Genomic DNA, 54,770 nt, shown 5'->3' on the forward strand with positions numbered 1-54,770 from the left:
AAATGCCGGACGGTCGCGGCTACTTGTCCTTGTCGGAAGCCGACTTGGACGCCGACGCGGAGGCCGACTTGGACGGCGACTTGGACTCCTTCGAGTCCTTCGAGTCCTTGGAGTCGGACTTCGAGTCCTTCGAGGCGGACGGGGAAGCCGACTTGGACGCGGAGGCGGACGGAGAGGCGCCCTTGCCCGACGCCGTGTCCTCGACCGAGGCCACCGCCTCCCTCGTCGCCTTCTCGGCGTCCTTCGACAGCTCGTCCGCGTCCGGCGCCTTCTCGCCCGCGAAGCCCGAACCGTTGTAGCTCACCGTGACGACCACGTTGTCGATCCGCGAGACGACCGTCTGCTGCTTGTACGTGACGTCCTTCTTCTTCTCCTTCTGCGTGCTGTCGAAGCGCACCAGCGTCGCCTCGTCGCCCGTCCCGGAGACCTCGGACGTCTTCAGCTTCTTCGCGCCCACGCTCGCCTGCGCGTCCTTGACCTGCTTCGCGTAGTACGTGGACGCCAGGTCCTTGCCGCTGCCCCGGTTCACATCCGAGTCGAAGCGGACCAGCGACACGTTCAGCCAGCGGAACTGGGAGCCCTTCACACCGTTGTTGTCCAGGCTCGACCAGGAACAGCTGGCCCGCGTCGACTCGTCGTCCGAGGCTCCGGACTTGCTGTCGCCCTTCGGCACCAGGTCCTTGAGCGTCTTCTTCGAGAACGCGTCGCACGCCTTCGGCAGCGACTTGTACGTCGCGGCCTGAACCTTCTTCGCCGCCTCCCCCGCGGTGGACGCGGACGCCTTCGACCCGGCGGACGCCTTGTCCTTGGCGCTCGCGTCGTCGGAACCCGAGCCGGACGAGCAGCCGGCGACGACGAGAACCACCGGCACGGCGGCGGCGCAGGCGAGTATGCGGGAGAGTCGCTTGGTCGGACGGTGCATGGTTCCTTCACTGGGACGCTGACAGGGACACGGACCGGACACGCGACCACCGGTCAACCTTCAACCGACCTTCACGAACCCGGGTCCGATGGGCCACCGTACGCGCTGTCCGACCCGCACGCCTCGGCTTCCCCGGACCCGCCCCGGCCGCCCGAGCGGCCCTACTCGCCGAACTTTCCGACCAGCTTCTGCGCCAGTTCCTGCGCCGTGTCCTGCATTTCCTTGCTGTCCGGCACATCGCCGGAGGCCGCCGGCTGCGCCTCGTACGCGATCGTCACCACGACGTTCGACGTGCGGAACACCACAGTCACGGTCCGGGTCGGCGACGCCGTCGACCCGGCCTGTACGTCGTTCAGGAACGCCTGGTCGCCGAGGCCGTCGAGCAGGCGCGGCCGAAGGTCGGCGGGCGACGCGGAGTCGGACGTGGATCCGGAATCCGGCGACTCGGAAGAACCCGACGTTCCGGACGAGTCGGACGTATCTCCGGACTGCACCGACTGCGCGGACTTGCCCGACTTGGGCGCCTCGGACGACTTCGAACGGGACGGGGACGGCGAAGATCCCGCGTCGCCGGGCTCCGCCGTGTCCGTCACGGTGCCCGGGTCCGACAGATCTGCCTTCTCGGCCTCCTCGGCGAAGACCTGCTCCGCCGACGAGTCGTCGCTGACCCCGGCGTCGTACGACACCACCCGCTCGAAATCGAGCGTCAGCCGGTGCGAACCGCCCACGGCCGTGTCGTCCTTCCAGCGGCAGCCGACCCGGCGCCCGGTGTCGAACGTGGTCGTCGCCACGCCCTCGTACGCCTTGTCCCGCTGGTCCTCGTCCGTGATCTTCGCGATCCCCGGCAGCATCGCGTCCAGCATGCTCTGCTCGGGCTGGCCGCAGGGCTCCGGCAGGGTGCGGTACTTGCCGGGCTTCGCGACCGACGCCGACGGGCTGACATCGCCCGGTTTGGAGTCGTCGGCGCCGCCGCCGTCGGTGCTGCTTCCGCTGCATCCGGCGAGCAGCACCGTCAGAAGGACGGCGACACCCGGCACGTACGCGTACGACTTCCGCTGCACCCTGGGGCTCCTTACTGGGCTGATGCCGGGTTATTCGATTGCCGCAGCAGGGCGGCCGATGGTGCCATGTCTATCGCACGCACCGCCGTGAACGCCGGTCCGGCATCCTTTTTGTTGACCTTGGCTCCGGTATTTGCGTTTCCATACTTCTGTCTACTTAGGCCCAACTGTCGGGCACAACGGGGGATTTCATGTCTTACGTGGAGATACCTGGAGCGAAGGTTCCCATCCGCATGTGGGCCGACCCGGCCACGGTCGAGGACGCCGCGATGCAGCAGCTCCGCAACGTGGCGACCCTGCCCTGGATCAAGGGCCTCGCCGTCATGCCCGACGTGCACTACGGCAAGGGCGCGACGGTCGGCTCGGTCATCGCGATGCAGGGCGCGGTCTGCCCGGCGGCGGTCGGGGTGGACATCGGCTGCGGCATGAGCGCGGTCAAGACCTCCCTGACGGCCAACGACCTCCCCGGCGACCTGTCCCGCCTGCGCTCGAAGATCGAGCAGGCGATCCCGGTGGGCCGCGGCATGCACGACGACCCGGTCGACCCGGGGCGGATGCACGGGTTCGCGACGGCGGGGTGGGGCGACTTCTGGGGGCGGTTCGAGGGGGTCGCCGAGGCGGTGAAGTTCCGTCACGGGCGCGCCATGAAGCAGATGGGGACACTTGGCGGGGGGAATCACCTCGAAGAGGTCTGCCTCGACGAGTCGGGTTCGGTCTGGCTGATGCTGCACTCCGGTTCGCGCAACATCGGTAAGGAACTCGCCGAGCATCACATAGGAGTCGCCCAGAAGCTCCCGCACAACCAGGGGCTCGTCGATCGTGATCTGGCGGTCTTCGTCTCGGACACCCCGCAGATGGCGGCGTACCGCAACGACCTCTACTGGGCGCAGGAGTACGCCAAGTACAACCGCGCGATCATGATGGCGCTCCTCAAGGACGTGATCCGCAAGGAGTTCAAGAAGGCCAAGCCGACCTTCGAGCCGGAGATCTCGTGCCACCACAACTATGTCGCGGAGGAGCGGTACGAGGGGATGGACCTGCTCGTGACCCGCAAGGGTGCGATCCGGGCCGGGGCCGGTGACTACGGGATCATTCCCGGTTCGATGGGGACCAGCTCGTACATCGTGAAGGGTCTCGGGAACGCCAAGGCGTTCAATTCGGCCTCGCACGGCGCGGGACGCCGCATGAGCCGCAACGCGGCGAAGCGGCACTTCACGGTGCGGGATCTGGAGGAGCAGACGCGCGGTGTGGAGTGCCGCAAGGACTCCGGAGTGCTGGACGAGATCCCCGGGGCGTACAAGAACATCGACCAGGTGATCAACCAGCAGCGCGACCTGGTCGAAGTCGTCGCGAAGATCAAGCAGGTTGTCTGCGTGAAGGGTTGAACTGCCGAAGGCGCCTGAGCCGATATCGGCTCAGGCGTCCGGTCCTGTCAGTCCGGCATCGGTGTCTGCCCGCTGCGCAGGCGCCACTGGCGCAGGTTGCAGCTCTGGTAGGAACGTCCGAGTTCCTCGGCGGCGGCCGCGATGCTGTCGTGACTCAAGAGGATCCGGTCCTCCCATTCCTTCCAGCGGCGGCGGTTCGGGGAGACCTTCATGTCGGCCGGGCGGACCCAGTCGCGCAGGGCATCTGCGGCAGCCTGCTTCCGGGCCAGGGACAGGCAGCCCGGGTAGTAGAGGTGTGTGGCCAGGGCCTGGGAGGCTTCCTTCTGGTAGACGACGTTGTAGATGGCGTCTCGCTTGTTGCGACCCGGGTGTTTGGTGCTACCTGTGAGCTTCCGGGCGTAGAAGCACAGGTAGGCGGAGATCGCTGTACTGGCTGTCGTGAGGGAGATGAACGGCAGCCCTTGCTTGGTGTAGCCGACGGATCCATCAGCGTCGATCACGCCGCGCAGATAGTCGGGCCGTGAAAACGGCACCCGTGGGGGCGTGATCTTCTTCGACTTGCGTCCGTACGGCAGTCCGAGTTCGTTGATCTTCGTGCGTGCCTCCAGGGAGCACAGGGTCCAGGTCGCCGAATGGTGGGTCTCGGCGAAGTTCGTCGCCCGGACTCGCTCCGTGATGCTGCTGTAGTAAGGGGTCAGTTCCTGGAAGCGACGCAGGATGTCGATGTCCCGGACATTGATCTCGGCGGTCAGTCGCCCCTTCTGCCCGGTTCCCTGTGCCAGATGACCGTCCATCTGCAGAAACCCGAACATGTACGAGTACTCCGGCACCTCCAGATCCATGAACTCCGGGGTGACGTCGAACGCCAACTGGTGAGCGCTAGGCTCGCGTTCAGCCATGGGAAGTGTTGCCTTCCTCTTGGTCAGGCCCTCGGCCGGGACTGCAATCCCGCCGGGGGCCGCGCTGTTTTCGGTTGTTGTTCGTGAACCTAGACAGCGCGTTCCCTTCTCGTCCGGGTGATTGATCTGGTTCACCCTTGTGAGTGGCCGGGCGCTCCTCGCGGGTCAGGGAACCAGCACCAGCCGCCCCCGCACCCCGCCCTCCGCGAGCCGGGTGTGGGCCTTTGTGGCGTCCGCCAGGGGGAAGGTCTCGGCGACCCGGGTGGTCAGGATGCCCTCGTCGGTCAGGCGGGCGAGGGCCGCGAGTTGGGTGCCGTCCGCCTTCACCTCCACCGATGACGTGCGCACTCCCCGCTCCGGGGCGGGGTGCGCGCCGGGGATGACGCCGACGTACGCGCCGCCGTCCCGCACCCAGCCGAGCGCCTCGGCACCGATGAACGCCGTGTCGAGGACGCCGTCCGCGGGGGCGGGGGTCGTGCCCCGGGCCGTGAAGGCGGTCGCGCCGAAGGAGCGGGTCAGTTTCTCGTCGGTCTCGGCCGCGTACGCCGTGACCTCGATGCCCCGGTGCGCGGCGAGCTGGATCGCGTAGCCGCCGACCGCGCCGGCCGCGCCGGTGACCAGGAGCGACTGGCCGGGTTCCAGGGCGAGTTGGTCGAGGGCCTGGGCGGCGGTGAGGGTGTTGAGGGGGATGCTCGCCGCGTGGACCAGGTCCACGGACGCCGGGGCCGCGGCGGCCGCGGAGGCGTCGACGACGACGAATTCGGCGTGGGTGCCGAGTGGTTTGTCGAAGCCGTGCTGGACGGCGATGACCTTCTCGCCCGCCTTCCAGCCGGTCCCGCCGCCCACCGCGTCGACGGTTCCGGCGACGTCCCAGCCGAGGCCGAGCGGCTTCCCGGTGCCGAAGGCTCCGGCGCGCACGCCCGCGTCGACGGGGTTGAGGGTGGCGGCGGCGACCTTGATCCTGATCTGGCCCTCGCCCGGTTCGGGGCGCTCGACGTCCACGATCTCGACCGCTTCCGGACCGCCGAACGACGTGACGACTGCTGCTCGCATGACAACTCCCCTATGGATGGCGTCGGTTGGCGCCGTCTTGGCGCTTTCCTTTCCGCAGTGATGACTTTATGGAGTGCTACTCTCTATTGGTAAGTACGTACCTGGGAGTGCGTACGGCACCGGGAAGTGCGCGGGAGGTCGGGAAGCCATGGCGACGACGACGGCGGCGCAGCGCCGCGAGCAGGCGAGGTTCGCGTACGACGCGTTCCTGCGGGAGTGCCCGACCAATCAGCTGCTCGCGCGGCTGAGCGACAAGTGGGTGAGCCTGGTCGTGGCCGCGCTCGCGGGGCACGACGGGCCGATGCGGTACTCGGCTCTCGGCCGGAAGGTCGCGGGTGTCAGCCAGAAGATGCTCACGCAGACGTTGCGCGGTCTGGAGCGGGACGGGCTCGTGGCGCGGACGGTGACGCCGTCCGTGCCGGTGCGGGTCGACTACGAACTGACCGCGCTGGGCCGGAGCCTGGGCGGTCTGCTCGTCGCGGTGAAGGACTGGGCGGAGACGCACATGGACGAGGTGGCCGTGGCGCGGGAGGGCTACGACGCGAACGCCGGTGCCCCGGAGTAGTCAGAAGTAGTAGGTGTCTCCCGTGTCCAGTACGAGCACCTGGTGCCGGTTGTTGTCGGGGTTGTCGTCGACGGGGCCGCCCGTCCACACGGTGTCGAGGCGCACGGTCACCTCGGTGGGGCGCGCGGCCAGGCGGACGTCGACGGTGAGCGGGGCGCCGAGGGCCGCCGCGGGCAGCGCGCCCGTGCGGCAGTCGACGGTGCGCGGGCCGGTGCGCAGGCAGGCGGTGGGCAGGCCCGGCTGGGCGTCGGCGAGCGGGACGGACCAGGCGAGCCGGAGGGTGGTGTCGGGGACGTCGGCGGGGCCGTGGTTCTCGGGGGTGAGGGCGACGGTGACCCGGTCGCCGGTCAGGCGGACGCTGCCGTGGTGGGCGAGGTCGGCCTCGGCCGGGGCGGTGCCGCCCGGCGGCAGCAGGAGGACGAGGGCGGGGGCGAGAGCGAGGGCCGGGTGCACGGCTGACCTCCGGTTGCGTTGCGCGGGGACGGTGGGCCGATCTATCCCACGTGCGGGGCGCCGTGACACGTACGTGACACCCTGTGGCGCATGACCGTCGCTCGTTCCGTGTTCCTGTTCGTGCTGGCCGCGCTCTTCGAGATCGGGGGCGCCTGGCTGGTGTGGCAGGGGGTGCGCGAGCACCGCGGGTGGGCGTGGATCGGGGCGGGGGTGATCGCGCTCGGTCTGTACGGGTTCGTGGCGACGCTTCAGCCGGACGGGGAGTTCGGGCGGATCCTGGCCGCGTACGGCGGGGTGTTCGTGGCCGGGTCGATCGCCTGGGGAGTCGTCGCGGACGGGTACCGGCCGACCCGTTGGGACGTGGCCGGCGCGCTGATCTGCCTGGTGGGCATGGCGGTGATCATGTACGCGCCGCGGGGCGACTGAGGTCGCGTCGTACGCTGGGCGGACCGTCCGCCGAGCCCCGAGGAGCACGTCATGGCCCCCGCCCCCGCATCCCGTATCGCCGTCGTCACGGGCGCGAGCAGCGGCATCGGTGCCGCGACGGCCCGGCAGCTGGCGGCGGCCGGTTACCGGGTGGTGCTCACGGCCCGCCGCAAGGACCGCATCGAGGCGCTGGCGGAGGAGATCAACGGTGCCGGGCACCAGGCCGCCGCGTACGCCTTGGACATCACCGACCGGGCGGCCGTCGACGAGTTCGCGACCGCCTTCAAGTCGGTCGGCGTGCTGGTGAACAACGCGGGCGGTGCGCTGGGCGCCGATCCGGTGGCCTCGGCCGATCCCGAGCAGTGGCGCCGGATGTACGAGACGAACGTCATCGGCACGCTGAACGTCACGCAGGCCCTGCTGCCCGCGCTGACCGCGTCCGGCGACGGCACGGTGGTCGTGCTGTCCTCGACCGCGGGGCACGGCACGTACGAGGGGGGCGGCGGTTATGTGGCCGCCAAGCATGCCGAGCACGTGCTCGCCGAGACGCTGCGTCTGGAGATCGTGGGCACTCCGGTGCGGGTGATCGAGGTGGCGCCGGGGATGGTGAAGACGGACGAGTTCGCGCTGACGCGGTTCGGGGGCGACGCGGAGAAGGCGGCGAAGGTGTATGCGGGGGTGGCCGAGCCGCTGACCGCTGACGACGTCGCCGACACGATCAGCTGGGCGGTCACCCGCCCGCCGCACGTGAACATCGACCTCCTGGTGGTCCGCCCCCGCGCCCAGGCCTCGAACAGCAAGGTCCACCGGGAGCTCTGAGGCACCGTATTTCCCTGCGGGCGGGTGGGGGCTGGTCGCGCAGTTCCCCGCGCCCCTGAGCAGTCCTTCGTCCGCGGCCCGGTGGCCGCTTCTCGCGCAGTTCCCCGCGCCCCTGAGATGCGCACTTCGTGCGGCATCTCATCAGGAGGCGCGCCACCTGCCCATGGGAAGGCGCGCGCAGCGCGGCCTTCAGGGGCGCGGGGAACTGCGCGAGCAACCACGACGAGAGCTGCACCCGACAACAAGGGCGAGCGGAGCTCGCTTTTAGGGGCGCGGGGAACTGCGCGAGCAACCACGACGAGAGCTGCACCCGACAACAAGGGCGAGCGGAGCTCGCTTTCAGGGGCGCGGGGAACTGCGCGACCAGCCGCGACGCCAGCCGCGCTGAATCCCGCTACCCCGTCGGGTACGACGTCGGCGGCATGCCCACCGTCGAGGTGAAGTCCCGGACGAGATGGGCCTGGTCGGCGTAGCCGAGGTCGGCGGCGAGGGCTGCCCAGTCCACGGCGTCCCGGTGGGCGGCGGCCTCCACCGCCTCGTGGATTCGGTACCGCAGCACGCACCACTTGGGGCTGACGCCCACGTACGCCGCGAACAGCCGCTGGAGCGAGCGCACCGACATGCCCCCATCGGCGGCCAGACCGGCGACCCGCCGCACGCCGCGCTCGGCGCGGATCCGGGCGACCAGGCCGCGCGCCAGCTCGGCCTGCGGATCAGGCGCGGCGGGGACGAGCGGGAGCAGGTAGGCGTCAAGGGCGGCGGCCCGGTCGTGATCGGCGGCGGGGGTGAGCACGGCGGCCGGGTCGGTCGCCGGGAACACGTCCGCGTACGGCAGCACCCGGCCGGTCCACGCCGAGACCGGCCGGTCCGGCGCGAAGGGGCGGAACATGCCCGGCCGGAACTTCACCCCGCACACCCGCCCGCGCCCGCCGATCTTGCGGGTGTAGAGGCCGGGCGCCCAGACGCCGGTCAGCTCCCCGTACGGCGGGCCGTCCGCCTCCTCCCACTGGAACGTCAGGTTCACCGCGGGGTGCGGGACGACGTGCGAGGCGTAGGGGGCGGGCAGGTCCCAGTCGATGAACCAGTAGTTCTCCACGTACGGGCGCAAGGGCGGAGCGGGCTCGTGCCGGCGGAACCGGACGGCCGTCAGCAGCGTGTCCGGGTCGACGATCCCGCGGGTGTCGCGCTCCATGTCCGGAGCGTACGGCGGGGCACTGACAGCAGGGGGAATAGCGGTGGGGCGGGCATCGTTCCAGGGGTATAGTTGAAGCATCAACAACCTGGAAGGTGAGCAGCATGCAGTTCGGGATCTTCACCGTCGGTGACGTCACGGTCGACCCGACGACCGGGCGTGCCCCCACCGAGCACGAGCGGATCAAGGCGATGCTGGCCATCGCGCTCAAGGCGGAGGAGGTCGGCCTCGACGTCTTCGCGACCGGCGAGCACCACAACCCGCCGTTCGTCCCGTCGTCCCCGACGACGATGCTCGGCTACATCGCGGCCCGCACCGAGAAGCTGGTGCTGTCCACCTCCACCACCCTGATCACCACGAACGACCCGGTGAAGATCGCCGAGGACTTCGCGATGCTCCAGCACGTCGCGGACGGGCGGGTCGACGTGATGATGGGGCGCGGAAACACCGGCCCGGTCTATCCCTGGTTCGGCAAGGACATCCGCGACGGCATCGACCTCGCCATCGAGAACTACGCCCTGCTGCGCCGCCTGTGGGACGAGGACGTCGTGACCTGGAAGGGCAAGTTCCGTACGCCGCTCCAGTCGTTCACGTCCACGCCCCGCCCGCTCGACGGCGTCGCGCCGTTCGTCTGGCACGGCTCCATCCGCTCCCCGGAGATCGCCGAGCAGGCCGCGTACTACGGCGACGGCTTCTTCCACAACAACATCTTCTGGCCCGCCAGCCACACCCAGCAGATGGTGAACCTGTACCGCCAGCGTTACGCCCACTACGGGCACGGCACCCCGGAGCAGGCCATCGTCGGCCTCGGCGGCCAGGTGTTCATGCGGAAGAACTCGCAGGACGCGGTGCGCGAGTTCCGCCCGTACTTCGACAACGCGCCGGTCTACGGCCACGGCCCGTCCCTGGAGGACTTCACGCGGGAGACGCCGCTGACCGTCGGCTCGCCGCAGGAGGTCATCGACCGGACCCTGTCGTTCCGCGACACCGTCGGCGACTACCAGCGCCAGCTGTTCCTGATGGACCACGCGGGCCTGCCGCTGAAGACGGTCCTGGAGCAGCTCGACCTGCTCGGCGAGGAGGTCGTACCGGTGCTGCGCAAGGAGTTCGCGAACCTGCGCCCGGCGAACGTGCCGGACGCGCCCACCCACGCCGCGCGCGTCGCGGCGCAGGCCGCCGCCGAGAACGCCGGGACGGCCGAGAACAAGGAGGCCAAGAGCGCATGAAGCTCGTCGTCGTGTCCGCGGGACTGAGTTCCCCCTCGTCCACCCGGCTGCTCGCCGACCGGCTCACGGCGGCGACTCTGACTCAGGTGGACGCGGAGGTGGAGGTCGTCGAGCTGCGCGACCTCGCCACCGAGATCGCCCAGCACTTCGTGACCGGCTTCCCGCCGGCCCGGCTCGCCGCCGCGCTCGACGCGGTGGCGGCCGCGGACGGCCTGATCGCCGTGACGCCGGTGTTCGCGGCGTCGTACAGCGGGCTGTTCAAGTCGTTCTTCGACGTGATCGACAAGGACGCGCTGACCGGCAAGCCCGTGCTGGTCGCCGCGACCGGCGGCACCGCCCGGCACTCCCTGGTGACCGAGCACGCGCTGCGTCCGCTCTTCACGTACCTGCGCGCCCTCGTCCTGCCGACCGCCGTGTACGCGGCGTCGGAGGACTGGGGCGAGGAGGGCCTCGCCGCCCGGATCACCCGGGCGGGCGGGGAGCTGGCGCGCTTCATGGCGCCGTCGGTGTCCGACGTGGGGCCCGACGCGGGGCCCGACGTGGACACGGCCGCCGCGATCGCGCCGCGCTCGCTGCACGGCGCGATCACCTCGGTCGACCCGGCCGACGGTTTTCGGGTGGTCCCCTTCGAGCAGCGGCTGGCGGCGCTACGGCCGGCCGACTAGCCGGAGCGCTTTCGGCTCCGGTGCCTTCCAGGCGGTCCAGCCGTGGGTGCCGGGCAGGACGTACGGGGTCCAGTCGCGGGCGTAGTGCGGCGGGTGCGCGCCGCGGGGTGTGAGTACCGCGGTGGGCACCTCGGCCGCCCGGCGCAGCAGTCCGGCGCGGGTCGTGGAGGTGTTGTTGCCCTCGACCTGCGCCGACGCGCAGCCCGCCGCGTAGCCGATGGGCAGTGCGCGCGGGCCCGTGACCAGGCAGGGCGGGGTGAGGCCCAGGGTGCGCAGGCCGTGCGCGGCGGCGACGTACTGGGCGTCGGTCGCCGCGGTGGAGGCGACCACCCGGTGCAGCACGATGAACTGGGACACGAGCTGGAGCGCCACGAGGACGACCGCGGCGACGGCCAGCGGCCTGCGCCGTTTCAGGCGCCGCAGCAGCACGGCGACGGGCAGTGCGAGCAGCGCGTACGACGGGAGCAGGAAGCGCGGCGCCGAGTAGCCGATGAGCAGCAGGTACGAGGCGCTCAGGGCCGCCGCGCAGAGCACCGGCAGGGCGGTCGGCGCGAGGCGCTTGTCGCGGCGGGCCACCAGGACCGCCGCCACCGCGAGCAGCGGCAGCGCGAGCCACCACAGGGCGAGTCCGGGCTGGTCGGGGGCGCCCGCCGTGCAGGGGCGGCACAGCAGCGGGCCGTTCACCGCGCGCCAGGCCGTGCCGAGGTTCAGGTGGAGACCCATGTCGCCCTCGGTGGCGCTGGACACGTGCAGCCGTTCGAGGATCCCGCCCCAGCGCAGGTACGCCTCGACGACCCACTGGGCGAGCCCGGCCGCGAGGCCCGCGGCCAGCCACGGGAGGGCGCGCCGGTATCCCCGTACGAGGAGCGCGTACCCGGCGAGCGGCAGCACCAGCCACACCGCGTCCGGCGCGCGGAACAGGGCCACCGCCGCGACGCACAGGGCCGCCTTCGCCCAGGCCCACGGCTCGCCCCGCCCGCCGCGCAGGAACCAGCCGACCGCGCCGACGGCGCCGAACGCCACCCACAGGTTGGGCATGGCCATCGCCCCGGACAGCACGCTGATCCACAGGCTCCCGAAGAGCAGGGCGGCGAACGCGGTGGTGCGGGCGCCGACCAGCGGGCGCCAGACGCGGAACGCCGCGTACAGGGCGGCGGCGGACAGCACGGCGAGGACCGCGCGCAGGGCGAGCGGTCCCGCGTCGGCGGCGACGAAAGGCGCGGTCAGCAGGCTCGTTCCGCGTGAACGGGGCGCGCTGAAGAACACGGCCGGATTGCGCGGGTCGTACTGGGAGACGTAGACGGACTCGTCCCAACCGAGGCCGTGGCCCAGCCGGGTGACGACAAGGGTGAGTTGAGCGACTGCGTACAACGCGGCAACGGCGGCGAGCCAGACGTCGGGGCCCGCGGCGGCGAGAGCGAGGGCCCCGGCGGGCGCCGCGGCCCAGGGCGCCGGGGTCCGGAGTGCGGGACGGGGAGCGGACCGCCACCGACTTTGTCGGCCTGCTCCCCGTCCCGCGAGGGCCCGTCGCCACCGGGGACCGGGGGCCGAAGGCCCCGGTGGGGCGGGCGGTTCGGTGGGCGGTGCGGTGCGGCGTTCCGTCGGGGGCGTGGACATCGTCGCCCTACGGTGTCCGGGGCTGTGCGGCAGTGCCTCTTGCCCGGTTGCCTCGGCCTTCATGGCGTGTCCCCTCTTGTCCGGCCTGTGGGCGGGGTCGTGTCCCGCGCACCGAACGGGCTTTTCTGCGCGCCCAGTTGACGGCCCGGCCGCGCAGCCGTTGCCCTGCACGACGCCGTCGCGTCTCCGTGAGTTGGGTGAAAAGCAAGCCATAACGGGCGACGATCGGCTCGGGGTCGTAGCGGTGCGCGGACGTCAGCGCGGCCGTGCCCATCGCCTTGCGGAGGGTGTCGTCCTCGATCAGCTCGACCATCGCCTCGGCCAGCGCCCGCGCGTCACCGACCGGGACCAGACGCCCGTCGTGCCCGTCCGTGACGATCTCGCCGGGGCCGAGCGGCGCGTCGGTGCTGACCACCGGGACGCCGCAGCGCATCGCCTCCACCAGCGTCATCCCGAACGACTCCGCGTCGGAGGCGCTCACCACGAGCGACGCCTTGGCGAACTCCGGCTCGATCGGCGACACGGTGCCCATCAGGCGGGCCCGGCCGGTCAGCCCGAGCCCGGCCACCAGATCCCGCAGCCGCTGCTCCTGCCCGCCGCCGCCGTAGATCCGCAGCTCCCAGCCGGGCTCCTTCGCCGCCACCGCGGTGAACGCCTCCAGGAGCAGGTCGTAGCGCTTGCCCGGGGCGAGCCGCCCGGCCGCCGCGATGATCTTCGACGAGCCGTCGGAGGGCGGGACGCAGGCGGGCGGCACGATGTTCGGCACGGCCAGCACCCGCACCCCCGGCAGCGGCATCCGCGACCGGTAGACCGCCGCGTCCTCCTCGGTCATCGTCACCAGCGCGTCGAGCCGCCGGTAGTACCTGTTGAGCACCGCCCGCAGCTTCTTGTCGTGCGCGTCGTGCCGCAGGTGTTCCTGCGCGATCCGCAGCGCCCGCTTCGGGCCCCACTTCGCGAGATAGACGTTGATGCCGGGGCGGGTGCCGATGACGACATCGGCGTCGCACCGCTCCTCCAGGTACGCGCGCACCCGCTGGTCGTGCAGGAGCGTGTACTGCTTGTGGCGCTTCTCGGCGGCAGGGAAGTCCCGGGCCGGCTCGTGGTACGCGGGCAGGGCGCTGTCGGCGCCGCCGGCCCGGCCGTCCACGAGCGGGACGAGCCCGATCCGCGGGTCGACCGGAAAGCGCGGCGTCTCCCGGTGCCGGGACATCGACACGATCTCCACCTCGTGGCCGCCGTGCTCGATGAGCGCGGCGGCGAGGTTGAGCGTCGTGCGCACCGTGCCGCCTATGGCGTACACGTTGTGCAGCAGGAACACGATCTTCATGCGTATTGCCTTCCCCGGCTTGCCCCCAATGTCCGAAAGGGAGACTGCGCGGATCAGGTAAGCCGCCCTTCCTGTGGGGGTGAGAGGCAAGTAAGAAGCCCTTTGGCGGACGGCTGATCAGGGGATGCGCACCTGACGTGGGGGCACACTGGCTGGGTGTCGCACACCGCTTCGCTCACCCCGGCCCCCGCTCCGACCGTGCTGCTCGCCGAGGACGACCGGCCGATCCGCAACGCCCTGGAACGCGCCCTGGCGCTGGAGGGCTATGTGGTCACGGCTGTCGCCGACGGCGTCGAGGCGATCGCCGCGGCCCACCGCTCCCGGCCCGACATCCTCGTACTGGACGTGATGATGCCGGGCATCGACGGCCTCCAGGTCTGCCGGGTGCTGCGCGCCGAGGGCGACCGCACCCCGATCCTGATGCTGACCGCTCTGGTGGAGACCCCGGACCGGATCGCGGGGCTCGACGCGGGCGCCGACGACTACGTGGTGAAACCGTTCGACGTGGAGGAGGTCTTCGCCCGGCTGCGCGCCCTGCTGCGCCGCGCCGTCCCGGTCCCCGAGGAACCCTGCGACGACGGCCAGCAGGTGACCGCCGCCGATCTGCGCATCGACCCGGCCGCCCGCCGCGCCTGGCGCGGCCCCCGCGAGCTGGAACTCACCAGGACCGAGTTCGACCTCCTGGAGCTGCTGGCCCGCAACAGCGGCATCGTCCTCGACCACGCCACGATCTACGACCGCATCTGGGGCTACGACTTCGGGCCCGGCTCGAAGAACCTCGCGGTCTACGTCGGCTACCTGAGGCGCAAGGTGGACGAGCCGGCGGGCGTCCCGCTCATCCATACGGTCAGAGGAGTGGGCTACGTGTTGAGGGAGGGGTGAGCGTGAGCCCCGCCTCCCGGAGCCTGCGCACCAAACTGGCGCTGTCCTTCGCGGCGGTGGCCGCGGGGGTGACGGCGCTCGTCGGCTTTCTCTCCTACGACTCGGCGGCCCGCCTGGTCCGCGTCGACCAGGAGGCCGTCTTCGACGAGGTCGTCCACGATCTGCGCCAGCAGGTCCGCCAGGAGACCCTCACCCCCGAGGACTTCAGCTCCGGCGACCCGGACCACGACGGCCCGCGCGACGATCTGACGCGCCCGGTCGGCACCGACATCCAGGTCCTCGGCCCGGGCGGCACCGTCGCCGACCGGGGCAACCCGCCGCTGCCGGTCGAGGCCGACGACCGGCGCGTCGCCGACGCGCGGGCGGCGGGCACCCTCTCCGAGGACAACGCGGTGGTGATCGACGGCGACGAGTACCGGCTCGCGACCGTGTCGCTCGGCAAGGGGCGCGGCGCGGTGCAGGTCGCGCAGGAGTTCAGCGACACCGAGGACCTGCTGAACAAGTTGCAGCGGCGCACCCTGCTGTACGCCGCCTCGGTCGTCGTCGCGGCGGGTCTGTTCGGCTGGTGGCTGGCCCGCCGCGTCACGTCCCGGCTGATCCGCCTCGCGCAGACCGCCGAGGACGTGGCGTCGACCGGCCGGCTCGACGTCGCGGTGCCGGTCACCGGCGGCGACGAGGTGGGCAGCCTGGGCCGCTCCTTCGACCGGATGCTGGGCCGGCTCGCCCGGTCCGTGGAGGATCAGCGCCGCCTGGTGCAGGACGCGGGCCACGAACTGCGCACCCCGCTGACCTCGCTGCGGACGAACATCTCGCTGCTGCACCGCATCGGCGAACTGCCGCCCGCCGCCCGCCGGGAACTCGTCGCCGACCTGGCCCAGGAGTCCCGCGAACTCACCGACCTGGTGAACGAGCTGGTGGAGCTGGCGGCCGGCAAGGAGGACGACGAACCGGCCGTCGCGGTGGCCCTCGCGGAGACCGCGGAGGACGTCGCGACGCTGGCCCGGCGCCGCACCGGCCGCATGATCACCGTCCGCGTGGACGGCCCGGCGGACGCCGACACCACGATCACCGGCCGCCCGGCGCAGTTGCAGCGCGCCCTGTCCAACCTGGTGGAGAACGCCGCCAAGTTCGACACCGGGGGCACCGCCCCCATCGACATCGTGGTCACCCGTCTCACGGGCGTCGGCAGCGGGGTGCGCGTGGAGGTCCTCGACCGCGGCCCCGGCATCGCCGACACCGACGTGGACCGCGTCTTCGACCGCTTCTACCGCGCCCCGGCCGCCCGCAGCCTGCCCGGCTCGGGCCTCGGCCTGTCGATCGTGCGGGAGGTCGCGGCGGCCCACGGCGGGGTGCCGTTCGCCGCGCGGCGGGACGGCGGGGGAGCGGTGATCGGCTTCGTGGTGAAGGGGGTCGGGGCCGGGCGCCGGGACGCTTGACGCCGTCCGGCAATCCACTGGCCGCACCGGCGTCCCGCCCGCCACCATGCGGGCATGCGCTTCTCCGTGAACATCCCCAACTTCGGTGACTTCGCCGACGCCCGCACCGTCGCGAAGACCGCCGTGGCGGCCGAACAAGCGGGCTGGGACGGCCTGTTGATCTGGGACCACGTCGTCCACGACAAGCAGGTCCAGCGCGGCAAGCCCTTCGGCGACCCGTGGATGCTGCTCACCGCCGCCGCCCTCGCCACCTCCCGGATCCGGCTCGGCACCCTGGTCACGGCCGTGCCCCGGTACCGCCCCGAGCAGCTCGCCCGCCAGGTCGCCACCCTGGACGCGCTCAGCGGCGGGCGCGTCGTCTTCGGGGCCGGGCTCGGCGGGCCCGCCGACGACGAGTACGGGAGCTTCGGCGACACCGTCGACCGCGCCGTGCACGCCGAACGCCTCGACGAGGGGCTTGAGTTGCTGACCCGCTACTGGTCCGGTGACAGCGTCGACCACACGGGCGCCCACTACCGCGTCCACGACACCCAGCTGCTGCCGGCCACCGTCCAGCGGCCCCGGCCGCCCGTCTGGATCGGCGGCTTCTGGCCCAACCGCCGCCCGATGCGCCGCGCGGCCCGCTGGGACGGTGCCGCCCCGCTCTTCGCCGACGCCCTGCACGGGGTGCCGCCGCGCCCCGATCAGCTGGCGGACGTGGTCGCGTACGTGAAGGAGCACCGGGACGCGCCGGGGACGGACTTCGAGATCGTCGTCGGCGGTCTCACGCCCGGCGACAGGAGCGCCGCCCTCGACATCATCGGGCCGCTCGCCGACGCGGGCGCCACCTGGTGGGACGAACGGCAGCTTCAGGAAGGCGGGTTCATCGACTCGTACGACGCGGTGCTGCGCCGCATCGAAGCGGGGCCGCCGCGGCTGTGACCCTCGGGGGATCTCAGGTCAGGGTCAGCCAGCGCCGCCCGTCGAGCAGTTCGCGGGCGGCGTCGAGGTGTCCCGCGTGGCACGCCGTCTCCGTGATCACGTGCAGCAGCAGTTCGCGCAGGTCGTGCAGCCGGTAGTCGGGGCCGAACAGATCGGCGGGCCACCAGGCCGGTGGTGCGTCCGGGACCGCGGCGCCGATGACGGCGTCCGCGTCCCGGGCCGCCGTGCGGTAGGCGTCGAGCACCTCGGCGGCCGTCGCGTCCGCAGGCACCTGCCAGGAGTCGCCGAGGCCCTCGAAGGAGGCGATGACGTCCTCGTCGCCGAGGAAGACGGCCAGGAACCAGAACCGCTCGACGTCGAGCGTCAGATGCCGGACGAGCCCCAGACAGTCCCAGCCGGACGGCAGTACGGGACGGCGCAGCGCGTCGTCGTCGAGACCTTCGAGGATGCCCAGGACATGGTCGCGCTGGTCGGTCAGCGCGGACAGCAGAGCCTTGATCTCGGGATTCGCCACCTCGGCGGGGGTGGTCACGGCCACACCAGGCAGTACGCCTGGTGCCCGGCATCGTGCAGACGGTGGCTGAAGTCCTGCCATTCGTGCAGAAGTTGGTACACATTGAACGCGTCGCGCGGGCCGCCCCGGTCGGGGACCGTGGACCAGATGAACGCCGCCGCGCCGACGGCCTCCTCGCCCACCCCGCGCAGCGGGTCGACGACCGTCATCGGCAGTTTCACCACCGCGTAGTCGGGGTGGAGCACGACCAGCTCCAGCGGCGGAACCTTGTGCAGGGGTATGCCCTCGATGCCGGTGAGGACCATCGCGGCCATCGTCTCCGGCTTGATCTTGGTGAACATGCCGCCCATGCCGAGCTCGTCACCGCCGAGCTCCTCGGGACGCATGGAGATCGGGACACGGGCCGCCGTGGCGCCGTCGGGCGCGCCGAAGTATTTGTACGTCACCCCCACCCGGCCACCATTCCCGCTTCCGCTCCCCACCAAAGGCTCCCCGCGGTCGTCGCGCCGGTGCTTTCCCCGCCGGGCACGCCGGGGGCCCAGGTCGTCGGTCCCCTCGCCCAGTCCGCCGCCACCGCGATGCATATCTCCACCCGACTGCTGTTCTCAGGGCGCCAGGGCCCTTTTCTAGGCCGCGTGACCGCCGACGCGCAACCCGATCATCGTGTCAGTGACCTCCCCCACGGTCACCCGCCGAAACGTGCCGACGGAACAACTGCGCGAGCGCGGCCCCCACCGCCCGTACAGATGCCGTACAGAGATCTGACAGTGCGAGTCTAGGCCGCCACGGGTCCGCGCGGAGGGGACCGCGGAGACGGGCCGTACGCTGAGAGGCATGGCAGAGGCGAACAACACCCCCTATCCCTATGAGGCACCAGTTTCACAGGAGCTCTTCGACCGTGCGTCCGTCGTCACGCCGGGTGGCGTGAACTCTCCGGTGCGCGCGTTCCGAGCCGTGGGCGGTACGCCCCGTTTCATGGTGTCCGGTACCGGTCCGTATCTGACGGACGCCGACGGCCGCGAATACGTCGACCTCGTGTGCTCGTGGGGGCCGATGATCCTCGGCCATTCACACCCCGAGGTCATCGCGGCCGTGCAGGCGGCCGTCGCGCGCGGCACCTCCTTCGGCACTCCCGGTGAGGGCGAGGTCGCGCTCGCCGAGGAGATCGTCGACCGGATCGCGCCGGTCGAGCAGGTGCGGCTCGTGTCGTCCGGCACCGAGGCGACCATGTCGGCTATCCGGCTGGCCCGCGGCTTCACCGGCCGCGCCAAGGTGATCAAGTTCGCCGGCTGCTACCACGGGCACGTCGACGCGCTGCTCGCCGCCGCCGGCTCGGGCGTCGCCACCTTCGGCCTGCCCGACACCCCGGGCGTCACGGGCGCCCAGGCCGGCGACACGATCGTGCTGCCGTACAACGACATCGAGGCCGTGCGGGCCGCTTTCGCCGCGCACCCCGGCGAGATCGCCTGCGTCATCACCGAGGCCTCGCCCGGCAACATGGGCGTCGTGCCGCCGCGCGAAGGCTTCAACGCCGGGCTCAAGGCGGCGTGCCAGGAGAACGGCGCGCTGTACATCTCCGACGAGGTCATGACCGGCTTCCGCACCTCGAAGGCCGGCTGGTTCGGCGTCGACGGCGTCGTGCCCGACCTGATGACGTTCGGCAAGGTCATGGGCGGCGGCTTCCCGGCCGCGGCGTTCGGCGGCCGCGCCGACGTCATGGCCCACCTCGCCCCGGCCGGACCCGTCTACCAGGCGGGCACCCTGTCCGGTAACCCGATCGCGACCGCCGCCGGTCTCGCCCAGCTCCGGCTGCTCGGCGACGCCGAGTACGCAGCTGTCGACGCGGTCAGCGAGCAGCTGCGCGCACTGGTCACCGAGGCGCTCACCAAGGAGGGCGTCGCGCACCGCGTGCAGAACGCCTCCAACATGTTCTCCGTGTTCTTCACGGACGGCGAGGTGCGCGACTACGACGACGCGAAGGGCCAGGAGTCCTTCCGCTTCACCCCGTTCTTCCACTCGATGCTGGAGCAGGGCGTGTATCTGCCGCCGTCCGCGTTCGAGTCCTGGTTCGTCTCGACCGCCCACGACGAGCGGGCGGTCGAGCGCATCGCCGCCGCGCTCCCGGCTGCCGCCCGCGCGGCTGCGGAGGCCACGGCATGAGCACCGCCCCGAACTCCTCCCCGAAGTCCGAGGACGACATCACCGTCGTCCACCTGATGCGCCACGGCGAGGTGCACAACCCGGAGGGGATCCTGTACGGGCGGCTGCCCGACTACCACCTCTCCGAGCTGGGCCGGCAGATGGCCGAGCGGGTCGCCGAGCACCTCGCCCCGCGCGACATCACGCACGTCGTCGCCTCCCCGCTGGAGCGGGCGCAGGAGACGGCGACGCCGATCGCCAAGGCGCACGGGCTCGGCCTCGACAGTGACGACCGTCTCATCGAGGCGGGCAATGTGTTCCAGGGCAAGACCTTCGGCGTCGGCGACGGCGCCCTGAAGAACCCGGACAACTGGAAGCACCTCGTCAACCCGTTCAAGCCGTCCTGGGGCGAGCCCTACGTCGAGCAGGTCGTCCGCATGATGGGCGCGCTCGACGCGGCCAAGGACGCGGCGCGGGGCCACGAGGCGGTGTGCGTCAGCCACCAGCTGCCCATCTGGATCGTGCGCTCCTTCGTCGAGAAGCGGCGGCTGTGGCACGACCCGCGCAAGCGGCAGTGCACCCTCGCCTCCCTGACGACCTTCACCTACCGCGGCGACAAGATCGTCTCCGTGGGCTACACCGAGCCGGCCGTCGACCTGGTTCCCGCGCACCTGCGGGCCGGGGCCAAGGCGGTGAAGGGCAAGGACAAGGCGTTCGGCGCCTGACCCGTCGATCGCGTGAGAAGGGCCGCCGGTGCGCCGGCGGCCTTTCTTCGTTCACACCCGGCGTCCGCTGTGTGGCTCGTCAAATCACCCCAAAAGCGTTCTATTTCGAGGAACCCGCGTGTTCGTCGTGCCCTCTAAGGGGGTGCCGCCCTGTGAATGGGTGGCGCAGCGTGACGAATAGGGGACGAGATGCGCGAGGTCAGCCGTAGGGGAGTCATCGGCATGGGGGCGGGTGCGGCGGCAGCGGCCGCGCTGGCCGGATGTGGCTCGGGCGGCTCCCCGTCCACCGTCTCGGGCGAGACGGGCAGGCCGGGCCACCCCGGTGCGCCCAAGCAGCCGGTCGTGAAGCCCATCGGCGACGGCTCGACCGCGTACACCGGCAAGCAGCCCAAACAGCCGCGCGCGCCCGAGAGGCTCGAACCGGGTCAGAAGCCGCCGCAGTTCGTGATCTTCTCCTGGGACGGCGCGGGCGAGGTGGGCAACGGCCTGTTCCCGCGCTTCCTCAAGCTCGCCGAGGACCACGGCGCGCACATGACCTTCTTCCTCTCCGGCCTCTATCTGCTGCCGGAGGACAAGAAGCGCCTGTACCGCCCGCCGAACAACCCGGTCGGCGCCTCCGACATCGGCTATCTCACCGACGAGCACGTGAAGGCGACGCTGAAGTACACCCGGCAGGCGTGGCTCGAAGGGCACGAGATCGGCACGCACTTCAACGGCCACTTCTGCGCGGGCGGCGGCACCGTCGCCAACTGGACGCCCGCGCAGTGGCGCAGCGAGATCGACCAGGCAAAATCGTTCGTGCAGCGGTGGCGGACGAACTCGGGGTGGCACGACCTGCCCGCCCTGCCGTTCGACTACGACAAGGAGCTGGTCGGCGGCCGCACCCCGTGCCTGCTCGGCCAGAACAATCTGCTGCCCACCGCCCGCGACCTCGGCTGGCGCTACGACGCCTCCTCGCCCGGCGGCCGGCAGCGCTGGCCGGACAAGCGGATGGGGGTCTGGGACCTGCCGTTGCAGGCCGTCCCCTTCCCCGGGCGCAGCTTCGAGGTGCTGTCGATGGACTACAACATGCTGGCGAACCAGTCGCACAACAGCACCCGCGCCCCCGCCTACAACTACCCGGCCTGGCGCAAGCAGTCCGCCGCCGCGTACATCGCCGGGTTCGACCGGGCGTACCGGACGAACCGGGCGCCGTTCTTCATCGGCAACCACTTCGAGGAGTGGAACGGCGGCATCTACATGGACGCCGTCGAGGAGGCGTTCAAGCACATCGCGGCCACCGCCGAGAAGCACAGTGACGTACGCCTCGTCTCCTTCCGGCAGTTCGTCGACTGGCTGGACGCGCAGGACCCCGAGGTGCTGGACAAACTGCGCACGCTGGACGTCGGGCAGCAGCCGTCGCAGGGCTGGCGCGGCTTCCTCGCGGCGCCGGGCCCGAGCCACGGCAAGGGCGGTACAAACCGCCCCTGAAGTGGCCCTTTCCGGCCACGAGGGGGGTGCCAAAGATCCCTTGAACGGACATGCGAAACTTTTCACATGAGTGCCGCCTGCCGCGCCCCCCGCACCGCCGCGATCACGCGCCGCGCCGCCAAGCTGACCGTCGCGGCCGCCGCCGCGGCCCTGGTCCTGACCGCCTGCGGCAATGGCGGCACGAGCGGGGGCGGGAACAACACCAACTTCGTGACGGGCACCGGCGGGATCGCCACCGTCGAGAAGGGGGAGCGGTCCCCCGCCCCCGACCTCACCGGCAAGGACCTCACCGGCGACAAGCTGACCCTGTCCGCCTACAAGGGCAAGGTCGTCGTCATCAACGTCTGGGGCTCGTGGTGCCCGCCCTGCCGCGCCGAGGCCAAGTACTTCTCCAAGGTCGCCGGGGAGACCGAGGGCAAGGACGTCCAGTTCCTCGGCATCAACACCCGTGACCCCGACAGCGGCCCCGCCAAGTCCTTCGAGAAGGACTACGGCATCACGTACCCGAGCTACTACGACCCCTCGGGCAAGCTGCTGCTCCAGTTCAAGAAGGGCACCCTCAACCCGCAGTCCATCCCGTCCACGCTGGTCATCGACCGTGAAGGCAACATCGCGGCGCGCTCCCTGCGGGCGCTCAACGAGAAGAACCTCCGCAAGATGATCGACCCCGTGATCGCGGAGAAGTGACGAGGTGTCCCTCACACTCGCCGCTCTCGCCGCCGACGACGGCATGAACCACACGGTGTACAGCGGCGCCCTCCTGCTGGCCCTGCCCGTCGCCGTACTCGGTGGATTGGTCTCCTTCTTCTCGCCCTGCGTCCTGCCCCTGGTCCCCGGCTATCTCAGCTACGTCACCGGGGTGAGCGGCACCGATCTGGCCGAGGCCCGGCGCGGGCGGATGGCCACCGGCGCGGGCCTGTTCGTCCTCGGTTTCACCGCGGTCTTCGTCTCCGGCGGCGCGCTGTTCGGCTACTTCGGCTCGACGCTCCAGGAGTACACGGACGTCCTCTCTAAGGTCCTGGGCGTCATCATGATCGTCCTGGGGATCTTCTTCATGGGCCTGATGCCCTGGCTGACCCAGCGCGAATTCCGCTTCCACAAGCGGCCGGTGACCGGGCTCGCGGGCGCGCCGATACTGGGCGCGCTGTTCGGCATCGGCTGGACGCCGTGCCTGGGTCCCACGCTCACGTCCGTGAACGTGCTGGCGCTCGACCAGGCCAGCGCGGGCCGCGGCGCCCTGCTGATGGTCGCGTACTGCGTCGGACTCGGCGTGCCCTTCGTGCTCGCCGCGATCGCCTTCCGCAAGGCGCTCGGCGCCTTCGGCTGGGTGAAGAAGCACTATGCCTGGGTGATGCGCATCGGCGGCGGCATGATGATCCTGACCGGCGTCCTGCTGCTCACCGGCGCGTGGGACAGCCTCGTACAGCAGATGCAGACCTGGTCCAACGGCTTCACGGTGGGAATCTGATCCATGAGCAAGACAAACACCCCCGAAAGCGCCCCGGAAGAGGCCGCCGAGCAGGCCGAGCGGGCCGAACAGGAAGCCGTGGCCCAGCTCAGCACGGCGCCTGCGGAGGACCGGACGCCGACCTTCGCCAAGTTCGGCGTCATCGGCTGGGCCCGCTGGTTCTGGCGGCAGCTGACCTCCATGCGGGTCGCGCTGATCCTGCTGTTCCTGCTCTCGCTCGCGGCGATCCCCGGCTCACTGATCCCGCAGTCCGGCACCGACCAGATGAAGGTCGACGCGTTCACGAAGGCCCATGAGCATCTCGGGCCGCTCTACGACCGGCTCGGTCTGTTCCACGTCTACAGCTCGGTGTGGTTCTCCGCGATCTACATCCTGCTGTTCATCTCGCTGATCGGCTGCATCATCCCGCGCACCTGGCAGTTCGTCGGCCAGCTGCGCGGCCGTCCGCCGGGCGCCCCGGGGCGCCTCGACCGGATGCCGGCGTACGCGACCTGGCGCACCGAGACCGGTGCGGACGAGGTCCGCGAGGCCGCCCTGACGATGCTGAAGAAGCGGCGCTTCCGCTCGCACATCGCCGGGAACGCCGTCGCCGCCGAGAAGGGCTATCTGCGCGAGGCCGGCAACCTGATCTTCCACGTGTCGCTGATCGTGATGCTGATCGGCTTCGCCACCGGGCAGCTGTTCAAGTCCGACGGCACGAAGCTGATCCTGGAGGGCGACGGCTTCGCCAACACCCTCACCCAGTACGACGACTTCTCCTCCGGCAACCTCTTCGACAAGGACACCGGCCTCGAGCCCTTCAGCTTCACGCTCAAGAAGTTCACGGGCACGTACGAGCGCAGCGGCCCCAACAAGGGCACCGCGCGCACGTACCAGGCGGACGTCACCTACAGCGAGGGCGCCGACGGCAAGGAGAAGAACGCGACCATCAAGGTCAACGAGCCGCTGAAGATCAACGGCACCAAGGTCTTCCTCTCCGGCCACGGCTACGCGCCCGTGGTCACCGTCCGGGACGGCAAGGGCAACGTCGTCTCCGACCACACGCCGGTGCCGCTGCTGCCGATCGACTCCAACCAGACGTCCACCGGCGCGGTCAAGGTCATGGACGGCTACAAGAACGCGAAGGGGAAGAAGGAGCAGCTCGGCTTCAACGCCTTCTTCGTGCCGACGTTCGCGGGCTCCGGGAAGGGCAACATGTTCTCCCAGTTCCCGGCGCTCGACTTCCCCGTCCTGGCACTGTCCGCGTACCACGGCAGCCTGGGCGTCGACTCCGGCATCCCACAGAACGTGTACCAGCTGGACACGACCAACATGAAGCAGTTCAAGGACTCCAAGGGCGAGCTGTTCAAGAAGCGGCTGCTGCCCGGCGAGACCATGAAGCTGCCGAACGGCGCCGGCTCGATCACCTTCGAGAAGGACGTCAAGGAGTGGGCGACCTTCGAGGTCGCCAAGCAGCCCGGCACCGACTGGGCGCTGATCGGCGCCATCGGCGCCATCGCCGGCCTGGTCGGCTCCCTGTTCATCCAGCGCCGTCGCGTCTGGGTGCGGGCCGTCACCGGTTCCGACGGCGTCACCGTCGTCGAGATGGCGGGCCTCGGCCGCAGCGAGTCCGCGAAGCTCCCCGACGAACTGGGCGGCCTCGTCGAGAAGCTGCACGCACGGGCGCCGAGCGCGCCCGACCCCTCCGAAGACTCCGAAAACTCCGAGAATTCCGAACCCACCGATGTTCCTGCCGCCGAAGGGGCTGAGAAGTGAATCTCGCCGCCGCCACCAATGAGAACCTGGCGCAAGTCAGTAACGTCCTCATCTACTCGTCGATGGCCGTCTATCTGCTGGCCTTCTTCGCGAACATGGCCGAGTGGATCTTCGGCAGCCGCAGCAAGACGGGCCGTGCCGCCGCCGCGCTGACGGCGCAGAAGACGGCCAGGACGGCCGCCGCCCCGGCCGTGCAGGTCAAGAAGAACGGTTCCACCGCCGTCCTGGAGCGCCCGCAGGTCGTCACCCGGTCCGCCTCCGGCTCGCGCGGCGACGTGCCGGACGGCCCCGGTGCCTCCGGCGGCGACGAGCAGGGCGACCTCTACGGCCGGATCGCCGTGTCGCTGACCGCGCTCGGCTTCCTCATCGAGTTCGCCGGTGTCCTCACCCGCGCGCTGTCCGTGCAGCGTGCCCCGTGGGGCAACATGTACGAGTTCAGCATCACCTTCTCCACCGTCGCCGTCGGCGTGTACCTCGTCCTGCTGGCGCTGAAGAAGAACGTCCGCTGGCTCGGCCTGCCGCTGGTCATCACGGTCCTGCTCGACCTCGGCCTCGCGGTCACCGTCCTGTACACGGCGAGCGACCAGCTGGTCCCGGCGCTGCACTCGTACTGGCTGTACATCCACGTCTCGACGGCGATCTTCTGCGGCGCCGTCTTCTACGTCGGCGCGGTCGGCACGCTGCTCTACCTCTTCAAGGACTCGTACGAGAACAAGCTGGTCAAGGGCGGCACCCCGGGCCGCTTCGCCACCTCGGTCCTGGAGCGGCTGCCCGCGTCGGCGTCCCTGGACAAGTTCTCGTACCGGGTCAACGCGGCGGTCTTCCCGCTGTGGACGTTCACGATCATCGCGGGCGCGATCTGGGCCGGCGACGCCTGGGGCCGCTACTGGGAGTGGGACCCGAAGGAGACCTGGTCGTTCATCACCTGGGTCGCCTACGCCTGCTACCTGCACGCCCGCGCGACGGCCGGCTGGAAGGGCCGCAAGGCCGCCTACCTGGCGCTGATCGCCTTCGGCTGCTGGCTGTTCAACTACTACGGCGTCAACATCTTCGTCTCCGGCAAGCACTCCTACGCCGGGGTGTGAGCACGCGCGCGTGAGGGCCGGTTCCTTCGGGAACCGGCCCTCACGCGTGTCAGCCCACCGTGATCGCGTCCAGCTTCCCCCGCAGATACACGTGCGAGTCCACCGGCTCGTACGCCACGCGGCCCTTGGGCGCGGGCAGCGGCTCCACCGTCGTCGCCGGGTCGCACTCGTAGAAGTAGACGAGCGACATCAGCTCCTCGGCGGGCGCGTCCGCCGGGGGCGGCAGGACGCGGTGGCGGCCCGAGCGCCAGCGGTCGCCGGTCCAGCGGGCCATCAGGTCACCGATGTTGATGGTGAACGCCTCCGGGTCGAACGGCGCGTCCTCCCAGCCGCCCTCGTCGGTGAAGACCTGGAGGCCGCCCTTGCCCGCCTGCCGGTCCAGGACCGTGACCGTGCCGAAGTCGGTGTGCGGGCCGATCCGGAACTGGCCGGGCTCGGGCTCCCCGACGACCTCGGTGCCCGGATACCAGTTGATGTTGAAGCCCCAGGTGGGCCGGGACGTGTGCCGGGTGAAGAAGTCCGCGGGCTCGTCCAGGGCCACCGCGAGCAGTTCGAGCAGCAGGTCGGAGAGCGCCCGCATCCGCGCCAGGTACGTCTCCACCAGCTCGCGCAGTTCGGGCGCCCCGGCCGGGAAGACGTTCGCGCCCGACCACTCCTCGTGCACCGCCGGGTCGTCGAACGCCGTGTCCGTCGCGAAGGACAGCGACTCCTTCAGGTCGGGCGGCGTCTCGGTGCCCTCCGCGTAGCCGTTGGCCTCCGCGCCCGGGCCGAGCCAGCCCCGGCCGCCGACCTTCACCGCGTACGGCTCCTTCTCCGCGGCGGGCCGCCGGAAGAAGGCGCGGGCCGCGTCCCTGATCCGGGTGCGCAGGGCCGGGTCGACACCGTGCCCGGTCACCAGGAGGAAGCCGGCGGTCCGCAGCGCCTCGTCGACGGTGCGGGCGATCCCGGCGCGGGCCGCCGGGTCGCCGGAGAGCCATGGCGAAAGGTCGACGGTGGGGATGCGGGGCGTGCCCTGGTCTGAGGTCATGCGTCCACTCTCGGTCCACGGAAACACCGGGGCAACGTGCGCACCGTACTCTCCGGGCAGTCCGCACCCCGACGGAATGTCTGCCCCCGGGAGGCCCGTGTGCCCGCTCTCACGCTCCGCGAGATCCTGGCCCTCGACGCCGTCGCCGACGCCGCGCCCGAACTGCTCGCGGGGGAGGGCGCCCTGGACCGGCCCGTGCGCTGGGTGCACGCCAGCGAGGTGTACGAGGGCGCGGGCTTCCTGGACGGCGGAGAGCTGCTCCTCACCAACGGCTTCGCGTTCCTCGGCGCCGACGCGGGGGCCCTGCGGCGGTACGTGCGCGAACTCGCCGCCCGCGGAGTGGCCGGTCTGGCCGTCGAGGTGGGCCGCTCCCTGGAACACATGCCGGACGACGTCGTGGACGCGGCGGCCGGGTGCGGGCTGCCCCTCGTCGCGCTGCGCCGCGTCGTGCCGTTCGTGCGGATCGCGGAGGCCGCCAACCGGGCCATCGTCACCCACGGTCTCCTCGCCCGCCCGGTGCCGGTGGTGCGCGCCGTCGACCACGGGGCCGCGCTGCTCGCCGACCTCGCCGACGGCCAGGCCCTCAACCAGCCCGAGGTGGCGGCCCGTTCGGCGCTCGCCGGGTTCCGGCCAGGACCCGGGACGCGGCTCGTCGGCGTCTGTGCGCACGGCCCGCACGCGGCCGCCCTCGCCGCGGTCGACCGGGTCGCGGGCCGCCGGGTGCTGCGCGCCGCGTTCCCCGGTGACGTGCTCGCCCTGCTGGTGCCGCCGCCCGGGCGGGACGCGGTCCGCGCCGTGCGGGACGCGTTCCGCACGGCGGCCGGGCCCGGGCTCACGGTCGCCGTCGGGCACGCCGTCGGCGCGGACGACGGCTGGCTGCGCTGGAGCGACACCCTCCGCGCGGCCCGGACCACGCTGTCCCTGGCCCTGACCGTGCCCCCGGCCGAACCGGTTTGCGGGGACGGGCCGTTGGTGACCTCGTCGCGGGCCCTCGCCCTGGAGCGGGAGCTGACCCGCGGCGGCGTCGAGGCCAACCGGGCCCGCCTCGCCCGGCTCGTCGACCAGGTCCTCGGCCCGCTCCTGGCCTGGGAGGCCCTGCACGGCAGTGACCTCGTACGCACCCTGGAGATCCATCTGCGGCACGGGTGCAGCCCGACCCGGACCGCCGCGCTGCTGCACATCGGGCGGCAGTCCCTCTACCAGCGCCTGGAGCGGATCGAGTCGCTGCTCGGCATCGAGGTGGGCGACCCGGAGCCGCTCGGCGAACTGCTCACCGCCGCCTGCGCGGCCCGCGTCGTCGGTGCCGGGGCGGCTCAGGGCGTCAGCGAGCGCCAGATCCTGTCGGGCAGGACCCGGGCCGCCTGATCGAGGTCGACGTCGCCGACGGACAGCCAGCGCCGCGCGACGCCGATGACCGGACCCAGCATCATGGTCTCGATCAACGGGGCGGGCAGCGGGGCGAGTTCCCCCGACACGACATGCTGCTCCAGCCAGGTGGCCACCGGCGACAGGCGCGCCTCCTGGTTGTCGCGCACCTGGCGGGCCTGCGCCATGGTCAGCCGGTCCGCGTAGGAGGAGTGCAACAGGCGCGCGGCGTCCGGGTGTTCGCCCACGAAGGCGAGGTAGGACCGCACGACCGCGCGGATTCCGGTGCGCGCCGTGCGGGAGCGGGCCAGGGCCCCGCCCACCTCGTCGAGCAGGCGGCCCAGCCAGCGCATCAGCAGCGCGTTCATGAGCCCGTCGACGCTGCCGAAGTGGTGGTACAGGCTGCCCAGGCTCACGCCGCTGGACTTGGTGAGAGCGCTGACGGTGACGCCGCTCTCGCCCGCCTCGGCATACACGGCCAGGGCCGCGTCGAGCAGGCGGTCGGCGGTCTCTTCGCCGCGTTGTTGCTTGGGACTCATGGTGACAGTCAGCGTAAAGCACCATGTCAACGATGGGTCTCCGGATGTGTTTCTAAAGTGAATATCTAGAAAGCCACTCCAATTCTGGAGTGCGCTGCGCCACACTTGTCCCTGTGTCCGAGAACCGCATCACACCCGCGCCGCGGCGCGGCCGCCTGCCGGCGGTCGCCACCGTGGCCCTGGTCGTGCCGCTGCTGGCCCTGGTCACCGGCTGCGACGACGGCGACGACAACGCCTCACCCTCGTACGGATCCTCGTACACGTCGTCGTACGAGCCCTCGTACACGCCGTCCTACGAGGCGTCGACGGACACGGACGCCGGCGACTCGTACACCAGCAGCGACCCGTACACCACCGACGATCCGTACGCGACGGACGACCCGTACACGAGCTCCGAGCCCACCGAGGACCCCAGTCCCTACACGTCGGGCACCTGCCTCAACGGCACGCTGCCGGACTCGACCACCGCGCAGGCGGTCGACGACATCGACGAGGTGGACTGCTCCGCCGCCGACGCGCACTACAGGGTCGTCGAGACCATCCCCCTGACGTCCGACATGAGCCGCTGCGAGTCCAACGCGCAGACGCAGTACGCCTTCTCGTCCCGCTACACCATGAACGGCAACGTCATCAGCGAGTACGTGTACTGCCTCATCGGTCTGGGGGCGTACGCACGGTGAGAATGAAGGACGACTGACCCGCGGCGGCCTCGTGCCGCTGCTCGCCCGGTGACCGGGAAGCCGAACGGCCGTGATGCGTCACGGAGTTCGTTCCCGGGATCACCCGGGGCCGAGGCCGTCGAGCGGTGCGGGGGACCGCTCGACGGCCCTGGTCCGTGGCCGGGGCGCCGCTCAGGCCGCCACCCGCAGCAGCAGCTTCCCGGTACTGGTGCGCGACGCCAGCACCCGGTGCGCCTCCGCGGCCTCGGTCAGCGCGAACTCGCCGGTGACCGGCAGTTCGATGCCGGGTACCGCGAAGGCCCGCTCGGCCAGCGTCCGCAGTTCCTGCGGCGCGGTCTGCGCGAGGGTCAGGATCGAGAAGCCGCCCATGGACCGGCCGCCCGGGTACAGCTCGGGCTGGCCCACCTGCCAGGCGGGCGCCGACGAGGCGTTGCCGAAGGAGACGAGCCTGCCGAAGACGGCCAGCGCGCCGAGCGTCTCGCGCAGCACGTCGCCGCCGACCGGGTCGAGGGCCAGATCGACGCCCCGGCCGCCGGTCAACTCCCCTACTGCCGCGCCGAATCCGTCGGCGAGCACCACGTCGTCATAGCCGTACTTGCGGGCGTACTCGGCCTTCGCCCCGCTCGACACGACCCCGATGACCCGGCCGGCGCCCGCCGCCCGCGCCAGCTGTCCGGCGACCGTGCCGACGCCGCCCGCCGCGCCCTGCACGAGAACCGACTCGCCCTCGCGCAGCCGCCCCACCGAGTGCAGCAGTGCGTACGCGGTGGGCAGTACGGTCGGCAGGCTCGCGGCCGTGCGCAGGGACGTACCGGCGGCGACCGGGAAGACGGTCGCGGCGTCCGCGACGGCGACCTCGGCGTAGGCGCCGCCCTCGGTGAGCGCGGCCACCTCCTGGCCGACGGTGAAGCCGTCGACTCCCGGGCCCAGCGCGCGAATCCGGCCCGACAGCTCAAGTCCGGGCACGAACGGGAGCGACGGCACCCGGTACCCCTCCAGGCGGGCCTTGTGGTCGGCGAAGTTCACGCCCACGTACGCCACGTCGACCGACACCTGCCCGGGCCCCGGCTCGGGGACCTCGGTCTCCACCGTCTCCAGGACCTCGGGCCCGCCGTACTCGCCGATCCGCACTGCACGCATCGCGCACCCCACACCTTCAGTGCCGCTGGTGTTCGTCGGATGACGAACACTCTGACGACTCAGACTGTACGACGCGAAGCGAACACTCGGCAAGCGGTCGCGTACACCGCGGCGCTCACCAGGAAGCCGACGACGCAGGTCACGTCACCGAGGTCGGGCCACTTCTGTGCCGCCCAGCCCACGTATTTCTCCTGGTGGGAGAAGAGCGGCACGGAGACGGCCGCGCCGGTCAACAGGGCTGCGAGCCCCGGCCAGTTGGTGAAGTGCGGGTCGGTGAGCCGCCCGGCGAGCTCTGCGTGGGCGACCTTCCGCATCCGCCACCGCTCCACCATGACGACGCCCAGCCAGGGCGCGATCCAGTACGCGATCACCAGCAGGAACGCCTCGTACGCGGCGCCCGCGTCCGCGAGCGACGCCCATGCCGCCGCCGTCCCGGCGAGCCCGGAGATCACCACGAGCGTCGAGCGGCCGAGCCAGGAGGGCAGCCGCAGGCCGAGCGAGGTGACGGACATGGCGGAGGAGTAGACGTTGAGGGCGTTGGCCGACACCGCGCCCAGGATGATGGCGAGCAGCGTCAAGTTGCCGAGCCAGTCCGGCAGATGACCGGTGAAGGCGCCGGTCGGCGTCGCTCCCTCGGGCGCGGCGATCGTCGCCGACGCCACCCCGATCATGCCGACCGCGTAGACGGAGACGAAGAGCCCGAGCGCCGGATAGAGGGCCGTCTTCCAGCGGGACGCCGTGGCGGGCAGATAGCGCGAGTAGTCGGCCGCGTTCGGGTTCCAGCCCGCCGCGTACCCCCACGCCGAACTGAACGCGAGCAGGAACCCGCCGAGGCCGCCGCCGGAGCCGCCGCCCGAGAAGTCCGCCTTGCCGAACGTCCAGAAGCCCGCAAGGAGGAACACCACCGCGAGCACCGGCAGCGCGTACCGCTCGAAGGCGTGCACGAAGTTGTGGCCGATGAAGCCGATGGCGATCTCGGCCGCGACGACCAGGAGGAGGGAGGGCAGCGGACGCAGCCCGGTCAGCGAGTTCAGCGCGAAGGCGGCGCTGACGCTGTTCACCGCGAACCAGCCGACGCCCGCCACGACCGCGTTGACCCCGCTGGGCAGCAGATTGCCGCGCCGCCCGAACGCGAACCGCCCGATCGCCATCTGCGGCACCCCGAACCGGGGCCCGTCCAGGCTCAGCACCCCGTGGGTGACGGCGCCGACGGCGGTGCCGAGCAGCAGGGCCGCGGCGGCCTGCCAGAAGCTCAGCCCGAAGAACAGGACGGAGATCACGCCGATGTAGACCGTCGCGAACTCGATGTTGGGAGAGGCCCACGTCCAGATCAACTGCCGTGGGCTGCCGTGCCGTTCGGCGGCGGGGATCGGCTCGGAGCCGGCCGTCTCGACGGCGATGACCTTGTCGCCGTACGCGGGCGGGGGCGCGGGAGCGGCGTCTGTGCTGGTGGAGGCGGTCGTCATGCCCCCTGAGTGTCCGGTGGCGGACGCGCCCCGCACAGGGGCGCACTGTCCGCTTCCGGGGGTGCGGCGGCGTACAAGATGTACGCCGCCACGGTCTCGGCGAGCTACTCGCCGATGTCCTCGTTCCAGAGTTCGGGCTTGGCCGCGATGAACTCCTCCATCATGCCGACGCACTCGGGGTCGTCGAGCAGCACGATCTCGACGCCGTGCTCGGCCAGCCAGTCGTGCCCGCCGTGGAAGGTGCGCGCCTCGCCGACGATCACCCGGGAGATGCCGAACTGCCGCACCAGGCCCGAGCAGTACCAGCACGGCGAGAGCGTGGTGACCATCGTGGTGCCCTTGTACGAGCGCTGCCGGCCGGCGTTGCGGAACGCGTCGGTCTCCCCGTGCACGGACGGGTCGGCGTCCTGCACCCGGCGGTTGTGGCCGCGGCCGAGGACGGTGCCGTCGGCGGAGTAGAGCGCGGCGCCGATCGGGATGCCGCCCTCGGCGAGACCGGCCTTCGCCTCCTCGACGGCGGTGGCGAGCCAGGTGCGGGCGAGATCGAGATCCATGACGTACGGCCTTTCTGGGCGGGGGAGTTTCTAGGCGGGGGTGTGGTGACGGTCGCGCCGCCCGAGCAGCGCGTACAGACCGGCGCCGAGCACGAACCCGACCGGGCAGGTCAGGTCGCCGACGCCGGGCCACTGGGCGGGCACCCAGCCGACGAACAGGGTCTGGTTGGAGAACAGCGGCACGGACACGGCGACCCCGGCGAGCAGCGCGATCAGTCCGGCGGGCCGGGTGAACGTACGGTCCTGGAGGCGGTCGGCGAGCGCGGTGTCGGGCAGGGCGCGCAGCAGGTGCTCCATCAGGACGACGCCGAGCCAGGGCGCGATCCAGTACGCGATGACGAGCAGGAAGTTCTCGAAGGCGTGGCCCGCGTCGGCGAGCGAGGCCCACCCGGCGGCGGTGCCGATCGCGCCGACGACGGCGACCAGCGCAGCCCGGTTCAGCCATCGCGGCAGCTTCAGGTCGAGGGAGGACAGCGAGACGGCCGCCGAGTAGACGTTCAGGGTGGCCGCCGCCATCGCGCCCAGGATGATCGCGACGAGGGTGAGCCTGCCGAGCCACTCCGGGAGCTGCCCGGTGAAGGCGTCGGTGGGGGAGGCCCCGGCGGGCGCGGCGAGCGTGGCGGAGGCCGCGCCGATCACGGAGACGACGGAGACCGACACGAAGAGGCCGAGCCCCGCGTACCAGGCGGTGGCCCGGCGCGAGGTGGACTCGGGGAGGTAGCGGGCGTAGTCGGAGGCGCACGGGTTCCAGCCCGCGGTGAAGCCGAAGCAGGCGGAGAAGGCGAGCAGGAACCCGCCGAAGCCGCCGCCCGAGCCGGAGCCCGAGCCCGACAGGTCGGCGTCCAGGAAGATCCACACCCCGGCGAGCAGGAAGATCGCGCAGAGCACGGGGAACGCGTACTTCTCGAACCGGTGCACCAGGTCGTGCCCGACATAGCCGATGACGACTTCCAGCACGACGAGGATCAGCAGGCTCGGCAGCGGCGGCAGCCCGGTCAGCGAGTTCAGGGCGAAGGCGCCGCCCACCGTGTTCACGGCGAACCAGCCGACCCCGGCGACGAACGCGTTCACCGCCGACGGCAGCGCGTTGCCCCGGAACCCGAAGGACAGCCGTCCGATCACCATCTGCGGGACCCCGAACCGCGGCCCGTCCGTCGAAAGGACCCCGTGCGCCAGCGAGCCGAGCCCGGCGCCCAGCACCAGCGCGGCGACGGCCGGCCAGAAGCTCAGGCCGAACGCGGAGACGGAGAGCACCCCGATGAACACGGTGGCGAAGCCGACCTGGGGCGAGGCCCAGGTCCACAGCAGCTGGCGGGGCGAGCCGTGCCGGCGCTCGGGCGGCACGGGGTCGGCCCCGTGCTCCTCCACGGTTATCAGCTTCTCGGGCGGCGCGCTCTGGTCGGGGACGTGCGGGGATCTGGACATGGGCCTTTACGGGGGCGAGGTGCGGAGGAGGTGGTTCCGCTTCCAGTGTGCGGGATGCCCCGGCCGCGTCGTATAGGACCCCGGCGCTGTCAGGTCAGTCCTTGGGGCCCTGCTCGCCCTCGCGGCGCCGCAGCTCGTCCTCGCGGCGGCGCAGATCGGCCTCCCAGTCCTTGAGCAGCGACTCGTCCTTCTTGTTGTCCTCCCGGAGGGAGGCGAGGAACTCGGGGTTGTCGTCGGGGGCGACGTACTGGGTGCGGTGGTTGCGGTGCCATTCGGACGGGGTGCGGCCGCCCTGCGGGGGCGTGCGCTGCTTGCCCGCCGCCAGCCAGGCGATCGGCCCGACGATCCAGAACAGCAGGATGATGAAGACCCAGGCGATCTTGGGCAGATGCTTCGCCTCGTCCTCGGGCGTGTTCAGGCAGTCGATGAACGCGTAGATCGTCAGTGCCAGCGGGATCAGGAACATCAGGACCCGGAGCATGGTGTGCGCTTCCCCCAAGATGCTGTGAGGAACCCATGCGGCCCCCCGGTGACGGGGCCAGGGTAACGGTTGCCGGATACTGGACGGCATGGCTTACGACGATCTTCGCTCCCTGCTCCGGGCGCTGGAGCGCGAGGGCGACCTGTTGCGCATCAAGGCCGAGGTCGACCCGCACCTGGAGGTCGGTGAGATCGTCGACCGGGTGAACAAGGCCGGCGGCCCGGCCCTGCTCTTCGAGAACGTGAAGGGCTCCTCGATGCCCCTCGCGATGAATGTCTACGGCACCGACCGCAGGCTGCTCAAGGCCCTCGGGCTCAAGACGTACGACGAGATCAGCGACAAGATCGGCGGCCTGCTCAAGCCCGAGCTGCCGCAGGGCTTCGGCGGGATGCGGGAAGCGTTCGGCAAGCTCGGCGCGATGACGCACGTACCGCCGAAGAAGGTGAAGTCCGGCGACGCGCCCGTCCAGGAGGTCGTCCTCACCGGCGACGACGTCGACCTCGACAAGCTGCCCGCGCTGTTCACCTGGCCCGAGGACGGCGGCTCCTTCTTCAACCTGGGGCTCACCCACACCAAGGACCCCGAGTCCGGTGTGCGCAACCTCGGGCTGTACCGCCTCCAGCGCCACGACAAGCGCACCATCGGCATGCACTGGCAGATCCACAAGGACAGCCGCAACCACTACCAGGTGGCCGCCAAGCGCGGCGAGAAGCTGCCCGTCGCCATCGCCTTCGGCTGCCCGCCCGCCGTGACCTACGCCTCCACGGCGCCGCTGCCCGGTGACATCGACGAGTACCTGCTCGCCGGGTTCATCCAGGGCAAGCGCGTCGAGATGGTCGACTGCAAGACCGTCCCGCTCCAGGTCCCGGCCAACGCCGAGGTCGTCATCGAGGGCTGGCTGGAGCCGGGCGAGATGCTGCCCGAGGGGCCCTTCGGCGACCACACGGGTTTCTACACCCCGCAGGAGCCGTTCCCCGCGCTGACCATCGACTGCGTGACGATGCGCAAGCGCCCGCTGCTCCAGTCGATCGTCGTCGGCCGCCCGCCGACCGAGGACGGCCCGCTCGGCCGCGCCACGGAGCGCTTCTTCCTGCCGCTGCTCAAGGTGATCGTCCCCGACATCGTGGACTACCACCTCCCCGAGTCCGGCGGCTTCCACAACTGCGCGATCGTCTCGATCGACAAGAAGTACCCCAAGCATGCCCAGAAGGTGATGAGTGCCGTCTGGGGCGCGCACATGATGTCGCTGACCAAGCTGATCGTCGTCGTCGACTCCGATTGCGATGTCCACGATCTTCATGAAGTCTCGTGGCGGGCCCTGGGCAACACGGACTACGCCCGCGACCTGATGATCACCGAAGGACCCGTCGACCACCTCGACCACGCCTCCTACCAGCAGTTCTGGGGCGGCAAGGCCGGAATCGACGCGACGAGGAAGTGGCCCGAGGAGGGCTACACGCGGGACGGGGGCTGGCCCGAGATGGTCGTCTCCGACCCCCGGACGGCGGCGCTCGTCGACCGCCGCTGGAAGGAGTACGGACTCAAGTGAGCAGCGCCTCAGCAGCGATCCCGCAGCAGCCGGGACGGACCAGGGCCTTCCTGCGCCTGGTCATGATCGAGCACTCGGTGTTCGCGCTGCCCTTCGCCTACACCGCGTCGCTGACCGCGATGTTCGAGCTGGACAAGAACATCCACTGGGGGCGGCTGCTCCTGGTGACCATCTGCATGGTCGGCCTGCGCACGTTCGCGATGGCCGCCAACCGGATCATCGACCGCGAGATCGACGCCCGTAACCCGCGCACCGCCCACCGCGAGCTGGTCACCGGCGCGGTGTCGGTGAAGTCGGCGTGGACCGGCGCGCTGATCGCGCTCGTCGTCTTCCTGGGCGCGGCGGCCCTCCTGAACCCGCTGTGCCTGGCGCTCGCCCCCATCGCGGTGATCCCGATGGTCGTCTACCCGTACGGCAAGCGGTTCACGAACTTCCCGCAGGCCATCCTCGGCCTCGCCCAGGCGATGGGTCCCATCGGCGCCTGGATCGCGGTCACCGGCTCCTGGTCCTGGGACGCGGTCATCCTCGGTCTCGCCGTCGGCATCTGGATCGGCGGCTTCGACCTGATCTACGCCTGCCAGGACGTGGAGACCGACCGCGAGGTCGGCGTGAAGTCCGTCCCCGCCCGCTTCGGCATCCCCGGCGCGATCTGGGGCGCCCGCGCCTGCCACACCGTGGTGACGGCCCTGTTCGTCTGGTACGCCCTCGCCACCGGCGCCGGAGCCTTCTTCTGGCTCGGCCTGGTCATCGTCGCCGCCGCGTTCCTGTACGAGCACACGATCGTCAAGCCGCACGACCTGTCCCGCCTGAACCGGGCGTTCTTCCAGGTCAACGGCTTCATCGGCATCGCACTGTTCGTGTGCGCGCTGCTCGACCTGCTGGTGCGGGGCCTGACGGTCTAGCCCGCGGGCTCACGTGGACGGAGGGGGCGGCGGCGCCCGGTACGGCGCCGCCGCCCTCACTCATGTGTGGGCCCTCGCTGTGCGTGCCGCCCTCAGACCGCGACGACGGTGACGCGGTCCTCCAGGCCCTTGAAATCCCCGGCATTGCGTGTGTACAGCGGCAGTTCGTGGGTGGAGGCGATGGCCGCGATCATCAGGTCCAGCCGGTGGGGGCGCGGGTCCCGGCCGATGCCCAGGGTGAGGGCGACCAGCGTGCCGTAACGGGCCCCTGCCTCACTGTCGAACGGCAGCGGATCGAAGTCCGCGACGGCCGCCGCCAGCTTTTCCGTCCGGGCCGCGCGCGTGGCGGCGTCCCGGGCCGTGGCGACCCCTTGGTGGAGCTCCGCGAACGTGAGCGACGTCAGGCGGGGGCGGTGCGGAAGCGCTGCGGCGTCGAGCAGATCGAGATCGATGTACGCGCAGGTGTCGAGGATGCCGGCCGGGTGGCGCGGGGAGCGTGCGGACGGGTCAGCCACGCGGCCGCTCCCAGGGATCGTCCATGGCGTCGGGGCCGAAGAGCTCCTCCGCCTCGCGCCGCATCTCGGCGGCGTCGACGCGGGGCAGCCGACGGTGCCTGGCCACCAGCTCCTCGGCGCTCGGCTCGGTTCTGCGCCGTATCGGCCGCAGCTCGGCGACCTCCACGCCATTACGGGTGATGCGATAGGTCTGGCCGTGCTCCACCGCGTCCATGACGGCAGCGGAGTTGTTGCGGAACTCGCGCTGGGTGATGGTCTCCATAGAAGCAATGTAGCGCGGCGTGTCCCGCTGTGCTACGGCTCGGCGGGCGCCCGAGACCCGGTCACACCACCTGCTGAGCCGACGCACCGTCCGCCCGCAGCAGCCGCAGGAACGCCTTGAGGCCGGTGATGATCTCCTGGTTGTCCGTCAGGCGGTTCACCACCGACTCGAACTCACGGCTCATGGCGTCGAGGCGCTGGTCGGTGCGGTCCGCGCGCTGGTTCGCGGAGATGCCGACCACGTCGAGCGCCTCGTGCAGCCGGGCGAGCGAGCTGTACGCCTCCTCGGCCATGTGCTCCAGGACCTTGTTGCCCTTCGTCAGGTCCGCGACCTCCTTGCGCACGGCGGCGATGTCGTCGCGCGGGAAGCGCACCTCGCGGCCGAGGGTGGCGAGCCGCCGGCGCAGCGCGGAGAAGTAGGCGCCCGCGGGCCGGAAGAACGTACTGAGCAGATAGCAGCCCGCGAGCCAGTACCCCGCCTCCCGCCCGGTGGCCACCGCGACGGCCACCGCGGCCGCCCCCGTGCACAGATGCGCGCCGATCGCCGTGCGCAGCATCACCTTGGCGATCCGGGCGGCCTCCGCGTCCCGGTCACCCGGTACGGCGATCCCCTTCTCCCGGCTCACCCCCGCCTCGTGCACCACGGAACGGGCCCGGAAGTAGAGGTTCCACGGCACGGTCAGCAGCACGATCAGCCACACCAGACACAGCACGCCACCGACGGCGAGCAACAGCGTCTCGACCGGTACGTCGAGTACGTGGACCAGAACGAGCGCGACGACGACCGCCGCGCCACACACCACCAGGTAGCGAAGCTTCATGACCCCACGGTGCTCCGCGGCGGGGGAGCGGCGCATGCGTGCGGGTACTCAGCCGCGTACTCAGTCCGTGGGCTGGGCCGCGCCGGTCACTCGGGGCGGTCTGCGCAGCAGAAACGCCGCGCCCACGCCCGCGACCAGCCCGATCAGATGGCCCTGCCAGCTCACCCCGTCGTTCGCCGGGGACAGGCCCGCCAGGAACGTCGTGCCCCAGTACGCCGCGATCAGCAGTCCGACCACGATGCCGAGCGGGCGGCGCTCGACGAAGCCGCTGAGCACGACGAAGCCGAACAGGCCGAATATCAGGCCCGACGCGCCCGCCGTGTTTGTGTGATCGGGGGCCACCAGCCACACCCCGAGACCGTCCGCGACGATGATCAGTGCGCAGGCCAGGAAGAAGCGGCGCAGCCCGCTCAGCGCGGCGACGAAGCCGAGGACCAGCAGCGGCACCGAGTTCGCCGCGACGTGGGCGAAGCCGAAGTGGATGAAGGCCGCCGGGATCACGTCGACCAGCTCGGAGGGCTCGCGCGGCTGGATGCCGAAGGTGTCGAGGGCGTGCCCCGACGCCACGTCGATCACTTCGAGCAGCCACAGCAGGGCCACCCACGCGACCATCACCTTGCCGGCCGCCAGCGCGCGATCGCCCGCCGACCACCTCTTCTGCCGCTGCGCTTCGTACGCCATCTCAGCCCCGTCCCCCCGGACCCCGCCCGTCATGAGTCACAACGCCCCCGGCCCCTGGTCGAGTTCCCCCATGAGCATGCCGGATAGGCTCGGGTGTGTGGAGCACGTCAACGCAACCAGTCGCACACCCTGGGTCGTCGGGGTGTCCGGCGCGTCAGGAACCCCGTACGCCGCTTCGGTGCTGCGCGCCCTGCTGCGGGCCGGCGAGGCCGTCGACCTGGTCGTCTCACGGGCCTCGCGGCTCACTCTGCTCGACGAGACGGGTATCTCGTTCCGGGACGCGCACTGGCGCGAGGACCTGGGGGAGTGGCTGGCGCGGGGCGCCGACGGCAAGCCGGGGACGTTCACCGGCCTCGATCTGAGCGACGTACGGTACTGGGCCGCCGGAGATCTCTCGGCCGGCCCGTCTTCCGGGTCGTACCCGGTCAAGGGCATGATCATCGTGCCCGCGTCGACGGCGTGCGTGGCCGGTGTCGCGCTCGGGCTCTCGAAGGACCTGCTCCAGCGCGCGGCCAGCGTGACGCTGAAGGAGCGCCGCCCGCTGGTCGTGACCGTGCGGGAGACGCCGCTGAACGGGCAGACCCTGCGGCACCTGGTGACGCTCGACGAGGCGGGCGCGGTCGTGCTCCCCGCCTCACCCGCGTTCTACGCGGGGGCGACGCACATCCAGGATCTGGTGGACTTCGTCGCGGGGCGGACGCTGGACGCCGCGGGGGTGCCGCACACGCTGTACCGCCGCTGGGAGGGCGAGCTGGGAGGAGGCTCCCGCGAGAACTAGCGCGGGGCGTTCCCTCTCGACCAGGCTTTCGAACTTGCGGGGTGTTTTCCCTGCCAGCCTTAGATTCCACACGTAGACTCGCGTGAACGCTGAATAATGAAAGGCTTTGGACCTATGGACGCCGTGGACAGGCAGCTCATCCAGGCCCTGCGCGAGAACGGCCGCGCCTCGTATGCGGAGTTGGGCCGTCTCGTCGGCCTGTCCGGGCCGAGCGTCACGGACCGCATCAACCGCCTGGAGGCGGCCGGTGTCATCACCGGCTACCGCGCCACCGTCGACTCGGCCTCGCTCGGCCTCGGCGTGATCGCCCTCATCGGCATCTCGCTCTCCGACGCCGCCGACCACGAGGACGTCGCGCACCGCCTGAAGGACCTGCACGAGATCGAGGACTGCTGGTTCATCGCGGGCGACGACTCGTACATGCTCAAGGTGCGGGCCAGCGACGTCGACGGCCTGGAGCGGACGATCCGCCGGCTCAGCGGCACCAAGGGCGTCTCCCGCACCCGCACCACGATCGTGCTGTCCACCAAGTGGGAGAACCGGGTCGGGGAGCTTCCCGAAGAGGGCTGAAGCCGAGGGCGTACGGTGGGCGGAGTCTTTGATTGAGGAGAGGTACGGGCATGGACGCAGGGCTCAAGCGCGAGCTGGAGCAGAAGGTCGGCGACGGTGAGCGGCTGTCCCGTGAGGACGGCATCGCGCTCTACGAGTCGGACGACCTGGCCTGGCTCGGCGGCCTCGCCCATGAGGTGCGCACGCGCAAGAACGGCGACGTCGTGCACTTCAACGTGAACCGTCACCTCAACATGACGAACGTGTGCACCGCCTCCTGCGCCTACTGCTCGTTCCAGCGCAAGCCGGGCGAGAAGGACGCGTACACGATGCGCATCGAGGAGGCCGTCAAGCTCGCCAAGGCGATGGAGTCGGAGAACCTCACCGAGCTGCACATCGTCAACGGCCTGCACCCGAACCTGCCGTGGCGCTACTACCCGCGCTCCCTCAAGGCCCTCAAGGAGGCCCTGCCGGACGTCGGCCTGAAGGCCTTCACGGCCACCGAGATCCACCACTTCGAGAAGATCTCGGGGCTGTCCGCCTCCGACATCCTCGACGAGCTGATCGAGGCCGGCCTGGAGTCGCTGACCGGCGGTGGCGCCGAGATCTTCGACTGGGAGATCCGGCAGCACATCGTCGACCACGACACCCACTGGGAAGACTGGTCGCGCATCCACCGCCTCGCGCACGAGAAGGGTCTCAAGACCCCCGCGACGATGCTGTACGGGCACATCGAGGAGCCCCGGCACCGCGTCGACCACGTCCTTCGCCTGCGCGAACTCCAGGACGAGACCGGCGGCTTCCAGGTCTTCATCCCGCTGCGCTACCAGCACGACTTCGTCGACATGAAGGACGGCAAGGTCAGGAACCGCCTCCAGGAGCGGACGACCATGGCCACCGGCGCCGAGGCCCTGAAGACCTTCGCGGTCTCGCGGCTCCTCTTCGACAACGTGCCGCACGTGAAGTGCTTCTGGGTCATGCACGGGCTGCACACCACGCAGCTCGCGCTGCAGCACGGGGCCGACGACATGGACGGGTCGGTCGTCGAGTACAAGATCACGCATGACGCCGACAATTACGGGACGCCGAACAAGCTGACCCGTGAAGACTTGCTGGACCTGATCCGGGACGCCGGTTTCCGGCCCGTCGAGCGGAACACGCGCTACGAGATCATCCGCGAGTACGAGGGCGCCGACCCGGGCCGTCGTGACGAGCCGCAGCCGATGCGGGTCTGAGTTTTTCGGTTCGTTGTCGGGTGCGGGTCGCGTCGTGGCTGGTCGCGCAGTTCCCCGCGCCCCTGAAAGGTTGTCGGTCGGCCGACGGCCGGTGGCCGCTTCTCGCGCAGTTCCCCGCGCCCCCTGAGCGTGCGCTTCGCGCTGCTTTTCGTTTTCGGGTGCGCGTCCGGTGGTCGCTTCTCGCGTAGTTCCCCGCGCCCCTGAGGCATGCGCTGCGCGCAGCCTCCCCGATGAGATGGCGCACGCAGTGCGCATCTCAGGGGCGCGGGGAACTGCGCGACCAGCCCCCACCGGCCGGCAGTCGACGACGCTTCCTACAGCGGCAGCATCATGTGGATGTCGTCCCGGTCGTCCCCCGGGGCCACCCGGATGGCGCCGGGTATCCGCCCGACCTCCTTGTAGCCGCACGCCGAGTAGAAGACATCGGCCCCCGTGCCACCCCGGCACGTAAGTCGCAGCGCCTCCACCCCCTCGAAGCCCAGCGCAGCGTCCCGCGCGGCGGACATCAGCGCGCGCCCGTACCCCTTGCCCTGGTGCGAGGGATGGACCATCACCGTGTAGAGCCACAGGTGGTGCTTCATCAGCCGGTGCTGGTTGAAGGCCAGGAACGCCGTCGCCGCCACACTGCCCCCGGCATCCCGGCCGACCAGCAACCGGACCCGCCCCTCCGCCATCCCGGCGAGATGCCGCACCAGTTCGGGCCGGATGTCGTCGGGGACGACCGGCGGGACGAAGCCGACGGCCCCGCCCGCGTTCGAGACGTCCGCCCACAGCGCGAGCACACCGTCGCGCAGGTCAGGGGTGACGGACGGGTCGAGTTCGAAGCGCAGTGACATGCGATCGAGCCTAAGGGTGGCCCCGGGACGCCCGGTGGATCGGGGGACCTCGGCCCCCGCCGACTTCGGAAGCTCCTCCGCGTGCTTCACTGGAGGGGCGCTCGTCCTGTAAGAGGACCTTTTCGGAACGGAAGAGTGGATTGACATGCTCCGCTACACGCTGATGCGCCTCGGGATCTTCGTGGGCTGCTTCCTCGTCGTCTGGGGTCTCGTCGCCACCGGCATCGTCCCGCGCGGCCTGGGCGGCTCGAACTACCTGTGGATCATCCTGCTCGCGCTGGTGATCTCCGCGCCGCTGAGCTTCGTCCTGCTCCGCAAGGAGCGCGACCGGGCCTCCGAGAAGATCGTCGCCCGCGTGGACCGCGCGAAGGCGAACATGGAGGCCAACCGCTCCATGGAGGACGAGGCGGACGACGCCGCCCGCTCGCACGGCGCGTAACTTACGTCACAGACAGACCCCCGCCCCGGCACCGCACTGGTGTCGGGGCGCCTGTGTTTTCAAGGTAAATACGGCTTAAGGGGCATGTGGGCTGCGCACCGAACCCAAAGAACCCCTTTGATGTTCCCAAAGCGCCGGTGTTAACGTTCCTGACATGAAGACGACAGCCGCGCCCCGCATCACCACGAGCGTCCCGCTCGTGGAGCGCCTGCATGTCGATCTCTGCCGCTGCATGTCCGCGGCCTGTCGCGCCTGAGGCGCACATCCCGACGCAGCGACGCCGTTGACCTCGTAACACGGTCGCCGCTCCCGTACGAAGCGAAGACTCGCTGATCCCCGTACGTCCTCCCTGCCTTGTCCCCGCGCGTCATCCTGGAGTGCTTCCGTGTCCGCGAACACCACCCCCGCCGACGCGAAGCCGGACTCCCCGAAGTCCGGCTTCCGTATACCGAAGGTCCCGTTCTGGGCGCAGATTGTGGGCGGTCTCGTCCTCGGTGTGCTGCTCGGCTGGCTGGCCCGCAGCCAGGACATCTCCTGGCTCGTCACCACGCTCGACAAGATCGGCGGCATCTTCATCCAGCTCCTGAAGCTGGCCGTCGCCCCGCTCGTCTTCTTCGCGATCCTGGTGTCGATCACCAACCTCCGCAAGGTCAACAACGCCGCGCGCCTCGCGACCCGCACCCTGCTCTGGTTCATGATCACGTCGCTGATCGCGGTCGCCATCGGCCTCGCGATCGGCCTGCTCACCAACCCCGGATCGGGCACCGGCCTCACCCCGAAGGACGGCGGCAAGCCGGACCACGCGGGCTCCTGGATCGACTTCCTGACGGGCATCATCCCGACGGACGTCATCACCCCGTTCACCCAGCTGAACGTCCTCCAGATCGTCTTCATGGCCGCCGTCGCCGGTATCGCGATCCTCCAGATCGGCGAGAAGGCCAAGCCGATCCTCACGCTCTCCGAGTCCATCCTGGAGCTGCTCCAGAAGGCCCTGTGGTGGGTCATCAAGCTGGCCCCGCTGGGCACCGTCGGCCTCATCGGCTACGCGATCGCCACGTACGGCTGGGACCTCATCAGCAAGTACGCGACCTTCACCGCCGACATCTACGTCGGCTGCGCCCTGGTCCTCTTCGGCGTCTACCCGCTGCTGCTCGCGACCGTCGCCAAGCTGAACCCGCTGCAGTTCTTCAAGGGCGCCTGGCCCGCCATCCAGCTGGCCTTCGTCTCCCGCTCCTCGGTCGGCACCATGCCGCTCACCCAGAAGGTCACCGAGCGCCTCGGCGTCCCGAAGGAGTACGCGTCCTTCTCCGTGCCGTTCGGCGCCACCACCAAGATGGACGGCTGCGCCGCGATCTACCCGGCGATCGCCGCGATCTTCGTCGCGCAGATCTTCGACATCAACCTCGGCATCGGTGACTACCTGCTCATCGCCTTCGTCTCGGTGGTCGGTTCCGCCGCGACGGCCGGCCTGACGGGCGCCACGGTCATGCTGACCCTGACCCTGTCGACGCTGGGCCTGCCGATGGAGGGCGTCGGCCTGCTCCTCGCGATCGACCCGATCCTCGACATGATGAGGACGGCGACGAACGTCGCAGGCCAGGCGCTCGTCCCGGTGATCGTCTCCGCCCGCGAGAACATCCTGGACCGCGAGGCCTACGACCGCGCGACCTCGTCCCCGGTGGACGAGCCGCAGAGGGTGGCCGTCGCCGCCTGACGCGTCCCCCGGCTCGCACCACCTGCCGCACCGTGCCCCGTTCCCGGACTTCCGGGGGCGGGGCACGGTCGTACGCGGACGTAGGCTGAGCGGGTACGGAGCACGGGAAAGGCGGCTGGGGTGGGCGGCGACAGCAGGACCGAGGTGGCGCGGCAGAAGCGGCTGCCGCGGGCCGAGCGGGAGCGGCAGATGCTGGACGCCGCGGTGCGGGTGTTCGGTGAGCGTGGCTACCGGGCGGCCTCGATGGACGAGATCGCCGAACTGGCCGGGGTCTCCAAGCCGTTGGTCTACTTGTACCTGAACTCGAAGGAAGAGCTGTTCACCGCCTGCATCCGGCGGGAGTCGGCCGCGCTGGTCGCCGCCGTGCGGGCCGGGGTGCGCACCGACGCCCCCGCCGACCGGCAGCTGTGGGAGGGGCTCACCGCCTTCTTCGCGCACACCGCCGGGCATCCCGACGGGTGGGCGGTGCTGCACAGCCAGGCGCGGTCGGGCGGGGACCCGTTCGTGGCCGAGGTCGGGGTGATGCGGGACGAGATCGTCGCCTTCGTGACGGCGCTGATCGCCGCGGCGGCCCGGGAGGCGCACGGCGACCCCGAACTCGCCGAGCGCGAGGTCACCGGGCTCGCCCAGGCGCTGGTCGGCGCGGCCGAGTCGCTGGCCGGCTGGGCCAACGCCGACCGGTCCGTCTCCGCCGGGGAGGCCGCGACGACCCTGATGAACTTCGCCTGGTCCGGGCTCGGCAATCTGATGGACGGGCGGCGCTGGTCAGCGCGGTAGTCCGGTGACCTCACCGGTCAGATGGACCCGGTCGCCGTCCTTGGCCGACCGCAGCTCGAACGCCGGGCCCCGCGCCGCGTACGTCACCGTGCCCGGCAGCAGCACCGGCGCCCTGAACCGTGCCTGTACGTGAACCGGTCCGCGCGCCCCGAACTCCGCCAGGCACCGGGCCACCGTCCACATGCCGTGCGCGATGGCGCGCGGAAAGCCGAAGGCGCGGGCCGTGAGCGGGTGCAGGTGGATGGGGTTGCGGTCGCCGGAGGCCGCGCCGTAGCGCCGTCCGAGGTCGCCTGACAGGCGCCATTCGGCGATTTCGGGGAGCGGGGTCGCGGGCTGCTCCTGTTGTTCCCGCTGGTCCTGTTCCCGGGTGTCCGTCTTGTGGCGGGCGAGGTAGGTGCTCGTCGACTCCCATACGGGCTTCTCGGCGGTGTCGCCCGTGGGGCGCAGGGCGGTGACGACGACCGCCTCCGTGCCGCGGCGGTGGGGGCGCAACTCCGGGATGCCCACGGTCAGTTCGTAGGTTCCGGTGGGGGACACGTCCTGCTGCTGGGTGATCTCGATCGAGGTGTGCACCAGGCCCAGCAGCGGCAGCGGGAAGGTTCGCGTCGACATCAGCCGCATGGCCAGGGGGAAGCCCAGGATGTGCGGGTAGGTGACGGGGAGCTCGGGGCTGCCGGTGGGGTAGGCGCAGACGCGCTCGTAGGCGGTGAGGTGGTCCGCGCGCACCTGTAGCCCGTCGATCCGGGAAGTTGCCGCCGGGGGTGGGGTGTTGGTGGTGCGGGGCCGCTTGAAGGGGGAGTATGCGGCGCCGCGCAGCATCAGGGGGAGCAGGGGCGGGGGTGACGTCATGGTGGCGGGTCCTTGGGGTGGCGGGTGGGTGGGGGTGCGGGTGCGCGTGGTCGGGTGCCGGTCCGGTGGGGGCTGGTCGCGCAGTTCCCCGCGCCCCTTATCGGGTTGTCGTTCGTCTGCGGGCCGGTGGCCGCTTCTCGCGCAGTTCCCCGCGCCCCTGAGGCGTGCGCTGCGCGCAGCCTCCCCTGATGGAGATCGCGCACGCAGTGCGCATCTCCAGGGGCGCGGGGAACTGCGCGACCAGCCACGACGAGTGCCGCACCCGACCGACAACCCAGGGGCGCCGGCGCGTCAGGCGCCGAGGAGGCTCTGGCCGCAGACGCGGATGATCTGGCCGTTGACGGCACCGGACGTGGCGAACCACGAAGTGGTCTCGGCGACGTCCACCGGAAGCCCGCCCTGCCCGAGGGAGTTCATGCGCCGCCCGGCCTCCCGGATGAACAAGGGAACGGCCGCCGTCATCTTGGTCTCGATGAACCCGGGCGCCACGGCGTTCACGGTGACCCCGTGCTCGGCCAGCGCGCGCGGCGCCAGGGAGCGGACGAGCCCGACGACGCCGGCCTTGCTCGCCGCGTAGTTGGTCTGCCCGGCGTTGCCCGCGATCCCCGCGATGGAGGCCGTGGCCACGATGGCCCCGCCGCGCCGGACGGTACCCGCCTTGAGGAGCGCGTCCGTGGTGCGCAGCACGCTGGCGAGGTTGACGTCGAGCACCGAACTCCAGCGCTCCGCAGGCATGTTGGCGAGCCGCCGGTCCCGGGTGATCCCCGCGTTGTGGACCAGCACGTCCAGACCGTCGGGGACGAACTCGGCGATGCGCTCACCCGCGTCATCGGCCGTGATGCCGAGCGGCAGCGCCCGCCCGCCGAGCCGCTCGGCGACCTTCGTCAGGTCGGCCTCGGCGGACGGCACGTCGAGCAGCACGACCTGCGCGCCGTCGCGGACGAGCGTCTCGGCGACGGCCTCGCCGATCCCGCGCGCGGCGCCCGTGATCAGCGCGGTGCGCCCGGCGAGCGGCCGCGCCCGGTCCTCGGGCACGCGCAACTCGACTCCCTCGCCGCCCACTTCGACGACCTGCCCGCTGACGTACGCGGACTTCGGCGAGAGCAGGAAGTCCAGGGTGGACCCGGCTCCGGCCACCGGACCCGCGACGCGCACCAGGTTCACGGTCCGGCCGCGCCCGATCTCCTTGCCGAGGGAGCGGACGAAGCCCTCCAGGGCCTGCTGGACGGCAGCCTGATGGTGGTCGTCGCCCGACGGCGGGGCGCCGAGCACCACGACACGGCCGCCGGGCGCGACGGACCGTACGACGGGATGCAGGGCCGCGTGCACCCCGGCGAGCGCGTCGACGTCGGCCACGGCGGTGGCGTCCACGACGACCGCGGCGGGGCGCTCCGCCGAGGCGACGACATCGAGCCCGGTCCCGGCCAGGATCCCCGCCAGCTCGTCCTCGTACGCGGATGAACCCGCCGTGAGATGCAGCAACGGGCCGTCGAGGGAGGGGTGTTCGGGGCTGAAGCGGCGCAGCGGAGCGGGTTGCGGCAGCCCGAGACGTTTGGTCAGGAAGCGGCCCGGGGCCGTGCCGGTGAAGTTCAGATAGCGGTCGGCCATTGTCCAACTCCCTGCGCAGTCGTAAATTTACTTCGGAGTAAGGTTACTCAGTAGTCAGGAGTTGTCGAGATGGCCCCAGCGAAATCCGCGAATTCCGCGAAAACCCCGGCGAGCCCGGCGGCGGGGGTGCCGCGTCGCGTCGCCGTCGTCGCCGGCAGCCGTATCCCCTTCGCCCGCTCCGACGGCCCGTACGCGACCGCGTCGAACCAGGACATGCTGACCGCCGCGCTGGACGGTCTCGTGAGCCGCTGCGAGCTCCAGGAGCCGGGCGCCGTCGGCGAGTTCGTGGCCGGCGCGGTCCTCAAGCACAGCCGGGACTTCAACCTGGCGCGCGAGACCGTGCTCGGCTCGAAGCTGGACCCGCGCACCCCCGCGTACGACATCCAGCAGGCCTGCGGCACCGGACTGCAAGCCGTGATCGCCGCCGCCAACAAGATCGCCCTCGGCCAGACCGAGAGCGCGATCGCGGGCGGCTCGGACACGGCGAGCGACGCCCCGCTCGGCGTCAACGACGAGCTGCGCAAGATCCTGCTGGAGGCGCGCCGGGCGAAGTCGGCGGGCGCCCGCCTCAAGGCCCTCGCCCGGATCAGGCCCGGCCACCTCGTCCCGGACATCCCGCGCAACGCCGAGCCGCGCACCGGCCTGTCGATGGGCGAGCACGCCGCGGTCACCGCCCGCGCGTGGGGCGTCGCCCGCGAGGCGCAGGACGAACTGGCCGCCACCAGCCACCAGCGGCTCGCGGCCGCGTACGACCGCGGGTTCCTCGATGAACTGGTCATCCCTTACCGGGGACTTGAGCGGGACCAGAACCTCCGCCCCGGCTCGACCGTCGAGAAACTCGCCACGCTCAAGCCGGTGTTCGGCACGAAGGAGCCCGGCGCGACGATGACGGCGGGCAACTCCACCCCGCTGACCGACGGCGCGGCCGTCGTACTGCTGGCGAGCGAGGAGTGGACCGAGGCGCGCGGGCTCGAACCGCTGGCGTACCTGACCGCGTACGAGACCGCTGCCGTGGACTTCGCCGGGAACGGCGGGGACGTGACGCGCGAAGGCGGCGACGGACTGCTCATGGCGCCCGCGTACGCCGTGCCCCGGATGCTGGAGCGGGCCGGGCTCGGCATCGAGGACTTCGACCTGGTCGAGGTGCACGAGGCGTTCGCCTCGCAGGTCCTCGCCACCCTGGCGGCCTGGGAGAAGCGGGGGCTCGCGCCGGTCGACCGGGACCGGCTCAACGTCGCCGGGTCCTCCCTCGCCACCGGCCACCCCTTCGCCGCGACCGGCGCCCGCATCGTCGCCACGCTCGCCAAGCTCCTCGCGGAGCGCGGCGGTCCGGGCCGCGGCCTCATCTCCGTCTGCGCCGCGGGCGGGCAGGGAGTGACCGCGATCCTCGAACGCGCCTGAGCGGCAGAGGAGTTACGGGGACTGGGGGTCCAGCTTCAGCATGGCCTCCTCGTCCGGGGAACCGGCCGGCGCCTGGTACGCCACCAGGCGCTGGCCGCCGGTCCTGGCCAGCCGCATGACCTCGTACGTCAGGGTCATCCCGCCCACCTTCGGGTGGGCGAAGGTCTTGGTGCCGCCGCTGCGCTCGTCCACGTCGTAGCGGTCCCAGATGCGCGTGAACTCCGGTGACTTGAGGAGCAGTTCACCGACCAGCGCGGTCAGCCGCGGGTCGTCGGGGTCGCCGCCCGCGATGGCCCGCAGATGCGCCACCGACTTGATCACCGTCTCCTCCCACGGCACGTACAGCTCACGGCCGACCGGGTGCAGGAAGAGGTAGCGGGTGATGCTGCGCTGCTCGGCCGGCCAGTCCCACAGGCCCGGCAGCAGCCGGCGGCCCGCCGGGTTCGCGGCGAGCATGAAGTTGTAGCGGTTGACGACGTACGCGGGCAGCGGCCGCAGCGCCTCCAGCATGCTCAGCACGGACGGGCGCACGGTGTCGTCGTCGGTGGGGCGCGGCTCGGAAGAGTCGGCCGTCCGGCCGGAGGCCAGCTCGGCCAGCTCGTGCAGCCGCTCGTAGGCGTCACCGCGCAGTCGCAGGGCGCGGCCGATGGCGTCGATCACGGAGGTCGACGGGTTCGTCTCGCGGCCCCGCTCCAGGCGTGTGTAGTAGTCCACGCTCACCCCGGAGAGCGTGGCCAACTCCTCGCGGCGCAGGCCGGGGGTGCGGCGCAGTCCCGTGCCCGCGGGCAGGCCGGCGTCGGCGGGGGTGACCTGGGCCCTGCGGGCCCGCAGATAGCGGCCCAGTTCCGTGGTTTCAGCCATACGTTCCATTCTCCACGGCCGCCCCGCGCGGTGCGGGGGTGTGTCAGGGCCTGGAACGCGGCGCCCCGGTGAAGCGCGGCCTGCCACCTTTGCGCCGCCGGGCCCAGAGTGGTGGTCGTAGCGAGTGGCCGGGGGCTTCGGGCCCAGGGAGTGCATGTCACAGGGCCGCGGCCCGGCGCCCCCGCCCACTCGCCCGTACCGGAACCGACCGGAACCCCGGTACCGACCGGAACCCCGGAATCGTCCGGACCGACCTGGAGGCTCGCGTGACCACCGCCACCGCCCCTGCCGTCCCCGCCGCCCGAGTGGCGCCCGCCGCCGAGGCCGCACCCGGCCGCAGGCCGCCCGCCGCCGTCGCGCTGATCGCCGCGCTGCTCGGCTTCACCGTCATCACCATCGACGTATCGGCCGTGAACATCGCACTGCCCGCCGTCGGGGCCTCGCTGCACGGCGGCATGACCGGCCTGCAATGGGTCGTCGACGCGTACACGCTGCTCTTCGCCGGGCTGATGCTGTCGGCCGGTGCGCTCGCCGACCGGGCCGGGGCCCGCCGCGCCTACGCGTTCGGGGTCGGCCTGTTCACCCTCGCCTCCCTGGCCTGCGGACTCGCCCCCGGGATCGGGGCGCTCGTCGCGGCCCGCGTGGTGCAGGGCGCGGCGGCGGCCGTCGTCATGCCGGCCTCGCTGTCACTGATCCGGCAGGCGTACGACGACGCGCGGCACCGGGCGCGGGCCATCGCGCTGTGGACCGTGGGCGGTTCCGTCGCCATGGCCGCCGGGCCCGTGCTGGGCGGTGTGCTCACCGAGTCCGTGGGCTGGCGGGCCGTGTTCTTCCTCAACCTGCCCGTCGGCGCGGCCATCCTGGCCCTGCTCGCCAAGGTCGCGCCGTCGCCGCGGCGGCCCGCTCCGATCGACGTTCCCGGCCAGGTCACGGCCGTTCTCGCGCTCGCCGGGCTGACCTTCGCCGTGATCGAGGGCGGGCACGCGGGCTGGACCTCGGTGCCGGTGCTCGGCTCGCTCGTGGTCGCCGTCGGTGCCGCCGTCGCCTTCCGGGCCGTCGAGCGGCGGCACCGGGCGCCCGTGGTGCCGCCGGCCATGCTGCGCGACCGCACTGTCGCCGTCTCGCTCGCCGTCGGCTTCGCCCTGAACCTCGCCTTCTACGGCCTGGTCTTCCTTCTCGGGCTCTACCTCCAGCAGGCGCGGGGCATGTCGGCGCTCTCGGCGGGGCTGGTCTTCGTGCCGCTCGCCGTGATCATCACGTCCACGAACCTGGTCTCCCCGCGCGTCGCCGAGCGCATCGGACGCCGCCCCGTCATCGTCATCGGCCAACTCGTCCTGGCCCTGGCCATGTTCGTGCTGCTGCCGCTCGACGCCGGTACGCCGATGTGGCTGGTGGTGCTGCTCCTGGTGCCGACCGGGCTGGGCGGAGCCTTTGCGGTGCCCGCGCTGACGGCACTGTTGATGGACTCGGTGCCGGGGCCTCGGGCCGGGATCGCCTCTGGGCTCCTGAACGCTTTCCGGCAGACCGGTGGGGCGCTCGCCGTGGCGCTGTTCGGGTCGCTCGTGGCGGGCGACGGCTTCTCTTTGCCGGGCATGCGGGTCAGCTTGATCATCGCGGGGTGCGTGCTGCTGGCCACTTCGGTGCTGGCCCGCGTGTGCCTTCCCGGCAAGGGGGAGTGACGGTGTTGGCGCCGGGATGGGGGGTGCGGGTGGGCTGCGCCCTGGGGGTTGTCGGTCGTGTGCGGGCCGGTGGCCGCTTCTCGCGCAGTTCCCCGCGCCCCTGGAGATGCGCACTTCGTGCGCGACCTCCATCGGGGAGGCGCGCCACCTGCGCAAGGCGGAGGCGCGGCCCCTGCCTCGGGTGGAGGAGCGCCCCCCTGCACCGTGTGGAGGCGCGCGGAGCGCAGCCTCAAGGGGAGGCGGCGCGAAGCGCCTGCCTCAGGGGCGCGGGGAACTGCGCGAGAAGCGGCCACCGGCCGTTGGCTGGCGGACTACCCAGGGGCGCGGGGAACTGCGCGACCAGCCCCCACCGGGCCGCAGGTGACCGACAGTTCAGGGGCGTGGGGCGCGGGCGTAGCGGCCCGGGGGGACGCCCACTACTCGTTTGAAGTGGCGGGTCAGATGCGACTGGTCGTAGAAGCCGACATCGGCCGCGACTTCCCCGGCGGGCCGCCCGGCGAGGAGCAGGCGCCGGGCCCGATCAACCCGCCGAGCCATCAAGTACTGATGCGGAGCAATCCCGTACGCGGCACTGAACGACCGCACCAGATGAGCCGGATGCACCCCCAGCACCCCCGCCGCCTCCTCCAGCCCGACCCCGTCGACCACCCGCGCGTCGAGCAACTGCCGCAGAGAATCGGCGACCCGCCCGTCCGGCGCGGGCCGGAGCACGTCACCGAGAGCCGGCCGCAGCCGCTCCCGGAGCCGCTCCCCGACGAGCGCCAGCCGCGCCGCCGCCTCCAACTCGTCCCCGGGCCGCCCCAGCGCGGTGTGCAACTGCCCGATCCGGCGCCGCAGCAACGGATCGACCAGGTCGGGCGAGTCGGCGGCGGCCCCGATCAGCGACGGGGCGAGGGGGCCGTCGTCCGACGCCTCCAGATACAGCACCCGCTTGCGGAAACCCTCCGGCGTCGCGGCCGACCCGTTGTGCGGGACGCCTGGCGGCAGCAGCGAGACGGTGCCGAGCGGCGTGCCGTGCTCGTGCCGCTCCAGGTCGTAGCGGACCGCGCCCTCGTCGACGATCAGCAGGGTCCAGGTGTCGTGGACGTGCATCGGATAGGCGTGGTGCGTGAAGTGGGCGTGGAAGACCTCCGTGACGCCCTTGACCTCGGGGCGCCACGCGGTGATCCGGTCCGGATCCGTGCCACGCTCCGCCATGCAAAAAACGTACAAGACGGGGCCGCCCCGCGCGCGGGAGTCTCACGGCATGAGCACCGACCACGTCACCGCCGCCCCCGCCCCCGTCCGCTTCGACACCAAGATCGCCGTGCTGCTCCGGGACGACCTGGAGACCTGGCAGCGGCTGAACGTGACCGCGTTCCTCGTGAGCGGCCTCGGCACCCAGCACCCCGAGGTGATCGGGGAGCCGTACGAGGACGCCGACGCCACCCCGTACCTGCCGATGCTGCGCCAGCCGGTGCTGGTCTTCGAGGGCGGCAAGGAGACGCTGACGGCGGCGCACGCCAAGGCGTTGCAGCGGGGGCTGCCGCGGGCCGTGTTCACGTCGGACCTGTTCTCGACCGGCAACGACCGTGACAACCGGGCCGCCGTACGCGCCGTGGGCACCGGGGACCTCGACCTGGTCGGCATCGCCGTGTACGGCCCGAAGAACGCGGTCGACAAAATCCTGAAGGGCGCCCACATGCACCCGTGAGCCGTCCTTCGCCCGCGGCCCGGTGACCGCTTCCCGCGCAGTTCCCCGCGCCCCTGAGGCATGCGCTGACGCGCAGCCTCCCCTATGAGATGCCGCACGAAGTGCGCATCTCAGGGGCGCGGGGAACTGCGCGACCAGCCACGACGAAAGCCGCACCCGACCACGCCCCCCGGGCCCCCGCTCACCGCTTCTTAGGCCGCAACAACTGCTCCCGCAAGAACGTGAGTTGATGCGACGTCTCCACAGCGCGCCCCTCGTCCAGCGTCGTCATCGCCAACAGCAACGCATCGGCCACCACCAGCGCGGTCAGCGCCTCCGCCGTGATCCCCGTCGGCGTGTGCGGAGCCGTGAGGACCGCGTCGACCCGTGAGCCGTACGCCTCGGCCAGCTCGTCCGTGACGAGCACCACGCGCGCCCCGACCGCCCGCGCCCGGTCCACGACCACGCCGAGTTCGGGCAGATCGCGCCCGGGCTGGAAGATCACCACGGCGTCCCCCTGCCGCACCCCGAGCAGCAGATCCGCCAGGGCGAACCCGGTGGCGCCCAGGAACCGCGCCCGCCGCCCGACCCGGCCGAGCGCCAGCGCCAGATGCCGCGCGGCCAGCTCGGACGCCGCGACCCCGAAGCAGTGGATCTCGCCGGCCTGCGCCAGGATCCCCACGGCCTCCCGCAGCGCGTCCCCCGGAGTCAGCCGCCGCGCGTGATCGATCCGCTCGGCCGCCTCGTCGAACACCTCGCCCCAGATCCCGTCCAGGTCCTGCCCGACGTGGGCGATCCGCCGCTTGAGGCGCTCCTCGGGCGCCACCGCGGACGTGAAGTCGTTCGCCAACTCCCGCTTCAGGGCGGGCAGTCCGGCATACCCGAGCCGTTGCAGGGTGCGCACCACGCTCGCGTTGCTCGTGCCGCTCGCCGTGCCCAGTTCCTGCGCCGACGCGAACAG

At 71.4% G+C, this 54,770-nt stretch carries 56 protein-coding genes (1 of these 56 only partly in view); 29 read left to right on the forward strand and 27 right to left on the reverse strand.

From position 1 onward, the window contains the following. Positions 1-19: 19 nt before the first annotated feature. Both ACFVDP_RS09985 and ACFVDP_RS09990 read right to left on the reverse strand, forming a co-directional pair. Positions 20-922, reverse strand: a complete 903-nt coding sequence (locus ACFVDP_RS09985; protein WP_383486220.1) for a DUF3558 family protein — start codon at positions 920-922, stop codon at positions 20-22. Between the two features lie 161 nt (positions 923-1,083). Beyond that, positions 1,084-1,983, reverse strand: a complete 900-nt coding sequence (locus tag ACFVDP_RS09990) for a DUF3558 domain-containing protein (RefSeq protein ID WP_383486223.1) — start codon at positions 1,981-1,983, stop codon at positions 1,084-1,086. A gap of 191 nt (positions 1,984-2,174) precedes the next feature. On the opposite strand from ACFVDP_RS09990, the gene ACFVDP_RS09995 reads away from it, so the two are divergent. After that, complete coding sequence (locus ACFVDP_RS09995) at positions 2,175-3,368, forward strand: RtcB family protein (protein ID WP_383486226.1); 1,194 nt, start codon at positions 2,175-2,177, stop codon at positions 3,366-3,368. A 47-nt stretch (positions 3,369-3,415) separates the two neighbouring features. Here the strand turns inward: ACFVDP_RS09995 and ACFVDP_RS10000 are convergent, their stop codons facing one another. After that, complete coding sequence (locus tag ACFVDP_RS10000) at positions 3,416-4,267, reverse strand: hypothetical protein (protein WP_383486228.1); 852 nt, start codon at positions 4,265-4,267, stop codon at positions 3,416-3,418. A gap of 165 nt (positions 4,268-4,432) precedes the next feature. Beyond that, the gene (locus ACFVDP_RS10005; protein ID WP_383486231.1) at positions 4,433-5,320 is read right to left on the reverse strand and encodes an NADP-dependent oxidoreductase; all 888 of its coding nucleotides are present in this window, start codon (positions 5,318-5,320) and stop codon (positions 4,433-4,435) included. Between the two features lie 148 nt (positions 5,321-5,468). Between ACFVDP_RS10005 and ACFVDP_RS10010 the strand changes: the two genes are divergently transcribed. Continuing rightward, entirely contained in the window at positions 5,469-5,885 is a 417-nt protein-coding gene (locus ACFVDP_RS10010) for a winged helix-turn-helix transcriptional regulator (RefSeq protein WP_383486234.1), read from the forward strand. Here the strand turns inward: ACFVDP_RS10010 and ACFVDP_RS10015 are convergent, their stop codons facing one another. Next, positions 5,886-6,338, reverse strand: a complete 453-nt coding sequence (locus tag ACFVDP_RS10015) for a hypothetical protein (RefSeq protein ID WP_383486237.1) — start codon at positions 6,336-6,338, stop codon at positions 5,886-5,888. It abuts the gene before it with no gap. A gap of 90 nt (positions 6,339-6,428) precedes the next feature. On the opposite strand from ACFVDP_RS10015, the gene ACFVDP_RS10020 reads away from it, so the two are divergent. Beyond that, positions 6,429-6,764 carry a YnfA family protein gene (locus tag ACFVDP_RS10020; protein WP_353944042.1) on the forward strand — a complete coding sequence of 112 codons (336 nt, stop codon included), beginning with the start codon at positions 6,429-6,431 and terminating at the stop codon, positions 6,762-6,764. Positions 6,765-6,815: 51 nt separating this feature from the next. Beyond that, positions 6,816-7,583, forward strand: a complete 768-nt coding sequence (locus ACFVDP_RS10025; RefSeq protein WP_383486240.1) for an SDR family NAD(P)-dependent oxidoreductase — start codon at positions 6,816-6,818, stop codon at positions 7,581-7,583. Between the two features lie 394 nt (positions 7,584-7,977). On the opposite strand, the gene ACFVDP_RS10030 is transcribed toward ACFVDP_RS10025, so the two are convergent. Then, the gene (locus tag ACFVDP_RS10030; protein ID WP_383486243.1) at positions 7,978-8,775 is read right to left on the reverse strand and encodes a DUF6597 domain-containing transcriptional factor; all 798 of its coding nucleotides are present in this window, start codon (positions 8,773-8,775) and stop codon (positions 7,978-7,980) included. A 104-nt stretch (positions 8,776-8,879) separates the two neighbouring features. Here ACFVDP_RS10030 and ACFVDP_RS10035 point away from each other — a divergent pair, with 104 nt between their 5' ends. Together ACFVDP_RS10035 and ACFVDP_RS10040 are read left to right on the forward strand one after the other, a co-directional pair. After that, positions 8,880-10,001, forward strand: a complete 1,122-nt coding sequence (locus ACFVDP_RS10035; RefSeq protein ID WP_383486246.1) for an LLM class flavin-dependent oxidoreductase — start codon at positions 8,880-8,882, stop codon at positions 9,999-10,001. Further along, complete coding sequence (locus tag ACFVDP_RS10040; protein WP_383486248.1) at positions 9,998-10,666, forward strand: CE1759 family FMN reductase; 669 nt, start codon at positions 9,998-10,000, stop codon at positions 10,664-10,666. Before ACFVDP_RS10035 ends, ACFVDP_RS10040 begins: the two co-directional genes overlap by 4 nt. On the opposite strand, the gene ACFVDP_RS10045 is transcribed toward ACFVDP_RS10040, so the two are convergent. After that, the gene (locus ACFVDP_RS10045; RefSeq protein WP_383486251.1) at positions 10,649-12,037 is read right to left on the reverse strand and encodes a hypothetical protein; all 1,389 of its coding nucleotides are present in this window, start codon (positions 12,035-12,037) and stop codon (positions 10,649-10,651) included. The genes ACFVDP_RS10040 and ACFVDP_RS10045 overlap by 18 nt on opposite strands. Before the next feature lie 253 nt (positions 12,038-12,290). Beyond that, a complete protein-coding gene (locus ACFVDP_RS10050; protein WP_383486253.1) occupies positions 12,291-13,610 on the reverse strand; it encodes a glycosyltransferase family 4 protein in 1,320 nt (439 codons plus the stop codon). 198 nt (positions 13,611-13,808) lie between these two features. Here ACFVDP_RS10050 and ACFVDP_RS10055 point away from each other — a divergent pair, with 198 nt between their 5' ends. Genes ACFVDP_RS10055 through ACFVDP_RS10065 form a run of 3 tightly spaced genes read left to right on the forward strand, consistent with a single transcriptional unit; the run spans position 13,809 to position 16,849 of the window. After that, positions 13,809-14,492, forward strand: coding sequence for a response regulator transcription factor (locus tag ACFVDP_RS10055; protein WP_383487292.1), 684 nt, complete (start codon positions 13,809-13,811; stop codon positions 14,490-14,492). Beyond that, positions 14,489-15,928 carry an ATP-binding protein gene (locus ACFVDP_RS10060; protein WP_383486256.1) on the forward strand — a complete coding sequence of 480 codons (1,440 nt, stop codon included), beginning with the start codon at positions 14,489-14,491 and terminating at the stop codon, positions 15,926-15,928. The genes ACFVDP_RS10055 and ACFVDP_RS10060 overlap by 4 nt, the downstream gene beginning before the upstream one ends. Positions 15,929-15,982: 54 nt before the next feature. Further along, positions 15,983-16,849: an LLM class flavin-dependent oxidoreductase gene (locus ACFVDP_RS10065; protein WP_383486259.1), complete on the forward strand. Its 867-nt coding sequence runs from the start codon at positions 15,983-15,985 to the stop codon at positions 16,847-16,849. 13 nt (positions 16,850-16,862) lie between these two features. On the opposite strand, the gene ACFVDP_RS10070 is transcribed toward ACFVDP_RS10065, so the two are convergent. Together ACFVDP_RS10070 and ACFVDP_RS10075 are read right to left on the reverse strand one after the other, a co-directional pair. Continuing rightward, on the reverse strand, positions 16,863-17,387 hold the full coding sequence (locus ACFVDP_RS10070; protein ID WP_383486262.1) for a DinB family protein: 525 nt from the start codon (positions 17,385-17,387) through the stop codon (positions 16,863-16,865). Further along, complete coding sequence (locus ACFVDP_RS10075) at positions 17,378-17,815, reverse strand: hypothetical protein (protein WP_111665256.1); 438 nt, start codon at positions 17,813-17,815, stop codon at positions 17,378-17,380. The genes ACFVDP_RS10070 and ACFVDP_RS10075 overlap by 10 nt, the downstream gene beginning before the upstream one ends. 382 nt (positions 17,816-18,197) lie before the next feature. On the opposite strand from ACFVDP_RS10075, the gene hemL reads away from it, so the two are divergent. The 7 genes from hemL (at position 18,198) to ccsB (ending at position 26,005) form a co-directional block, all read left to right on the forward strand. Beyond that, on the forward strand, positions 18,198-19,523 hold the full coding sequence (hemL, locus tag ACFVDP_RS10080) for a glutamate-1-semialdehyde 2,1-aminomutase (RefSeq protein ID WP_383486266.1): 1,326 nt from the start codon (positions 18,198-18,200) through the stop codon (positions 19,521-19,523). Continuing rightward, entirely contained in the window at positions 19,520-20,227 is a 708-nt protein-coding gene (locus tag ACFVDP_RS10085) for a histidine phosphatase family protein (protein WP_383486269.1), read from the forward strand. Before hemL ends, ACFVDP_RS10085 begins: the two co-directional genes overlap by 4 nt. A gap of 189 nt (positions 20,228-20,416) precedes the next feature. Continuing rightward, entirely contained in the window at positions 20,417-21,697 is a 1,281-nt protein-coding gene (locus ACFVDP_RS10090; protein ID WP_383486272.1) for a hypothetical protein, read from the forward strand. A gap of 66 nt (positions 21,698-21,763) precedes the next feature. After that, positions 21,764-22,384 carry a TlpA family protein disulfide reductase gene (locus ACFVDP_RS10095; RefSeq protein ID WP_383486275.1) on the forward strand — a complete coding sequence of 207 codons (621 nt, stop codon included), beginning with the start codon at positions 21,764-21,766 and terminating at the stop codon, positions 22,382-22,384. 43 nt (positions 22,385-22,427) lie between these two features. After that, on the forward strand, positions 22,428-23,165 hold the full coding sequence (locus ACFVDP_RS10100; RefSeq protein ID WP_383487295.1) for a cytochrome c biogenesis CcdA family protein: 738 nt from the start codon (positions 22,428-22,430) through the stop codon (positions 23,163-23,165). Positions 23,166-23,168: 3 nt separating this feature from the next. Then, positions 23,169-24,920 carry a cytochrome c biogenesis protein ResB gene (locus tag ACFVDP_RS10105; protein WP_383486278.1) on the forward strand — a complete coding sequence of 584 codons (1,752 nt, stop codon included), beginning with the start codon at positions 23,169-23,171 and terminating at the stop codon, positions 24,918-24,920. Next, a complete protein-coding gene (gene ccsB / locus ACFVDP_RS10110) occupies positions 24,917-26,005 on the forward strand; it encodes a c-type cytochrome biogenesis protein CcsB (RefSeq protein WP_383486281.1) in 1,089 nt (362 codons plus the stop codon). Before ACFVDP_RS10105 ends, ccsB begins: the two co-directional genes overlap by 4 nt. Positions 26,006-26,054: 49 nt before the next feature. Here the strand turns inward: ccsB and ACFVDP_RS10115 are convergent, their stop codons facing one another. Continuing rightward, on the reverse strand, positions 26,055-27,032 hold the full coding sequence (locus tag ACFVDP_RS10115) for an isopenicillin N synthase family dioxygenase (RefSeq protein WP_383486284.1): 978 nt from the start codon (positions 27,030-27,032) through the stop codon (positions 26,055-26,057). A gap of 99 nt (positions 27,033-27,131) precedes the next feature. Here ACFVDP_RS10115 and ACFVDP_RS10120 point away from each other — a divergent pair, with 99 nt between their 5' ends. Further along, positions 27,132-28,397 (forward strand): PucR family transcriptional regulator, encoded by a 1,266-nt coding sequence (locus ACFVDP_RS10120; protein WP_383486287.1) that lies wholly within the window; start codon positions 27,132-27,134, stop codon positions 28,395-28,397. Here the strand turns inward: ACFVDP_RS10120 and ACFVDP_RS10125 are convergent. After that, positions 28,346-28,936, reverse strand: coding sequence for a TetR/AcrR family transcriptional regulator (locus ACFVDP_RS10125; RefSeq protein ID WP_383486290.1), 591 nt, complete (start codon positions 28,934-28,936; stop codon positions 28,346-28,348). The genes ACFVDP_RS10120 and ACFVDP_RS10125 overlap by 52 nt on opposite strands. Positions 28,937-29,049: 113 nt before the next feature. On the opposite strand from ACFVDP_RS10125, the gene ACFVDP_RS10130 reads away from it, so the two are divergent. Beyond that, the gene (locus tag ACFVDP_RS10130) at positions 29,050-29,616 is read left to right on the forward strand and encodes a hypothetical protein (protein ID WP_383486293.1); all 567 of its coding nucleotides are present in this window, start codon (positions 29,050-29,052) and stop codon (positions 29,614-29,616) included. Between the two features lie 171 nt (positions 29,617-29,787). Here the strand turns inward: ACFVDP_RS10130 and ACFVDP_RS10135 are convergent, their stop codons facing one another. From ACFVDP_RS10135 to ACFVDP_RS10155, 5 genes are all read right to left on the reverse strand, one after another. Further along, positions 29,788-30,756, reverse strand: a complete 969-nt coding sequence (locus ACFVDP_RS10135) for a zinc-binding alcohol dehydrogenase family protein (protein ID WP_383486296.1) — start codon at positions 30,754-30,756, stop codon at positions 29,788-29,790. A gap of 59 nt (positions 30,757-30,815) precedes the next feature. Further along, positions 30,816-32,222 (reverse strand): purine-cytosine permease family protein, encoded by a 1,407-nt coding sequence (locus ACFVDP_RS10140; RefSeq protein WP_383486299.1) that lies wholly within the window; start codon positions 32,220-32,222, stop codon positions 30,816-30,818. Between the two features lie 104 nt (positions 32,223-32,326). Beyond that, positions 32,327-32,776, reverse strand: coding sequence for a nucleoside deaminase (locus ACFVDP_RS10145; protein ID WP_383486302.1), 450 nt, complete (start codon positions 32,774-32,776; stop codon positions 32,327-32,329). 30 nt (positions 32,777-32,806) lie between these two features. Then, positions 32,807-34,201, reverse strand: a complete 1,395-nt coding sequence (locus tag ACFVDP_RS10150) for a purine-cytosine permease family protein (protein WP_383486304.1) — start codon at positions 34,199-34,201, stop codon at positions 32,807-32,809. Positions 34,202-34,295: 94 nt separating this feature from the next. Beyond that, positions 34,296-34,682, reverse strand: coding sequence for a PLD nuclease N-terminal domain-containing protein (locus tag ACFVDP_RS10155; RefSeq protein ID WP_383486307.1), 387 nt, complete (start codon positions 34,680-34,682; stop codon positions 34,296-34,298). A gap of 88 nt (positions 34,683-34,770) precedes the next feature. Between ACFVDP_RS10155 and ACFVDP_RS10160 the strand changes: the two genes are divergently transcribed. Further along, positions 34,771-36,231, forward strand: coding sequence for a menaquinone biosynthesis decarboxylase (locus ACFVDP_RS10160; protein ID WP_383486310.1), 1,461 nt, complete (start codon positions 34,771-34,773; stop codon positions 36,229-36,231). After that, the gene (gene mqnP, locus ACFVDP_RS10165) at positions 36,228-37,133 is read left to right on the forward strand and encodes a menaquinone biosynthesis prenyltransferase MqnP (protein WP_383486313.1); all 906 of its coding nucleotides are present in this window, start codon (positions 36,228-36,230) and stop codon (positions 37,131-37,133) included. The genes ACFVDP_RS10160 and mqnP overlap by 4 nt, the downstream gene beginning before the upstream one ends. Positions 37,134-37,225: 92 nt before the next feature. On the opposite strand, the gene ACFVDP_RS10170 is transcribed toward mqnP, so the two are convergent. The 4 genes from ACFVDP_RS10170 to ACFVDP_RS10185 all read right to left on the reverse strand — a co-directional run bounded on the left by ACFVDP_RS10170 (position 37,226) and on the right by ACFVDP_RS10185 (position 39,411). After that, positions 37,226-37,648 (reverse strand): type II toxin-antitoxin system VapC family toxin, encoded by a 423-nt coding sequence (locus ACFVDP_RS10170; protein WP_383486315.1) that lies wholly within the window; start codon positions 37,646-37,648, stop codon positions 37,226-37,228. Further along, entirely contained in the window at positions 37,641-37,910 is a 270-nt protein-coding gene (locus ACFVDP_RS10175; protein WP_383486318.1) for a type II toxin-antitoxin system Phd/YefM family antitoxin, read from the reverse strand. The genes ACFVDP_RS10170 and ACFVDP_RS10175 overlap by 8 nt, the downstream gene beginning before the upstream one ends. Before the next feature lie 61 nt (positions 37,911-37,971). Further along, positions 37,972-38,730: a hypothetical protein gene (locus ACFVDP_RS10180; protein WP_383486320.1), complete on the reverse strand. Its 759-nt coding sequence runs from the start codon at positions 38,728-38,730 to the stop codon at positions 37,972-37,974. A gap of 60 nt (positions 38,731-38,790) precedes the next feature. Beyond that, the gene (locus tag ACFVDP_RS10185) at positions 38,791-39,411 is read right to left on the reverse strand and encodes a rhomboid family intramembrane serine protease (RefSeq protein WP_383486323.1); all 621 of its coding nucleotides are present in this window, start codon (positions 39,409-39,411) and stop codon (positions 38,791-38,793) included. A gap of 76 nt (positions 39,412-39,487) precedes the next feature. On the opposite strand from ACFVDP_RS10185, the gene ACFVDP_RS10190 reads away from it, so the two are divergent. The 3 genes from ACFVDP_RS10190 (at position 39,488) to mqnE (ending at position 41,973) form a co-directional block, all read left to right on the forward strand. Beyond that, the gene (locus tag ACFVDP_RS10190; protein WP_383487298.1) at positions 39,488-40,189 is read left to right on the forward strand and encodes a UbiX family flavin prenyltransferase; all 702 of its coding nucleotides are present in this window, start codon (positions 39,488-39,490) and stop codon (positions 40,187-40,189) included. A 114-nt stretch (positions 40,190-40,303) separates the two neighbouring features. Continuing rightward, on the forward strand, positions 40,304-40,759 hold the full coding sequence (locus ACFVDP_RS10195; RefSeq protein ID WP_383486326.1) for an Lrp/AsnC family transcriptional regulator: 456 nt from the start codon (positions 40,304-40,306) through the stop codon (positions 40,757-40,759). A 50-nt stretch (positions 40,760-40,809) separates the two neighbouring features. Then, the gene (mqnE, locus tag ACFVDP_RS10200; RefSeq protein ID WP_383486329.1) at positions 40,810-41,973 is read left to right on the forward strand and encodes an aminofutalosine synthase MqnE; all 1,164 of its coding nucleotides are present in this window, start codon (positions 40,810-40,812) and stop codon (positions 41,971-41,973) included. Between the two features lie 314 nt (positions 41,974-42,287). Here the strand turns inward: mqnE and ACFVDP_RS10205 are convergent, their stop codons facing one another. Beyond that, a complete protein-coding gene (locus tag ACFVDP_RS10205) occupies positions 42,288-42,809 on the reverse strand; it encodes a GNAT family N-acetyltransferase (RefSeq protein WP_383486332.1) in 522 nt (173 codons plus the stop codon). A 145-nt stretch (positions 42,810-42,954) separates the two neighbouring features. Between ACFVDP_RS10205 and ACFVDP_RS10210 the strand changes: the two genes are divergently transcribed. The 3 genes from ACFVDP_RS10210 (at position 42,955) to ACFVDP_RS10220 (ending at position 45,739) form a co-directional block, all read left to right on the forward strand. Further along, on the forward strand, positions 42,955-43,248 hold the full coding sequence (locus ACFVDP_RS10210) for a DUF4229 domain-containing protein (RefSeq protein ID WP_383486334.1): 294 nt from the start codon (positions 42,955-42,957) through the stop codon (positions 43,246-43,248). Between the two features lie 385 nt (positions 43,249-43,633). Further along, the gene (locus ACFVDP_RS10215; RefSeq protein WP_383486336.1) at positions 43,634-44,962 is read left to right on the forward strand and encodes a dicarboxylate/amino acid:cation symporter; all 1,329 of its coding nucleotides are present in this window, start codon (positions 43,634-43,636) and stop codon (positions 44,960-44,962) included. A 189-nt stretch (positions 44,963-45,151) separates the two neighbouring features. After that, a complete protein-coding gene (locus ACFVDP_RS10220; protein WP_383487301.1) occupies positions 45,152-45,739 on the forward strand; it encodes a TetR/AcrR family transcriptional regulator in 588 nt (195 codons plus the stop codon). Here the strand turns inward: ACFVDP_RS10220 and ACFVDP_RS10225 are convergent. Then, positions 45,728-46,588, reverse strand: coding sequence for a MaoC family dehydratase (locus tag ACFVDP_RS10225; RefSeq protein ID WP_383486339.1), 861 nt, complete (start codon positions 46,586-46,588; stop codon positions 45,728-45,730). The genes ACFVDP_RS10220 and ACFVDP_RS10225 overlap by 12 nt on opposite strands. Before the next feature lie 291 nt (positions 46,589-46,879). Further along, positions 46,880-48,196, reverse strand: a complete 1,317-nt coding sequence (locus ACFVDP_RS10230) for a 3-oxoacyl-ACP reductase (protein WP_383486341.1) — start codon at positions 48,194-48,196, stop codon at positions 46,880-46,882. A 69-nt stretch (positions 48,197-48,265) separates the two neighbouring features. Between ACFVDP_RS10230 and ACFVDP_RS10235 the strand changes: the two genes are divergently transcribed. Next, positions 48,266-49,597: an acetyl-CoA C-acetyltransferase gene (locus tag ACFVDP_RS10235; protein ID WP_383486344.1), complete on the forward strand. Its 1,332-nt coding sequence runs from the start codon at positions 48,266-48,268 to the stop codon at positions 49,595-49,597. A gap of 12 nt (positions 49,598-49,609) precedes the next feature. Here the strand turns inward: ACFVDP_RS10235 and ACFVDP_RS10240 are convergent, their stop codons facing one another. After that, a complete protein-coding gene (locus ACFVDP_RS10240) occupies positions 49,610-50,458 on the reverse strand; it encodes a helix-turn-helix domain-containing protein (protein ID WP_383486346.1) in 849 nt (282 codons plus the stop codon). A 266-nt stretch (positions 50,459-50,724) separates the two neighbouring features. Here ACFVDP_RS10240 and ACFVDP_RS10245 point away from each other — a divergent pair, with 266 nt between their 5' ends. After that, positions 50,725-52,137 carry an MFS transporter gene (locus ACFVDP_RS10245; RefSeq protein WP_383486349.1) on the forward strand — a complete coding sequence of 471 codons (1,413 nt, stop codon included), beginning with the start codon at positions 50,725-50,727 and terminating at the stop codon, positions 52,135-52,137. Positions 52,138-52,509: 372 nt separating this feature from the next. Here ACFVDP_RS10245 and ACFVDP_RS10250 read toward each other — a convergent pair whose 3' ends face one another. Then, positions 52,510-53,334: a helix-turn-helix domain-containing protein gene (locus tag ACFVDP_RS10250; protein WP_383486352.1), complete on the reverse strand. Its 825-nt coding sequence runs from the start codon at positions 53,332-53,334 to the stop codon at positions 52,510-52,512. Positions 53,335-53,383: 49 nt separating this feature from the next. Here ACFVDP_RS10250 and ACFVDP_RS10255 point away from each other — a divergent pair, with 49 nt between their 5' ends. After that, positions 53,384-53,830, forward strand: coding sequence for a DUF2000 family protein (locus ACFVDP_RS10255; protein ID WP_383486355.1), 447 nt, complete (start codon positions 53,384-53,386; stop codon positions 53,828-53,830). 181 nt (positions 53,831-54,011) lie between these two features. On the opposite strand, the gene ACFVDP_RS10260 is transcribed toward ACFVDP_RS10255, so the two are convergent. Next, positions 54,012-54,770, reverse strand: the 3' portion of a protein-coding gene (locus ACFVDP_RS10260) for a MurR/RpiR family transcriptional regulator (protein ID WP_383486358.1). 120 nt of this gene lie beyond the right edge of the window; only the last 759 of its 879 coding nucleotides appear in the window; the start codon falls outside the window, past its right edge — the gene reads right to left on this strand; its stop codon occupies positions 54,012-54,014.

Source organism: Streptomyces sp. NPDC057694 (assembly GCF_042799415.1).
Taxonomy (GTDB): Bacteria; Actinomycetota; Actinomycetes; order Streptomycetales; family Streptomycetaceae; genus Streptomyces.

Bases quoted from the DNA above. Each gene is read 5' to 3' on its own strand.
- ACFVDP_RS09985 (WP_383486220.1), bottom strand. From the start codon at position 922: ATGCACCGTCCGACCAAGCGACTCTCCCGCATACTCGCCTGCGCCGCC.
- ACFVDP_RS09995 (WP_383486226.1), top strand. From the start codon at position 2,175: ATGTCTTACGTGGAGATACCTGGAGCGAAGGTTCCCATCCGCATGTGG.
- ACFVDP_RS10000 (WP_383486228.1), bottom strand. From the start codon at position 4,267: ATGGCTGAACGCGAGCCTAGCGCTCACCAGTTGGCGTTCGACGTCACC.
- ACFVDP_RS10005 (WP_383486231.1), bottom strand. From the start codon at position 5,320: ATGCGAGCAGCAGTCGTCACGTCGTTCGGCGGTCCGGAAGCGGTCGAG.
- ACFVDP_RS10010 (WP_383486234.1), top strand. From the start codon at position 5,469: ATGGCGACGACGACGGCGGCGCAGCGCCGCGAGCAGGCGAGGTTCGCG.
- ACFVDP_RS10020 (WP_353944042.1), top strand. From the start codon at position 6,429: ATGACCGTCGCTCGTTCCGTGTTCCTGTTCGTGCTGGCCGCGCTCTTC.
- ACFVDP_RS10025 (WP_383486240.1), top strand. From the start codon at position 6,816: ATGGCCCCCGCCCCCGCATCCCGTATCGCCGTCGTCACGGGCGCGAGC.
- ACFVDP_RS10030 (WP_383486243.1), bottom strand. From the start codon at position 8,775: ATGGAGCGCGACACCCGCGGGATCGTCGACCCGGACACGCTGCTGACG.
- ACFVDP_RS10035 (WP_383486246.1), top strand. From the start codon at position 8,880: ATGCAGTTCGGGATCTTCACCGTCGGTGACGTCACGGTCGACCCGACG.
- ACFVDP_RS10040 (WP_383486248.1), top strand. From the start codon at position 9,998: ATGAAGCTCGTCGTCGTGTCCGCGGGACTGAGTTCCCCCTCGTCCACC.
- ACFVDP_RS10050 (WP_383486253.1), bottom strand. From the start codon at position 13,610: ATGAAGATCGTGTTCCTGCTGCACAACGTGTACGCCATAGGCGGCACG.
- ACFVDP_RS10065 (WP_383486259.1), top strand. From the start codon at position 15,983: ATGCGCTTCTCCGTGAACATCCCCAACTTCGGTGACTTCGCCGACGCC.
- hemL (WP_383486266.1), top strand. From the start codon at position 18,198: ATGGCAGAGGCGAACAACACCCCCTATCCCTATGAGGCACCAGTTTCA.
- ACFVDP_RS10085 (WP_383486269.1), top strand. From the start codon at position 19,520: ATGAGCACCGCCCCGAACTCCTCCCCGAAGTCCGAGGACGACATCACC.
- ACFVDP_RS10090 (WP_383486272.1), top strand. From the start codon at position 20,417: ATGCGCGAGGTCAGCCGTAGGGGAGTCATCGGCATGGGGGCGGGTGCG.
- ACFVDP_RS10095 (WP_383486275.1), top strand. From the start codon at position 21,764: ATGAGTGCCGCCTGCCGCGCCCCCCGCACCGCCGCGATCACGCGCCGC.
- ACFVDP_RS10100 (WP_383487295.1), top strand. From the start codon at position 22,428: ATGAACCACACGGTGTACAGCGGCGCCCTCCTGCTGGCCCTGCCCGTC.
- ACFVDP_RS10105 (WP_383486278.1), top strand. From the start codon at position 23,169: ATGAGCAAGACAAACACCCCCGAAAGCGCCCCGGAAGAGGCCGCCGAG.
- ACFVDP_RS10115 (WP_383486284.1), bottom strand. From the start codon at position 27,032: ATGACCTCAGACCAGGGCACGCCCCGCATCCCCACCGTCGACCTTTCG.
- ACFVDP_RS10125 (WP_383486290.1), bottom strand. From the start codon at position 28,936: ATGAGTCCCAAGCAACAACGCGGCGAAGAGACCGCCGACCGCCTGCTC.
- ACFVDP_RS10135 (WP_383486296.1), bottom strand. From the start codon at position 30,756: ATGCGTGCAGTGCGGATCGGCGAGTACGGCGGGCCCGAGGTCCTGGAG.
- ACFVDP_RS10140 (WP_383486299.1), bottom strand. From the start codon at position 32,222: ATGACGACCGCCTCCACCAGCACAGACGCCGCTCCCGCGCCCCCGCCC.
- ACFVDP_RS10145 (WP_383486302.1), bottom strand. From the start codon at position 32,776: ATGGATCTCGATCTCGCCCGCACCTGGCTCGCCACCGCCGTCGAGGAG.
- ACFVDP_RS10150 (WP_383486304.1), bottom strand. From the start codon at position 34,201: ATGTCCAGATCCCCGCACGTCCCCGACCAGAGCGCGCCGCCCGAGAAG.
- ACFVDP_RS10155 (WP_383486307.1), bottom strand. From the start codon at position 34,682: ATGCTCCGGGTCCTGATGTTCCTGATCCCGCTGGCACTGACGATCTAC.
- ACFVDP_RS10160 (WP_383486310.1), top strand. From the start codon at position 34,771: ATGGCTTACGACGATCTTCGCTCCCTGCTCCGGGCGCTGGAGCGCGAG.
- ACFVDP_RS10175 (WP_383486318.1), bottom strand. From the start codon at position 37,910: ATGGAGACCATCACCCAGCGCGAGTTCCGCAACAACTCCGCTGCCGTC.
- ACFVDP_RS10180 (WP_383486320.1), bottom strand. From the start codon at position 38,730: ATGAAGCTTCGCTACCTGGTGGTGTGTGGCGCGGCGGTCGTCGTCGCG.
- ACFVDP_RS10185 (WP_383486323.1), bottom strand. From the start codon at position 39,411: ATGGCGTACGAAGCGCAGCGGCAGAAGAGGTGGTCGGCGGGCGATCGC.
- ACFVDP_RS10190 (WP_383487298.1), top strand. From the start codon at position 39,488: ATGCCGGATAGGCTCGGGTGTGTGGAGCACGTCAACGCAACCAGTCGC.
- ACFVDP_RS10195 (WP_383486326.1), top strand. From the start codon at position 40,304: ATGGACGCCGTGGACAGGCAGCTCATCCAGGCCCTGCGCGAGAACGGC.
- mqnE (WP_383486329.1), top strand. From the start codon at position 40,810: ATGGACGCAGGGCTCAAGCGCGAGCTGGAGCAGAAGGTCGGCGACGGT.
- ACFVDP_RS10205 (WP_383486332.1), bottom strand. From the start codon at position 42,809: ATGTCACTGCGCTTCGAACTCGACCCGTCCGTCACCCCTGACCTGCGC.
- ACFVDP_RS10210 (WP_383486334.1), top strand. From the start codon at position 42,955: ATGCTCCGCTACACGCTGATGCGCCTCGGGATCTTCGTGGGCTGCTTC.
- ACFVDP_RS10220 (WP_383487301.1), top strand. From the start codon at position 45,152: ATGCTGGACGCCGCGGTGCGGGTGTTCGGTGAGCGTGGCTACCGGGCG.
- ACFVDP_RS10225 (WP_383486339.1), bottom strand. From the start codon at position 46,588: ATGACGTCACCCCCGCCCCTGCTCCCCCTGATGCTGCGCGGCGCCGCA.
- ACFVDP_RS10230 (WP_383486341.1), bottom strand. From the start codon at position 48,196: ATGGCCGACCGCTATCTGAACTTCACCGGCACGGCCCCGGGCCGCTTC.
- ACFVDP_RS10235 (WP_383486344.1), top strand. From the start codon at position 48,266: ATGGCCCCAGCGAAATCCGCGAATTCCGCGAAAACCCCGGCGAGCCCG.
- ACFVDP_RS10240 (WP_383486346.1), bottom strand. From the start codon at position 50,458: ATGGCTGAAACCACGGAACTGGGCCGCTATCTGCGGGCCCGCAGGGCC.
- ACFVDP_RS10250 (WP_383486352.1), bottom strand. From the start codon at position 53,334: ATGGCGGAGCGTGGCACGGATCCGGACCGGATCACCGCGTGGCGCCCC.
- ACFVDP_RS10255 (WP_383486355.1), top strand. From the start codon at position 53,384: ATGAGCACCGACCACGTCACCGCCGCCCCCGCCCCCGTCCGCTTCGAC.